The organism is Citrobacter sp. RHBSTW-00599 (genome assembly GCF_013784065.1).
In the GTDB taxonomy this organism is placed as follows: Bacteria; Pseudomonadota; Gammaproteobacteria; order Enterobacterales; family Enterobacteriaceae; genus Citrobacter; species Citrobacter braakii.
This window is the reverse complement of sequence record NZ_CP056718.1, coordinates 57672-111870: the sequence shown is the minus strand read 5'-3', so window position 1 is coordinate 111870 and position 54199 is coordinate 57672. Positions and strand designations below refer to the sequence as shown.

General features: G+C 50.5%; 70 protein-coding genes and 5 pseudogenes (1 of these 75 running past the window's edge). 10 read left to right on the top strand and 65 right to left on the bottom strand.

Annotated features, from left to right (window positions below; translation table 11 throughout):
- Positions 1 to 123: 123 nt before the first annotated feature.
- The 21 genes from trbB to HV243_RS25220 all read right to left on the bottom strand — a co-directional run bounded on the left by trbB (position 124) and on the right by HV243_RS25220 (position 15716).
- Positions 124 to 723, bottom strand: a complete 600-nt coding sequence (gene trbB / locus HV243_RS25320) for an F-type conjugal transfer protein TrbB (protein ID WP_119173772.1) — start codon at positions 721 to 723, stop codon at positions 124 to 126.
- Positions 724 to 937: 214 nt separating this feature from the next.
- On the bottom strand, positions 938 to 1408 hold the full coding sequence (locus HV243_RS25315) for a hypothetical protein (RefSeq protein ID WP_057064239.1): 471 nt from the start codon (positions 1406 to 1408) through the stop codon (positions 938 to 940).
- A gap of 10 nt (positions 1409 to 1418) precedes the next feature.
- Positions 1419 to 2201 carry a type-F conjugative transfer system pilin assembly protein TraF gene (traF, locus tag HV243_RS25310; protein ID WP_061548431.1) on the bottom strand — a complete coding sequence of 261 codons (783 nt, stop codon included), beginning with the start codon at positions 2199 to 2201 and terminating at the stop codon, positions 1419 to 1421.
- Positions 2198 to 4072: a type-F conjugative transfer system mating-pair stabilization protein TraN gene (gene traN, locus HV243_RS25305; RefSeq protein ID WP_176311854.1), complete on the bottom strand. Its 1875-nt coding sequence runs from the start codon at positions 4070 to 4072 to the stop codon at positions 2198 to 2200. Before traN ends, traF begins: the two co-directional genes overlap by 4 nt.
- Positions 4069 to 4689, bottom strand: coding sequence for a type-F conjugative transfer system pilin assembly protein TrbC (gene trbC / locus HV243_RS25300; protein ID WP_061548356.1), 621 nt, complete (start codon positions 4687 to 4689; stop codon positions 4069 to 4071). The genes traN and trbC overlap by 4 nt, the downstream gene beginning before the upstream one ends.
- A gap of 10 nt (positions 4690 to 4699) precedes the next feature.
- Positions 4700 to 5692: a conjugal transfer pilus assembly protein TraU gene (gene traU, locus HV243_RS25295; RefSeq protein WP_061548355.1), complete on the bottom strand. Its 993-nt coding sequence runs from the start codon at positions 5690 to 5692 to the stop codon at positions 4700 to 4702.
- On the bottom strand, positions 5689 to 6012 hold the full coding sequence (locus HV243_RS25290; RefSeq protein ID WP_057102329.1) for a hypothetical protein: 324 nt from the start codon (positions 6010 to 6012) through the stop codon (positions 5689 to 5691). The genes traU and HV243_RS25290 overlap by 4 nt, the downstream gene beginning before the upstream one ends.
- A 48-nt stretch (positions 6013 to 6060) precedes the next feature.
- Entirely contained in the window at positions 6061 to 6282 is a 222-nt protein-coding gene (locus HV243_RS25285) for a hypothetical protein (protein ID WP_057102328.1), read from the bottom strand.
- 97 nt (positions 6283 to 6379) lie between these two features.
- Positions 6380 to 6826, bottom strand: coding sequence for a hypothetical protein (locus tag HV243_RS25280; RefSeq protein ID WP_162906116.1), 447 nt, complete (start codon positions 6824 to 6826; stop codon positions 6380 to 6382).
- A 191-nt stretch (positions 6827 to 7017) separates the two neighbouring features.
- Positions 7018 to 7338 carry a hypothetical protein gene (locus HV243_RS25275; protein ID WP_119173769.1) on the bottom strand — a complete coding sequence of 107 codons (321 nt, stop codon included), beginning with the start codon at positions 7336 to 7338 and terminating at the stop codon, positions 7018 to 7020.
- Entirely contained in the window at positions 7335 to 7970 is a 636-nt protein-coding gene (gene traW / locus HV243_RS25270) for a type-F conjugative transfer system protein TraW (protein ID WP_057102324.1), read from the bottom strand. Before traW ends, HV243_RS25275 begins: the two co-directional genes overlap by 4 nt.
- On the bottom strand, positions 7967 to 8383 hold the full coding sequence (trbI, locus tag HV243_RS25265) for a type-F conjugative transfer system protein TrbI (RefSeq protein WP_119173768.1): 417 nt from the start codon (positions 8381 to 8383) through the stop codon (positions 7967 to 7969). Before trbI ends, traW begins: the two co-directional genes overlap by 4 nt.
- On the bottom strand, positions 8380 to 10983 hold the full coding sequence (gene traC / locus HV243_RS25260) for a type IV secretion system protein TraC (RefSeq protein WP_061548353.1): 2604 nt from the start codon (positions 10981 to 10983) through the stop codon (positions 8380 to 8382). The genes trbI and traC overlap by 4 nt, the downstream gene beginning before the upstream one ends.
- Complete coding sequence (locus HV243_RS25255; protein WP_061548352.1) at positions 10980 to 11165, bottom strand: hypothetical protein; 186 nt, start codon at positions 11163 to 11165, stop codon at positions 10980 to 10982. The genes traC and HV243_RS25255 overlap by 4 nt, the downstream gene beginning before the upstream one ends.
- The gene (gene traV, locus HV243_RS25250) at positions 11162 to 11719 is read right to left on the bottom strand and encodes a type IV conjugative transfer system lipoprotein TraV (RefSeq protein ID WP_119173767.1); all 558 of its coding nucleotides are present in this window, start codon (positions 11717 to 11719) and stop codon (positions 11162 to 11164) included. The genes HV243_RS25255 and traV overlap by 4 nt, the downstream gene beginning before the upstream one ends.
- 81 nt (positions 11720 to 11800) lie before the next feature.
- Positions 11801 to 12304: a hypothetical protein gene (locus tag HV243_RS25245; RefSeq protein WP_131403647.1), complete on the bottom strand. Its 504-nt coding sequence runs from the start codon at positions 12302 to 12304 to the stop codon at positions 11801 to 11803.
- Positions 12305 to 12309: 5 nt separating this feature from the next.
- Complete coding sequence (gene traB, locus HV243_RS25240) at positions 12310 to 13719, bottom strand: F-type conjugal transfer pilus assembly protein TraB (RefSeq protein WP_119173765.1); 1410 nt, start codon at positions 13717 to 13719, stop codon at positions 12310 to 12312.
- Positions 13716 to 14456 carry a type-F conjugative transfer system secretin TraK gene (traK, locus tag HV243_RS25235; RefSeq protein ID WP_119173764.1) on the bottom strand — a complete coding sequence of 247 codons (741 nt, stop codon included), beginning with the start codon at positions 14454 to 14456 and terminating at the stop codon, positions 13716 to 13718. Before traK ends, traB begins: the two co-directional genes overlap by 4 nt.
- A gap of 11 nt (positions 14457 to 14467) precedes the next feature.
- Positions 14468 to 15052, bottom strand: a complete 585-nt coding sequence (locus HV243_RS25230; protein ID WP_061548347.1) for a TraE/TraK family type IV conjugative transfer system protein — start codon at positions 15050 to 15052, stop codon at positions 14468 to 14470.
- Positions 15053 to 15057: 5 nt separating this feature from the next.
- Positions 15058 to 15360 carry a type IV conjugative transfer system protein TraL gene (traL, locus tag HV243_RS25225; RefSeq protein ID WP_115285464.1) on the bottom strand — a complete coding sequence of 101 codons (303 nt, stop codon included), beginning with the start codon at positions 15358 to 15360 and terminating at the stop codon, positions 15058 to 15060.
- Positions 15361 to 15362: 2 nt separating this feature from the next.
- Complete coding sequence (locus HV243_RS25220) at positions 15363 to 15716, bottom strand: type IV conjugative transfer system pilin TraA (RefSeq protein ID WP_061548345.1); 354 nt, start codon at positions 15714 to 15716, stop codon at positions 15363 to 15365.
- Between the two features lie 198 nt (positions 15717 to 15914).
- Between HV243_RS25220 and HV243_RS25215 the strand changes: the two genes are divergently transcribed.
- Positions 15915 to 16556, top strand: coding sequence for an Arc family DNA-binding protein (locus tag HV243_RS25215; protein WP_119173763.1), 642 nt, complete (start codon positions 15915 to 15917; stop codon positions 16554 to 16556).
- A gap of 31 nt (positions 16557 to 16587) precedes the next feature.
- Here the strand turns inward: HV243_RS25215 and HV243_RS25210 are convergent, their stop codons facing one another.
- Complete coding sequence (locus HV243_RS25210) at positions 16588 to 16980, bottom strand: relaxosome protein TraM (protein WP_100280319.1); 393 nt, start codon at positions 16978 to 16980, stop codon at positions 16588 to 16590.
- Positions 16981 to 17634: 654 nt separating this feature from the next.
- Between HV243_RS25210 and HV243_RS25205 the strand changes: the two genes are divergently transcribed.
- Positions 17635 to 18168, top strand: coding sequence for a lytic transglycosylase domain-containing protein (locus HV243_RS25205; protein WP_119173762.1), 534 nt, complete (start codon positions 17635 to 17637; stop codon positions 18166 to 18168).
- Between the two features lie 29 nt (positions 18169 to 18197).
- On the opposite strand, the gene HV243_RS25200 is transcribed toward HV243_RS25205, so the two are convergent.
- The 5 genes and pseudogenes from HV243_RS25200 to HV243_RS25185 all read right to left on the bottom strand — a co-directional run bounded on the left by HV243_RS25200 (position 18198) and on the right by HV243_RS25185 (position 21206).
- Positions 18198 to 19019: a DUF932 domain-containing protein gene (locus tag HV243_RS25200; protein ID WP_119173761.1), complete on the bottom strand. Its 822-nt coding sequence runs from the start codon at positions 19017 to 19019 to the stop codon at positions 18198 to 18200.
- Between the two features lie 11 nt (positions 19020 to 19030).
- Positions 19031 to 19324, bottom strand: coding sequence for a hypothetical protein (locus tag HV243_RS25195; protein ID WP_061548396.1), 294 nt, complete (start codon positions 19322 to 19324; stop codon positions 19031 to 19033).
- 797 nt (positions 19325 to 20121) lie between these two features.
- Positions 20122 to 20244, bottom strand: coding sequence for a type I toxin-antitoxin system Hok family toxin (locus tag HV243_RS25190; RefSeq protein WP_224776414.1), 123 nt, complete (start codon positions 20242 to 20244; stop codon positions 20122 to 20124).
- Positions 20189 to 20338 (bottom strand): annotated as a pseudogene (locus HV243_RS25660) (DUF5431 family protein); the annotation flags it as partial. The pseudogene HV243_RS25660 and the gene HV243_RS25190, both read right to left, overlap by 56 nt.
- A gap of 298 nt (positions 20339 to 20636) precedes the next feature.
- Positions 20637 to 21206 (bottom strand): single-stranded DNA-binding protein, encoded by a 570-nt coding sequence (locus tag HV243_RS25185; RefSeq protein WP_131334159.1) that lies wholly within the window; start codon positions 21204 to 21206, stop codon positions 20637 to 20639.
- 278 nt (positions 21207 to 21484) lie between these two features.
- On the opposite strand from HV243_RS25185, the pseudogene HV243_RS25655 reads away from it, so the two are divergent.
- Positions 21485 to 21635: pseudogene (locus HV243_RS25655) on the top strand (hypothetical protein); the annotation flags it as partial.
- Between the two features lie 446 nt (positions 21636 to 22081).
- On the opposite strand, the gene HV243_RS25180 reads toward HV243_RS25655, so the two are convergent.
- From HV243_RS25180 to HV243_RS25110, 16 genes and pseudogenes are all read right to left on the bottom strand, one after another.
- A complete protein-coding gene (locus HV243_RS25180; RefSeq protein ID WP_131334165.1) occupies positions 22082 to 22408 on the bottom strand; it encodes a hypothetical protein in 327 nt (108 codons plus the stop codon).
- A 183-nt stretch (positions 22409 to 22591) separates the two neighbouring features.
- On the bottom strand, positions 22592 to 22876 hold the full coding sequence (locus HV243_RS25175; RefSeq protein ID WP_176311856.1) for a hypothetical protein: 285 nt from the start codon (positions 22874 to 22876) through the stop codon (positions 22592 to 22594).
- 33 nt (positions 22877 to 22909) lie between these two features.
- Positions 22910 to 23218, bottom strand: coding sequence for a hypothetical protein (locus HV243_RS25170; protein WP_131334167.1), 309 nt, complete (start codon positions 23216 to 23218; stop codon positions 22910 to 22912).
- Between the two features lie 20 nt (positions 23219 to 23238).
- On the bottom strand, positions 23239 to 23457 hold the full coding sequence (locus HV243_RS25165) for a hypothetical protein (protein WP_137366982.1): 219 nt from the start codon (positions 23455 to 23457) through the stop codon (positions 23239 to 23241).
- A 780-nt stretch (positions 23458 to 24237) separates the two neighbouring features.
- Positions 24238 to 24357 carry a type I toxin-antitoxin system Hok family toxin gene (locus tag HV243_RS25160; protein ID WP_275142809.1) on the bottom strand — a complete coding sequence of 40 codons (120 nt, stop codon included), beginning with the start codon at positions 24355 to 24357 and terminating at the stop codon, positions 24238 to 24240.
- Positions 24305 to 24454: pseudogene (locus HV243_RS25650) on the bottom strand (DUF5431 family protein); the annotation flags it as partial. The pseudogene HV243_RS25650 and the gene HV243_RS25160, both read right to left, overlap by 53 nt.
- A gap of 158 nt (positions 24455 to 24612) precedes the next feature.
- Positions 24613 to 24939: a hypothetical protein gene (locus HV243_RS25155; protein ID WP_057102321.1), complete on the bottom strand. Its 327-nt coding sequence runs from the start codon at positions 24937 to 24939 to the stop codon at positions 24613 to 24615.
- 2 nt (positions 24940 to 24941) lie between these two features.
- Positions 24942 to 25664, bottom strand: coding sequence for a plasmid SOS inhibition protein A (locus HV243_RS25150; RefSeq protein WP_057064208.1), 723 nt, complete (start codon positions 25662 to 25664; stop codon positions 24942 to 24944).
- Positions 25661 to 26095, bottom strand: a complete 435-nt coding sequence (psiB, locus tag HV243_RS25145; protein ID WP_057064207.1) for a conjugation system SOS inhibitor PsiB — start codon at positions 26093 to 26095, stop codon at positions 25661 to 25663. The genes HV243_RS25150 and psiB overlap by 4 nt, the downstream gene beginning before the upstream one ends.
- Positions 26096 to 26130: 35 nt before the next feature.
- Positions 26131 to 28149 carry a ParB/RepB/Spo0J family partition protein gene (locus tag HV243_RS25140; protein WP_119173759.1) on the bottom strand — a complete coding sequence of 673 codons (2019 nt, stop codon included), beginning with the start codon at positions 28147 to 28149 and terminating at the stop codon, positions 26131 to 26133.
- Positions 28150 to 28217: 68 nt separating this feature from the next.
- Positions 28218 to 28583, bottom strand: a complete 366-nt coding sequence (locus HV243_RS25135; protein ID WP_119173758.1) for a hypothetical protein — start codon at positions 28581 to 28583, stop codon at positions 28218 to 28220.
- 44 nt (positions 28584 to 28627) lie between these two features.
- Positions 28628 to 28903, bottom strand: coding sequence for a hypothetical protein (locus HV243_RS25130; protein ID WP_057064204.1), 276 nt, complete (start codon positions 28901 to 28903; stop codon positions 28628 to 28630).
- Positions 28904 to 29653: 750 nt separating this feature from the next.
- Complete coding sequence (locus tag HV243_RS25125; protein ID WP_057064202.1) at positions 29654 to 30217, bottom strand: class I SAM-dependent methyltransferase; 564 nt, start codon at positions 30215 to 30217, stop codon at positions 29654 to 29656.
- A 46-nt stretch (positions 30218 to 30263) separates the two neighbouring features.
- Positions 30264 to 31646: a DUF3560 domain-containing protein gene (locus HV243_RS25120; protein WP_057064201.1), complete on the bottom strand. Its 1383-nt coding sequence runs from the start codon at positions 31644 to 31646 to the stop codon at positions 30264 to 30266.
- A 56-nt stretch (positions 31647 to 31702) separates the two neighbouring features.
- A complete protein-coding gene (locus HV243_RS25115) occupies positions 31703 to 31930 on the bottom strand; it encodes a hypothetical protein (RefSeq protein WP_057064200.1) in 228 nt (75 codons plus the stop codon).
- Positions 31931 to 32023: 93 nt separating this feature from the next.
- The gene (locus tag HV243_RS25110; RefSeq protein WP_086529995.1) at positions 32024 to 32251 is read right to left on the bottom strand and encodes a hypothetical protein; all 228 of its coding nucleotides are present in this window, start codon (positions 32249 to 32251) and stop codon (positions 32024 to 32026) included.
- 266 nt (positions 32252 to 32517) lie between these two features.
- On the opposite strand from HV243_RS25110, the pseudogene HV243_RS25645 reads away from it, so the two are divergent.
- A pseudogene (locus HV243_RS25645) lies at positions 32518 to 32668 on the top strand (hypothetical protein); the annotation flags it as partial.
- 230 nt (positions 32669 to 32898) lie between these two features.
- Here HV243_RS25645 and HV243_RS25105 read toward each other — a convergent pair.
- The 9 genes and pseudogenes from HV243_RS25105 to HV243_RS25065 form a co-directional block, all read right to left on the bottom strand.
- Positions 32899 to 33253 (bottom strand): annotated as a pseudogene (locus HV243_RS25105) (DNA polymerase III subunit theta).
- A gap of 171 nt (positions 33254 to 33424) precedes the next feature.
- Positions 33425 to 33616, bottom strand: coding sequence for a hypothetical protein (locus tag HV243_RS25100; protein WP_057064198.1), 192 nt, complete (start codon positions 33614 to 33616; stop codon positions 33425 to 33427).
- 13 nt (positions 33617 to 33629) lie between these two features.
- Positions 33630 to 34040, bottom strand: coding sequence for a hypothetical protein (locus tag HV243_RS25095; RefSeq protein ID WP_057064197.1), 411 nt, complete (start codon positions 34038 to 34040; stop codon positions 33630 to 33632).
- A gap of 44 nt (positions 34041 to 34084) precedes the next feature.
- Positions 34085 to 34555 (bottom strand): DUF1380 family protein, encoded by a 471-nt coding sequence (locus HV243_RS25090; RefSeq protein ID WP_233600773.1) that lies wholly within the window; start codon positions 34553 to 34555, stop codon positions 34085 to 34087.
- A gap of 18 nt (positions 34556 to 34573) precedes the next feature.
- Positions 34574 to 35002 carry an antirestriction protein gene (locus HV243_RS25085; RefSeq protein WP_086529996.1) on the bottom strand — a complete coding sequence of 143 codons (429 nt, stop codon included), beginning with the start codon at positions 35000 to 35002 and terminating at the stop codon, positions 34574 to 34576.
- Positions 35003 to 35400: 398 nt separating this feature from the next.
- Positions 35401 to 36180, bottom strand: a complete 780-nt coding sequence (locus HV243_RS25080) for a hypothetical protein (protein WP_181604088.1) — start codon at positions 36178 to 36180, stop codon at positions 35401 to 35403.
- 52 nt (positions 36181 to 36232) lie between these two features.
- Positions 36233 to 36652, bottom strand: coding sequence for a DUF1380 family protein (locus HV243_RS25075; protein ID WP_086529998.1), 420 nt, complete (start codon positions 36650 to 36652; stop codon positions 36233 to 36235).
- A 44-nt stretch (positions 36653 to 36696) separates the two neighbouring features.
- Entirely contained in the window at positions 36697 to 36918 is a 222-nt protein-coding gene (locus tag HV243_RS25070; RefSeq protein ID WP_057064193.1) for a hypothetical protein, read from the bottom strand.
- A complete protein-coding gene (locus HV243_RS25065) occupies positions 36918 to 37598 on the bottom strand; it encodes a DNA methylase (RefSeq protein WP_086529999.1) in 681 nt (226 codons plus the stop codon). The genes HV243_RS25070 and HV243_RS25065 overlap by 1 nt, the downstream gene beginning before the upstream one ends.
- Positions 37599 to 37786: 188 nt before the next feature.
- Between HV243_RS25065 and HV243_RS25060 the strand changes: the two genes are divergently transcribed.
- The gene (locus HV243_RS25060; RefSeq protein WP_181604087.1) at positions 37787 to 37942 is read left to right on the top strand and encodes a hypothetical protein; all 156 of its coding nucleotides are present in this window, start codon (positions 37787 to 37789) and stop codon (positions 37940 to 37942) included.
- A 32-nt stretch (positions 37943 to 37974) separates the two neighbouring features.
- Here HV243_RS25060 and HV243_RS25055 read toward each other — a convergent pair whose 3' ends face one another.
- The 5 genes from HV243_RS25055 to HV243_RS25035 all read right to left on the bottom strand — a co-directional run bounded on the left by HV243_RS25055 (position 37975) and on the right by HV243_RS25035 (position 41425).
- The gene (locus HV243_RS25055) at positions 37975 to 38322 is read right to left on the bottom strand and encodes a hypothetical protein (protein WP_086530001.1); all 348 of its coding nucleotides are present in this window, start codon (positions 38320 to 38322) and stop codon (positions 37975 to 37977) included.
- 32 nt (positions 38323 to 38354) lie between these two features.
- Positions 38355 to 39290: a DUF1281 domain-containing protein gene (locus HV243_RS25050; RefSeq protein ID WP_086530002.1), complete on the bottom strand. Its 936-nt coding sequence runs from the start codon at positions 39288 to 39290 to the stop codon at positions 38355 to 38357.
- Positions 39291 to 39760: 470 nt separating this feature from the next.
- Positions 39761 to 40090, bottom strand: a complete 330-nt coding sequence (locus tag HV243_RS25045; protein WP_086530003.1) for a hypothetical protein — start codon at positions 40088 to 40090, stop codon at positions 39761 to 39763.
- Positions 40077 to 40466, bottom strand: coding sequence for a plasmid partitioning/stability family protein (locus HV243_RS25040; protein WP_086530004.1), 390 nt, complete (start codon positions 40464 to 40466; stop codon positions 40077 to 40079). The genes HV243_RS25045 and HV243_RS25040 overlap by 14 nt, the downstream gene beginning before the upstream one ends.
- Positions 40467 to 40471: 5 nt before the next feature.
- Positions 40472 to 41425: a plasmid segregation protein ParM gene (locus HV243_RS25035; protein ID WP_008322836.1), complete on the bottom strand. Its 954-nt coding sequence runs from the start codon at positions 41423 to 41425 to the stop codon at positions 40472 to 40474.
- A gap of 291 nt (positions 41426 to 41716) precedes the next feature.
- Between HV243_RS25035 and umuD the strand changes: the two genes are divergently transcribed.
- The 3 genes from umuD to repE all read left to right on the top strand — a co-directional run bounded on the left by umuD (position 41717) and on the right by repE (position 44611).
- Positions 41717 to 42139 (top strand): translesion error-prone DNA polymerase V autoproteolytic subunit, encoded by a 423-nt coding sequence (gene umuD / locus HV243_RS25030; RefSeq protein ID WP_086530005.1) that lies wholly within the window; start codon positions 41717 to 41719, stop codon positions 42137 to 42139.
- Positions 42139 to 43413: a Y-family DNA polymerase gene (locus HV243_RS25025; protein WP_119173755.1), complete on the top strand. Its 1275-nt coding sequence runs from the start codon at positions 42139 to 42141 to the stop codon at positions 43411 to 43413. Before umuD ends, HV243_RS25025 begins: the two co-directional genes overlap by 1 nt.
- 445 nt (positions 43414 to 43858) lie before the next feature.
- Complete coding sequence (gene repE / locus HV243_RS25020; protein ID WP_057064184.1) at positions 43859 to 44611, top strand: replication initiation protein RepE; 753 nt, start codon at positions 43859 to 43861, stop codon at positions 44609 to 44611.
- Between the two features lie 521 nt (positions 44612 to 45132).
- Here the strand turns inward: repE and HV243_RS25015 are convergent.
- Positions 45133 to 45360 carry a hypothetical protein gene (locus HV243_RS25015; protein WP_008322833.1) on the bottom strand — a complete coding sequence of 76 codons (228 nt, stop codon included), beginning with the start codon at positions 45358 to 45360 and terminating at the stop codon, positions 45133 to 45135.
- Positions 45361 to 45401: 41 nt separating this feature from the next.
- Positions 45402 to 46028 carry a ParA family protein gene (locus tag HV243_RS25010; protein ID WP_008322831.1) on the bottom strand — a complete coding sequence of 209 codons (627 nt, stop codon included), beginning with the start codon at positions 46026 to 46028 and terminating at the stop codon, positions 45402 to 45404.
- Between the two features lie 211 nt (positions 46029 to 46239).
- On the opposite strand from HV243_RS25010, the gene HV243_RS25005 reads away from it, so the two are divergent.
- Entirely contained in the window at positions 46240 to 47526 is a 1287-nt protein-coding gene (locus HV243_RS25005; RefSeq protein WP_057064183.1) for a DUF1173 family protein, read from the top strand.
- A gap of 410 nt (positions 47527 to 47936) precedes the next feature.
- On the opposite strand, the gene HV243_RS25000 is transcribed toward HV243_RS25005, so the two are convergent.
- Genes HV243_RS25000 through HV243_RS24990 form a run of 3 tightly spaced genes read right to left on the bottom strand, consistent with a single transcriptional unit; the run spans position 47937 to position 49604 of the window.
- Positions 47937 to 48719: a site-specific integrase gene (locus HV243_RS25000; protein ID WP_057064182.1), complete on the bottom strand. Its 783-nt coding sequence runs from the start codon at positions 48717 to 48719 to the stop codon at positions 47937 to 47939.
- Positions 48716 to 49138, bottom strand: coding sequence for a hypothetical protein (locus HV243_RS24995; RefSeq protein WP_057064181.1), 423 nt, complete (start codon positions 49136 to 49138; stop codon positions 48716 to 48718). Before HV243_RS24995 ends, HV243_RS25000 begins: the two co-directional genes overlap by 4 nt.
- A gap of 46 nt (positions 49139 to 49184) precedes the next feature.
- The gene (locus HV243_RS24990) at positions 49185 to 49604 is read right to left on the bottom strand and encodes a hypothetical protein (protein ID WP_086530008.1); all 420 of its coding nucleotides are present in this window, start codon (positions 49602 to 49604) and stop codon (positions 49185 to 49187) included.
- 1417 nt (positions 49605 to 51021) lie between these two features.
- On the opposite strand from HV243_RS24990, the gene HV243_RS24985 reads away from it, so the two are divergent.
- The gene (locus HV243_RS24985) at positions 51022 to 51930 is read left to right on the top strand and encodes an HNH endonuclease (RefSeq protein ID WP_007374408.1); all 909 of its coding nucleotides are present in this window, start codon (positions 51022 to 51024) and stop codon (positions 51928 to 51930) included.
- Positions 51931 to 52337: 407 nt separating this feature from the next.
- Here HV243_RS24985 and HV243_RS24980 read toward each other — a convergent pair whose 3' ends face one another.
- The 3 genes from HV243_RS24980 to silS form a co-directional block, all read right to left on the bottom strand.
- Positions 52338 to 52688: a DUF305 domain-containing protein gene (locus tag HV243_RS24980; protein WP_007871800.1), complete on the bottom strand. Its 351-nt coding sequence runs from the start codon at positions 52686 to 52688 to the stop codon at positions 52338 to 52340.
- Positions 52689 to 52833: 145 nt separating this feature from the next.
- Entirely contained in the window at positions 52834 to 53265 is a 432-nt protein-coding gene (locus HV243_RS24975) for a hypothetical protein (protein ID WP_053263389.1), read from the bottom strand.
- 245 nt (positions 53266 to 53510) lie between these two features.
- A protein-coding gene (gene silS, locus HV243_RS24970) for a copper/silver sensor histidine kinase SilS (RefSeq protein WP_053263388.1) crosses the window boundary here: on the bottom strand, positions 53511 to 54199 show its 3' end. It continues 787 nt past the right edge of the window; the window shows 689 of its 1476 coding nt (coding positions 788–1476); its start codon lies beyond the right edge, outside the window; it ends in the stop codon at positions 53511 to 53513.

The window sequence follows — 54199 nt, the reverse complement described above, 5'->3', positions numbered from 1 at the left end:
GTCGGGCAACCAGGAAGCCATAAATTGTCGCGGATACCAGCAGCGTCACGCTGAAAAGAAGCCAGACGCGCTCGGTACGCGAGAACGCATACGAATGTGTAGTCATTTTGTAGTCCGGTTTTATTACTGAGGAGTGACCTGCGCACTTGCCGGCATGGGGGGCAGCGTTTTCGGATCAACATTGTCGAGGTCAGCTTGTATGAGGCTGGCCATCCGACTTTCAAGAACAGGAATATCCATCACACCCTGCGTTAGTGGATAAGCCCTGAGCGTGTTGACGTTCACCATGAAGGCCGTCGGTGTGGCAATCGGCAGACCGTTACCAAAGAAGGTGACAATCTCATCTGCTATAGGGGAAGCAGGGTCTGTCTTGCGTGGTATCATTGGCGAGGGGTATGACGGATCACCGCCTCCATCGAGCGTATAAGGATAAACTTTGATATCGTGCTGATCGGCCCATTCTTTGATTTGAGGGTCGAATTTTGCGCTGTACTGACAATGTGCTTGCATAAACAATACAACCGCATAGTCCTTCATATTAACCTGACGACCGTCAGGTAATGTCATCAGACTGAGTTTCGTCCCGGGAGATTGTTTTGTCAGGGCAACAACTTCCGGAGAATTTATTTTAGCCTCATCCATTGCGGCAAGTTCATCCCGAACACTGGCACTGGTTATCAGGGGAAACACCATCAACAGGCTGGCGGCGACTTTACCGATCATGCAGTACCTCCCTTATTTGAAAGGTTACAATCTTCAGTTTGCCATTCATGTACGCATGCGATTGTCATGAGTGTCACTGCAAGTGCCCACATCAGGTAACAGGTCCAAATCAACAGGTTTTGGGTGAATGTCACCGGCGCTGCAACCAGATAATCCAGGCACTTTGCTGCCACACCCCACCACAGGAGATGAACCAGTCTCACAAAGCATGATTTCATGATTTCATTCTCCTGAAGATAGAACGAGCAGGGATGAGCGCGCCACTGAATAACCACGAGACAAATAACCCCATAACCACAGACAGCAGATACAGTTGTCGTATGGTGCTATCAGTTTCCTTTTGCCATTCGGAGGCTGGTTTCCGTCCGGTCAGGCATGTTGCTAAAAACATCGGTGAAGACTGTTGCAGAACGTTATCCTCTGCGGACAGGGATGGAATGGCCCGTTCATCAGGTAAGTCATCGTGAGATATCTTCGGTTTGTCACACACAGAGATATTGACCATCCCATCCGGAGCATCAGCGATAAGGGACCGGGCAGTCGAAAGGAAGCTGCCGGCAATCGAGTTGTTAAATGAAAGTGTGATAAACAGGAAAAACAGCACCAGAGAGGGCGCCGTCACCAGAGAAAAAAATGCGACACGCCGCAACGTGCGCGCGGCACGTATATATGCAAATTTATTCACGGGAAAATCCTTAAGAGGCGGGTCTGAACCCGTTGGATACATTAAGAAAGCGCTTGGCAAGTTCATCCTGCGTCATGAAGCCGTAGGACAATGCGCGATAGTTTTTCTTCTTGGGATCAACCAGAAACAGTGCCGGGAAATGCGTAATGTTCATAGAACGGACCTGACCTGAGTCAGGGCGGCTTTGTGGTAAGGAGGCTGCAACCTGTCCATCCACCGATACGGGGATCAGTGATATTCCATTGGATTTAGCAAAATCAGCAACAACACCGGCCATCTGTACATCAATGGGGTCGCTGCCACGGTAAAAATAGAAGAGGCCATACTGTTGTGACATCTCAGCTACCGCGTGCTGCCGTGCCTGCTGATCTCGCGTCTGAACAAACGGAGCCATACTGTTGTAATGCGGATACTCAAGATTGTAATCGAGATCCGGATGACTCAACTGGGCAGCCGCAAAAGACTGGCTGAACATTGATCCCCTGTCAGTCCAGAATTTCTGCCAACGCAGGAATGTGGCTGTATTTTCCCTTGTCGGATACAGGATGGCGCGATTAAGCGCCTCCATTGTGTATCCTCTGAGTACCTTTGCCTGTTCCTGGGCAGTCATTTTGCTGAGGTCAGGAATGACTGGCGGCGCGGGTTGTTGTTGTTTTTGTGGCTTTTCAGGCGGGGTTTTCGGTTCGTTGTACCAGAACCAGCCGGTAAAGGGAGCTGCCGGTTTCACAATCTCATCTGCTGTTGCAGGCAAACTGACCGTCAGCACCAGGAGAGCTGTTATGAGTTGTCTCATTTTGTCCCTCCCTGACCTTGTTGTTGCTGTACCTGAGCCGCGATTCGGTCTTTTACCTGTTTCACCATCACAGATGAATCCGGGATTTTTTGGTTATCCATCAGGTCACTGTAGAAGTCAGAAAAATTAATTAAGTCAAAATTAATATTCTGCAATTCCGGGATAGTGATTCCCCGACAGTCAGGATTCTTACCGCTTCCAAACCCAACACCAAGCTGATCGCGACGCCCCTGCTCCTGAATTATACGAGCCAGTTTTCCCTCGAACACGCAGTAAACTTTACTCTTCTGAAGACAAACACCCAGAACCTCACGATCGCAGCGTTCACCAAGACTGACCGTAATCTTTTTCGCTTTTGCTTTACCCAGCGCCAGTTCTTCACTGTTACAAGCCGACAGCCCTACATCCTGGCCCCATCCGGAGTCTTTACAGCAGTTAGAAAAGCCGGCAATAGCTTTGCGGCAACTGGTCACTTTCCCGGTAAATGCCCTGACATCCATTGCATTCTGACCCTTTTTAACATCATCTGCCGCAGATGCCAGTCCAGCCAGTTTTGACACTGCCTCGTCAAAACCACTGTCCCCGGCGCCATCCGTGTCACTGCAGTCCCCCGTTTTACAAAAGTATTCACCACCGCAGATAATTCCACCTGAAGTGAACTTACGCTGACATTCGTAGTTAACCCTCTCATGCTCGCAATAACTTCCGTTTTGAGTCAGACACTGCGTTCCCGTCACGGTACACGCTGGATCATTCATCAGTGGCTCGCAGGTACCATTTGAACCTGACTGAACCAGATACTGATCCAGATACTCCCAACAATCACTCCACACCTGCTGGACAACACCATCTATAGTCACAGGTCTGTATCCTCCGGCCTCTGAGCAGACGCTGGATACAAAGACAGGAGCGCTTTTGGCTGCAAGCACACCTCTGCTCTTTTGAAATCCACAGGATTCAGTCCATTCCACTTTTGGTACGCTGTTATTTTTCTTCACCCGCAGAACCAGACGGATAGACATCGGGACATGTTTATAAAATTTCTGTCGGCCCGAACCGTCCCTGAGTTCATGCGGATGAGATGACGTAAAAGCAACGCCGGCGGTCAGCGTCGCCGGTACGGGTGTGAAGCTGACATTCTGGTAATTGCCTTTATTGTGCCAGGGAATTTCTGCCCCCAGAATGGAAACATTCATGAAGAAACGGGGTTTATTTCCGGTGTTATTTTGCCATGAATAAGTGGCCTGAATAATTTCCCCGCTCACCTGGGGAACGATGGTGACGATATTTCGTCCGTTAATTTCCTGCATGGGTATATCGTAGAGTTCGTATTGCAACGTCTGAGTTTCCCAGGTGGAATCCCCCTCAATAACAATTTTTGCAGTACGGCTACAGCTTTGTTCTATCCAGGCGTCACGCTCGCAGGTGTATTTCTCGAATTCAGACTTTGAAACGTTCGTTTCCTGACATTGTTGAGGATTTCCGGTTCCGTTGATCATTCCGTCAGCATTTGATGCTGCATCCTTACCTGCTGTAATAAAAGGAGCATTAGGATCGATAACCGGTAACGGGTTTTTTGTTCCGGCATCGATAACTGCCTGACCAGCATTACTGTTCAATAACCCTTCCATGCCCTTATTGACAAGTCCACCATCATCTCCGTTTATTCCGCCGTAATACCCTGTTTCAGGTGGATTTGATGTATATCCAGGGATGCTTCCTGTTACTGAATCCGGATTATTCAGGCTATTAGTTCCCTGCCCTTTATTTCCTTTTCCAAATTCAGCCCCAGAATTAAAAGCATCGCTGGTTGTATCAGCCACGGCCAGTAACGGCAAAAGGAGTATCAGCCCTCCCCAAAATGCTCTCATTCTCCCTCCTTCAACAACCGTTTTGCTGTTGCTGCACAGTCTCCACGTTCAGCCACTCTTTCCAGGGCCTGTCTGAGAGGAAGACTGCCGCGAATCACATCAAAATGTCCCGGACAGGTCACTACCAGAGCAGGTATGGCGGTAATGCGGTATTCGGAATACAGTGTCGGATCTATTTGCACACCAATATTTTTATCTTCTTTAGCCAGTTCAAATATCGTCGCAGCGGTCTGACGCATATCGTTGTTAACCAACCCGCGAAGAGTAGCGGGAATGCCATAACGGTTTGCATCACGAAGCATGGGTAACAACCCCTCACGGGGCAGGCCCAGACTGACAAAATAGATGGCGGGGAAAGTACGCTTCTCCACATTCTGGCTGGCCTGTTGTTGACGGTTAATATCCTCCTGAAGACGGTTAATCTGTTTCTGTTGCTCGATTGGGAGGGGCAATGTCTGGCCCTGAAGGTTCTGTTTAAATACTTCCAGCTCCTGCTGTTGCTGTTTGATCCACGACATATCCCTGACGGACACAGCAGACTGCTCACTGGCTGATACAAACGGGGTGCAGAATATAAGAGTGCAGGAAAGCAGCACCCGGCACTTTAATGTTTTCATTGTTTATTCCTTACAGAAAAACGCAGTTACGCTTGCGCCAGAAGAGGTAACCGAAATTCTTTTTCGAGTTTGGGGAATTATGTTTAATCCCCCAGGTTTGAGTGGTAGCACCAAACGCATGGCAATTTGTGCTCTCAGGGAACATGTTCACCATCTGATAACGCCAGCGGTCTTTCGGAATGATGGGAGACGGATACTGATTACAGACGGCGTTATCTGCACCAATGGAATTCCAGACCAGGCCTTCACGATGCATCTTGAACGCCATACGCTCACTGACAAGAAGTGATGATTCCAGAGGGGAAAACTCACCGCTGGTAAAACCTGTCATCGGATACATCGATCCCTGGCTACCTGCACACCAGAATAAAGGGGCCAGAGGGCGCCCGGCAGCGCTGGCCACAGAATCCGCAGCGCAGGCCGCCTGTGCAATCAGATTACCGAAAAGCGACGCTTCCGGATTAATCATCATGGACAGCGTGCTGTCATTCCATAACGGGTCAATTTCAGAGAGGTAAGCGATATCCAGGTCCCCTGTTTGCAGACAACCAAGACTGGTAATAATGTTGAGCCAGAAAATCAGAGGGTATTTGTACCAGTGGACATGGTAGAACGTGCCTGCAGCAGGACGGTCACTCTGACCAGCAGTTCCTGTTCCTGTCCGACCGAGATCAATTTTAAATCCGCCCATGTTCACCATAACGCCAGGTTCACGGGTCACATCAACCATCGCCATCGGTTCCCAGAATCCAATCGCCAGCCCAATACGGTAGAGGATTCCAACAGGGCAAATTTGTATGGGAGACGCGGGATTACTGGTGTCAGGCAGCGGACCGGAGGCGAGCTTGATGTTACCAATTGACATCGGGAACATGCACTTCCAACAGATATCGGAAATTGGATTTACCCATCGCCCCTCACCAGCATTACTGGAGGCAAAAGCCTGAGACGGTGTACAAACCAGCACCAGAAGTAATGTGGCGAACCAGACAAAGCGCCTCATGCTCTCCCCCGAAGCCACACACAAACCGGACCGTCTTCAGTGTCATGTATTGAACCAATAAACCAGCCATCTTCTGAAGGAACAGAAGGCTGCCATTCACTGATATCAGATGCTCCGTTTTCCCAGGCTTCAATAACCTGCGGAGGCGCATCGTTTTCCAGCCAGCGAAGTGCACAGACAAGTTGATTCATGCGTAACCATTCATTGAAATCGGCCTGGGAGGCCTCATCACATGAAGGCTTAAAGTAGTGTGGGTGAGTCCAGAATCCGTTATGGTCACGGATCACTGCAACCGCTTTTACAGGTTCAGAGTAGGTCATGGGGATCTCCGGATGTGCCACCATCAGAGCTGCTGGGGCTGGAAAATATCAGTGGTTTTTAGCACTGGCGGCCGCTTTCATAATGATGGCCAGTCGCTGTTCCTGTGTCATTTCATACAGGGCAAGAATGCCACCACGCATTACGGCAGAAGGTTTGTAGAGCGGATTCTCATTGAGGATCTCATCCAGCCATCTGGCTGAGCCTTCATCATGACGTAGTGACGAGATAGTATTATTCCGGCCCTTTTCACATTCAGGGTCTTTTTTCATGGAGTTACCTTGTCTGGGTTAAACAAAAACGGGGAGCTGGCTGAGCGCAGAGCGACGTCCAGATGCCAGACATGTTGATATCAAGTGGGGTAAATCGTCAGAGTGGTGTTGGCTGAACGACAATAAATGCGTAGCCGTAATCATCGTCAGACTCAGCGTCCTCGGTCGCGCCGGTGGCGATTGCGTTCGCAGCCTTAATGAGATACCGGGAAAGTGATTTACGAGAAGTTTGCCGCGTTCCCTGGACAATAACGACGATATGGCGGGCCAGACTCCCTTCAGCAAGATAGCCAGCCATTTTGATCCAGGGGGGTAACGCAGAACCCGCTGCATCCGGGAAAAAACCGGGGGGGTCAAAGCACAAACGAACGTGCACATGCCAGTGAGCAGAGTATTCAGGAAATGTTAAACCGGTATTTCCATAATCACCACGATAATGGCATCCTTCAGCATCCACTGGCAGTTCGTTGTTCGTGATACTGTCGGCAGCGCGTTCAAGACAAAACACCAGGTCGCGAGTTATCGTGTGTGGTTGTGCATTCACACTGACTATCACCTGAGTAAGAGGATAAGCACATTTTTCCCACTCCCCCATCACAGGAGGTGCATCCTCGGAAAATGGCTGTGGAACAATGACATTTCTGTCCTGACTATCTTTTTTCATTACCGAAAAGAAAAAAAGGCAGCCGTTCAGTATTACGATCAAAATAATCAAAAACAGAAATTTTGGCCACTCTATGTCCATGACTCAGTCTCCTTCATATGCGATAGCATCAGAGCAACCAGGTATTCAGGAAAACGCTCATCTCTGTTTTCCGGTTCGACCAGCTCCATCTGATTTGCTCTTAGCCAGTTAAACCATGCCTTCGTCACCAGTACCGGACTCCAGGAGGCAACCTCCGGATATAAAGCCTTAAGTTTGTCTGCCGTTCCCTGACGGTTGTGCTTATTTACAGATTTGCCGGGGAGTTTACGGGGGAAATTACGCTGTCTTTCGCGTGAGGTAACGACAGTGCGCATTTCGGGAAACAAATCACCTAACGTTGTTGCGGTCATTTTTTTACTCCTGATACCGGAATTTCTTCCACTTTCAGTACACGGCCATCGGGCGAAATTCGAACAGGGATGTTTGAGAAGCCAAATTTCCGCGTGAGGGTTCCTGACTGGTCGAAGTAAATACGTTCATTCAGGCTATCGCTGGTATTCTTGATATTGCCTTTAACCAGAATTACCTTCGCGTTCGTCTTACCGGCAATCTCCTTTCTGGCCCATTCCATCTGATCTTTATTATCACCATCGATAAAATACAAAACCTGATTGAAAGGAACTTTATCCAGTGGATTCACCTGCTCCCCTTTGCGCGCAATAACATTTCCCTGCATATCCGTCACGGTTTCCTGGACGGTAAACGTGGGATCAAATGCAAAGCTGCGGTATTTTTCAGCATTGGTTAGTCCACTGACAGCAGGTGGCCGGACGGCATTCTTCTTCACCCGGTCAACGGCTTCTGCACGCAATTTGTCCAGTTCACCGCTCTGCTCCATCCCCTTCAGACGGTTCTGGATAAAATCCAGCATGTCCTGTTCGGCAGGTTCAAACACATTTCCCCAGGTACCGAGATCTTTCGCACCGCTACTGGCTGACAGAGCCAGTAGTACCAGGGCTGTCAGTGCAAATCGTTTATTCACTGTCCCTCCTGAGTACGGCGGGCGATATCGCTACGGATTTCGGTCGTGATATCCGGTAACGGGCTGACAGCAGCAGGTTTCACCAGGATGATAGCGTTATGCGAGGTTTGCCACTCATTCAGGCTATCGGACATCGCCGTGTTGAAACGGCTTGTCAGTGCTTTCGCCTTGTCCTCATCGAGCTGCAGTTGTGCTGACTGCTGCATGAAAAGGTCGATCGTGCCTTTCATGTCGAAAACCACAATTTCCGGGGCTGTGAGTTTTATGTAAGCCCCTGTTATTCCTGTCAGCACCATCTGAGAGGCCAGCACACAGGCAGCAAGTTTTACACTCCTGGAACTAAGCCAGCCCGACATTGTTACGCCGTGTCGCACTGTGCCGCCGCTGAACGGTTTTTCGTTACTGTCACTCATGCCGCTTCCACCCATTCTTCAAGTTCATGAAGTTCGTCTCCAAACTTCCTCTCTGCCAGCAAATAGGCGGCCTCCTCTGATGTGGCCCCTGCTTTCTGAGCGTTCTGCATATATGCGAAGTCCTCACCACGGGAACTGAACATGGCGCGAGTAACAGGATCAACAAACAACCGATGGAAGGAGCTGTATTCGCCGGCACTGATAAGCAATGAACTGTAATCGGTCTGAATTGCCGGCTGGAAACCACGGATAACTTCCTTTTCCATGTCCGAGAATTGATCCGGATTTTCGGAAAGGTATTGTTTGAATGCCTTCGTATCCTGCAGCAGCGTGATTTTGGTCGAACTGTTGTTCCATGCTGCTTCAGCTTCCTTACCGGCACTGAAGTCTTTGATGCCCTGAGTAATCGTAATGAATGCACCACGATGTCGGCGAACAGTACGGTAACCAGTTTCGATAAAGCGGGCAGCATGAGGATTAGAACCACCGAGCAGTCGCCAGGCTTCGTCGATAATGCAGACTTTTTTGAGATCTCGCGGGCTGTGGTACATCTTTTCCTGAATCGCGAGGATGAGAGAAAACAGGATAGAGGAAAGTAACTTCGGCTTGTTTTCCAGACTCAGAAGCTCCAGCACAGCAAAACGGGTTTCGTCATCAAGAGTAGGTTTGTCGGCATTAAAGTATTCGCCATCAGCCCCCCAGGTACAGTAGGTTTCCAGCAACATGGCCAGTTCAGCCATTCGGGCAATGATGGTCGGTTTGTCTGCAAACGCGGTATTAACATCCTCACTGGTCAGATAGTTATAAACATCATCTATACGTGCCCGGTTTTGCTTTTGTTCCCAGGCGTGCATGACCGCTTTTTTCAGTATTGCTTCACAAACGACATCCAGTGGTTCGGTCGGGCTTGCCAGTACCGCAAGAAGTCGAACAATCCCTTCTGCTGAAAGCTTGATGTCTCTGACGTTGGCAAACGGATTAAAACGAAGTTGAGCACCATCCAGATACACACCACCGGCCTGCAGGCAGTAGTTCTTGTAGCTGTCACCCATATCAATAACCCAGCCAAATCCACCTGCGTTCAGCACATCGCGGAGAATACTTTGTGTCAGGAATGATTTACCAGCACCAGATGTTCCCGTGACAGCAATGTTGAAGTTGGTACTGCCATTTTCTTCGTCGAACATATCGAAGAAGGCTACCTGGTTGCGATAGGTCGGCAGCGGCATTCCTCCACGTGACAACTGACGTTCGGCTACCACAGGCATCAGGCTTACCGCATTCCATGATTTTCCACGTAATGTGGCACCCGTCGTTTTAAGATCCTCCCACATTCCCTCCTGCATAACGAACGGGAAACTGGCCAGCCAGTTACGCATCTGCTGGTACTGAATCGTGACCATTTCCAGTTCGTTTTTACGAAAGACGTTCACGGCAGCAAGTTCACATTTCTGTGCTTCTGTATTGTTATCTGGTGTAAACAACGTCACGTTGAAATACGTGCGGCAAAGTGCAATTTCATTGGTGGACAGCTGCTCACGGGTTTTACGCCATTCATCTGCTGCTTTTTTGGTTCCTGGGAACAAAGCACCATAGGCTGAGTTTGCTTTTTTGGACAGATCCGTATCCTTGCGGAAGGCCTCACTCTGACTTGCTGTCTGCTCCTCGAGCTCGGTTGTCCAGGTAATCATAAACGGGCAAGGAATGCCGAGGTCCGGGAAGCGGATATTCTGCAGGTTATCCGCCCCCTGCCAGAGCGCAAAGCGACGTGGATTCTTGCTCAGCTGCATGTTTACGATACGACAAGCTGATGCCGGAAGCCGTGTACCGTCCGTTTCAATTTTTTCAGGTAATTCAATACGTAAATGTGAAGGATGAACTTCAAAGTCAATGGAAGGGTCAACCACCTGACGATTGAGCAATTCATCCTCGTTATAGTCGCCCGGAGACGTCATAACCTGCTCATGACGGTAGTTCACCATTTCACGCATAACTGACAGGAAACCGTTCACGTCAGTATTGATGGAATCAATACGAGCCGCCCCCAGAGAAACACGAATGGTGTTGCGCAACTGAACCAGCTCATCCATCACCTGCTGAGAAAATCGTTTAACGGCTTTACCATAGACAATAAATATCCGGTAATTACGCAGGTAAAGCGGGTATTCACGCTTGTTTGCCAGACCGTGTAAAGCTGATTTCTCCCAGAAGGCACGGGTGATTTTATTCAGGTGATCGGCCATCTGGCCTTTCCACATGTCGGTACTGACGCCAGCCGCAATGCGCTCACCCACACATTTACTTGCAGTCAAAATAACGGTGACAGGTGTTTTACGAGGCAGTTTCTTACGCAGCATGTCATCAAGAGCCGCCATCACCTGCTCATTAGCCCCCGGTAGCGGGGCCAGTTCAAGAACAAATCCGGCAGTACCCGTATTAATGAACAGATCATTTTTATCATCGTAATAACGGTATGGCAGGCTGGCAACGAGGGAGGGGTAATCCCATGTTTGCTCAAGATTAGCGCGAGCAGTTGCTGCTCCATCCTTGTGCTGTCCTCTTTCAATCAAACCCATCAGAGTGTCCAGAACACTGCTCATTTTCGCCCCTCCACAACAGAACGGATCAGCTCAAGACGGCGCAGCCGGGCCTCTTCAGTGAGGTTGAAACACACAGGCCCATCGACACTCATCTCCATTCGATATCCGGAATTGTTTAACACCCTCCCTTCGGCCAGCAGTGTCATATCTGGCGAAGTGGGATCATCTTTTAAACTGATCATTCGCCCCCCTCCCCGATAACACGGTAGCTTTCATCCCAGTGCGATTTGTTTTTCACAAACTCGACCACGGACGGTTGATGGAAGTTGTCATCGGTATCCACCCACGGTGCAATCCACAGACGCTGGGTCGCGTCCGGTATACGCTGCGCCTGAACCCGTCCTGCCGTATTGACAGGTACTGACTGCCCAACGGCTGAAGAAGTAATACGCGGAGTCACTCCGGTCTGCATCGTTCCTGCTGGTACAGCAGCAAGAGGACGTGGCGCGATTAACTTAGAACTGGGAGATCCGGTTGCTGCGGCTGAAACAGGACGTGACGTATTAACGACAGGAGCCACATTGCGCAGTGCCGGTAGGGTTTCACCCGCAGGCTTTTTTGCAGCTTTATCCGCAGTGAGGTCGTCAAGGCTTTTGCCCTGGGCGGCCAGTTTATTTGCCTCCCCGGTTGTGAGGCACTGGTCGGTCGCGGTTTTATTACAGTCAAAATCAGAATTCATACCGGCGCAGCCGGTCAGTACGCTACACAGCAGTGCAGCGCCCATCAGTTTTTTCATGGGGTAACTCCGATAAATTATTAGGTACTAATGGAAGTAATTGAGGATGAAAATCAGTGTGGCTGGAGTCCACAGAGTATATTAACGTTCACGCCCCCCGCTCCCCTCGCCGTTGCTGTCCGGGATGTTCTGAATGAACCGGAAGTGACATGTTTTCGTGGATTTTCCTGATGTTATTTCATACCGGTATTTTTTTTCTGCCTCATACCACTGCTGAATAACATCCAGAGAAAGCTCCTTTCTTTCGGTAACCGTGGATTGTAGCCACTGCCACGCACCGATGTTCAGTGGCTTATATATGGCCAGTTTACTGTCCAGTACTTCAGGCCAGGAACCAGGAAGAGTGCCAAAAATTTTCATAAACAGAAAAGGGAAAAGGCACATGCCAACAAAGATGGCAGTACACTGAAACCACCAGGATGACCACCAGTATGTATATACATAAATCCATACACCTGCGTTGAGGAGACTGAACGTAATTGACAGTATCCAAATCCACGTGATGCGTGGAGGATGAGCATTGTCGCGCCACATCCGTATATCCACGCCAATCTTGTTAAACAACCTGTCGTTATCATTCATCATCCACCTCAGTTAATCGTGTCGCCGAGACGCAACTGGCTGGCCTGTCGTAACACGTCATCCGGGTTAATATTCCCCACTGAAGCCGTGCTGTTTGAGGTGGTCTGGCTGACGGACTGAGGCGCGGCTTCACTCTGTGTTGAATTTGCAGCATTCTGCAGGGCTTCCTTCGCTTTTTGCTCTTCCGCATCCTCCAGCGTTTTCAGGCGGAAACCTTTCTGGAACACCACTGTGACCTGGTTACCTGCACCGATATCAATGATCGGATGGTATTGTTCGGCTCGCTTAATCCAGTACTGACTCAGCGTATCAGCAGCCTTGCTTGCCCCACCACCGAACCCTTGTTTAAACACATCACCGGCACCAACATCGGCAGTAGCTCCAAGCCCCACAGACGGCGTGGCAGCAGATTTAATCCCCTCACCGAAACCGGAAAGCAGACCAGCCGCACCTGCATAACCCACAATCATACCGTTACGCATAACCGGTTTTCCCCGGATACCTCCTTTGCCCTGATAGCTGACATGACCGTCAAACTCCATATCGATATGCTTTCCATTCTTCAGTACACAACTGATCGATTTAGTCCGTACCTCACCACGCTCACTGGAAATATCGCCCCAGATTTCACCCACAACAAAACAGCCATCGGCGCTGTATTCTTTATTGTTGGGCATCTGGATATTGCCAAGTAACCGGAAGGTGACTGGACGGGTATTCTGCTGGCCAGTCACGCTGGCGTTAGCATCAGCACCTTCAATCATAATGGCTTCAGAAAAAGAACCTGACGGGATCCAGGGTAGTTTTGTTGGTTTCTTTTTCAGACTTTCATAAGTGAATTTTGAGGTGGTAAGTCCCCCCATAACCCGCTGGCCTGAACCTCCTGGATAAAACCCTGCCCCCTGACCAGCATGAACAGCGCCATTGGCGGACGGCGTGCCTGTTGGGGTGACAGAATATTCTGGCGGTCGGGCCTGACCGGCAGCAACAGGACCAGGAAGTGGTGTTCCGTTCTGGTCAGCAGGTGGTGTCTGCTGGCCACTGGTCGAATTGCTGCCGGAGGCTTTCTGGTTTAACAGGTCAGTCAGACGCTGTATTTCAGCATCCTTTTCAGCCAGCTTCTGGCCTGTATTAAGTATGTTCTGGTCAAGCTTTTGTGACAGCATGTTGACATTCTGCTCAAGCGCAGACGTTTTGGCCTGTTGCTGTGCCAGTGCGGCATCATTGACCTTTTCATTGAATGAGGCTGTAACCACGCCCGTCATATTTGGCACGGCAGCGGGTGGCGGTGCTTTCTGTTTTTCCTGATATTGCCCATACCCGTAAACCCCTCCAGCCAGAGCAGCCCCGGAGGCAATGACGGCCGCCAGAACAGTAATCTGTCTGCGTCGGGTTTTGAGATTTTCATTCAGACTCATGAGCGCGGTTCTCCGTCATCTGAAAAAATAACCCAGGCATATCCTTCTCCACCGGCGTACAGCTGATGCCGGGAGAGCATCACAGCCCTGACCCCTTTACGCCAGAAGTCACGTTCACGCAGATTCTGAGTAATACTGCCGGGATTGGACATACGGAAGCGCACTATTCGCAGATGGTTTCCCACAAACTGGCGTTCAGGAACAAGGTGTACCGATGTGCCTGGGTTATATGCTGGCATACGACTTATCGGATATTCCTGGTAGTCATCAGGAACGTCGCCGTTAACAATAATACGTGACAGGGAAACGAGAGTTTTTTCATAGCTCTGCCCTTCTTCCCACGCTTTCGCATCATTGTTTTTACGCAGCGGTGGAGATATGGGGGTAAATCGCAGTGTTTTACCGTTTCCTGGCTGGGGCCGGACATTGAGGCTCAGAGAGGAACCCCGGTCAGTCTGAATGAAGACAGTGAAGTTTTGCCCGACTAGTGGTGAAAGAATAAGGGCGCCGTCATCTGTCTGGCTCTGGTCATAGGCACCGGATGGTCCGCTGATGCTGGTAATCAGTTCTCCGTTAATAACAACCTTACTGGGATTGGTATTGCTGAGAGTGACATTAAAGGCGGCGTCGTTCTCAAACGGAATGGCTGCGGGGGCGGAAGCGGCCCGAAGGCCGCTGGTAAAAAGTCCCGTTGCCAGTAACACAGCAACAGCTGCCGGTGAAATACGGATTTTCATTGGCAGTCCTGTCAGTTAGTGGTGGTGACCGACTGAAGTTCTTCGAACAGGTGAAGATTTACCAGTCCTTCGATATAACTCAATTTCAGTCGGTAGGTTTTTTCCTGGTCCTTTAGCGGTGTGGTGATAGCGCCGTTGGTTGTGGAGGACTTCAGCGTTCCGCTGAACTCGACCACGCCAGGTTCATTCATTACCCTGATTTCCTTTGTATCAAAGCGGGTGGTGATTCCGCCTTTCTTGATACGTTCAGCCTCAATATCCAGTGCTTTCTTCAGTTCATCCCGTTCGGCGGATGGGACGAAACCGAGAAGCATTTTCTGGTTGTTATCAACGTTTTCAGGACTGACATTCAGTCGCCAGTAAATAAAGGCTGCGGCGAACATGGTCATTCCAGTGGCGTCAGCACCAGAGGCATCAGAAGTAAATGGTTGGTTGAATGACATGGGTGTGGTGATGGTTTTCTGTTTTGTGGCGAAATACCACGCAAGAGACCCCGTCAGAACATTTCCCACGGCGCTGAGAAGAAGCAATAAAGCCAGAGCAATAAACGCATAACGGAGTTGTTTATCGCGCTCGCCTTTAATTTTAAGCTTCATATTAGTTAAGCTCTCCAGTGTCGGAAACTAGAATCAGGTATTTGTTGAAAAGTAATTTTGAATAGCAAGGAAGGTAGATGCCAGTAGCAAAAATTGAGCAACCAGTACGACCCCTGCCCTTTTTTCAGATGCCTGATTAGCGCCCACAGCAGACCCGCTACAACGGAAAGTTCCAGTGACATATCGTTAAGAACCCCCAGAATAATTAAAGGGGCAACAATAAGAACCTCATCAAGTGGAAGACCGAAATAACGTTCCTGCTGATTGAGAGTTTCCGGGAAGTGGTATTTATCTTCTTCCCCATTCATTGTTAGCTCGCAATACCGAAAGCGATGCGAGTAAAAATGATACACAACACGATACCGACAAATACCAGTGGTGAGCGCACTTTAATGTAAATAAAGAGGCCCATGATAATTTCGGCTATGTAAAACCATTTTACAAGAGATGAGCCGGAACCGAAGGTTGAATTGACGGTAGCGTTTTGGGTAGCCAGTAAGTCAGTGCCGCCTGCCAAAACCGGATGTGCGACCATAAGTGAAATTAAAATTAACCCTCCATTTTTAATGAATTTTCTAATCTGGTGATTCTCACGAGCTTTACGAAATAAAGACGCTACCGCCCATCCCTTCACGACTTTAAGGGCATTACCTTGTGTGGACATGCTTGTTTTCTCCGGAAGTAAACAATGTGTTTGTGCATAAGTGTTTGTTTACGCACGCGATATTGTCCCATGACCCTAAAAAAAAAAAACCGTGACACATGTCACACTGTTAAAAGTTTTTGGGAATATTCCTAATATGTAAGTTCGGTAGGCTTTGTCTCTCAGACTGACGATGTATCGCTTGCGAGATCTATAGCAATGAAAGTAAAAGAGAAAATGTGGGAAGGGCGTGGAAGGCCACGTAAATTCCAGCCTGGTGAGGCTGTTGAATGGAGGCTACGCGCTCCCGATAACTTACTCATGGAGCTTAGGGTGTGTGCCCGCTTAGGCAAAAGAAGTGTGAATGATGAAATTATTGCAAGGTTATTACTATCACTAAATTATCAGCCAAATAGCCCTGTAATTAAAACGGCAGAGGGGGAACGTTTGATTGCGCTGGCTGTTAAATTTGAAAACTGGCTTAGTTCCCTGCTTGATGATGAGAGTTTTAATCCTGATAAAAATACAGAGCCCAGTGCTTATGCAGAACGGTTGTGGATGTGGCGTGAGGGTGAGCGTATTTTACTGCCGGGTAAAACCACGGGGTATAGTATGCGAATTCCTGAGAATCTGGCGGAAGAGATTCGAACTATGGCGAGGGTTCATAAACGCAGCCTTAATGATGAAATGCTGACAAGGTTGATGAATACTTTTGGATATTTCACAGAGAGGATTCTTGAGCAGAATGAAGATGCGCAGGCATTGAAAGTTCTATGTCTTGAATTTGAAGTGTTTTTAAAAGAAAAAATCGCCGAGGCTGAAAAGAGTGTACTGCCCGGAGATAAAGACGGTACACAGTGATCGATGAAGCCGGTCCAACCCGGCTTCTGAATTACTTCTCATCGATGATGAAGTGCTTTCGGTCAGCTTCATCTTCGGCATCGTTAATGGCGCTAATGTTATTATTTATGAGGTCATCCAGTGATACACCCGACTGTGCCCCCTTGAGGTTTACATAAATTTCTGACACAAGCGCCGTTAAAATCATAATACCTTCTCTGGAGCCGGATACTTTTCTTATCAGGTCACGCCTGAATCCATCGAGGTCAAATGTTGAACCTTCTTCCTTTGATTTATGAACCATAAGTCCGAGGCGAACCAGTTCGTTAACTGTTGATGAGTAGTTGGTTTCAGAACCGGTTGCGCCCTTCTGTATCTCTATATCGACAATATCCTGAATCTCTCTGTCAATTTTATCTTTGAAGTAGATGTTCTTGCGCGGCATAATATTTTCCTGAAAATTTCATACAGTGCCGTATGCGGCACTGTGCTATCCCGATGAGACAGATTTAATACATCAGAAAGCTGCTGTTTTAAAGTCCTTGTCGGATATTAGAATCATAATCAAGCTTTTATGTGTGTGGTAATCCAGCACTATGATGTGTGTGCATGCAGCACCATCAGGTGTGTTAATTAGGCACCATTATGTGTGTTGATCAAGCACCACTGCCTTTTAAGTTACTCTATTATTTATATACACACAATCCCCACACATCACAGTGCTTAATCAGGCACTGCAAGGTGTGTTAATCCGGCACTGTTAAGTGTGGGGTAACGGCACTGCAAAGTGTGTTAATCCACACACCTTTTATCACTATATACTCGCATTCCGCATTGCGGCTTAAAGTAGCATGATGAAATTAAAGAAAAAATCTGCAAGATGAAATCTTGCGTGGGGTGTGATGTTTTAATGGGTTAGCAAAGAGCGGCAAGTTAATAACCGTGTCATGGTTGATTCCCTTATTTGAGGTTGTGACTAAATGCATGATTTGAAGCGCTTCCGCGCGTTTGTAGGGAATTATCTTGATTAAAATGATCTGACGGGATATTTTTTATTGCATAGCGTGCACAGGCTTATGGTAGACATAAGGGCCACAAGATGAAAATAAATAAAACCCCGGCCTTATTGCTGGCGTTCTCGCTCTCAGCAACGGCTACTCCTCAAATGTGTTTCGACCAGGCGGGGAGAGATTACCAAATAGATCCGCTTCTGCTTATGGCAATATCAATTAAAGAGAGTCGTCTTAAACCTGCAGCGATTAATGGATCTAATGGTAATGGAACGGAAGATGTCTGTGGTATGCAGGTAAACAGTTCTCATTACGGAAAACTTAAAAAGTTTAATATTACCCGCGAAAGATTATTAAGCGATCCATGTATATGTGTGTATTCAGGTGCATGGGTTCTAGCACGTAACTTTCAGTCTTATGGGCGAAACTGGGATAGCGTAGGAATATATAACACGGGACCTCGTGATGAAATGATAAAAAAACGCAAAGCTTACGCTACAGACATTAAGAACATCTATCGAATTCTCCTTGCAAGAAAAATAATCATTGCAGGTTCATCGGAAAATCGAGACCCCCTATCTATTGAAGATATAAAAGAAATCGATGTAAGTAAAAATCAATAAAAAAAGCCGCTCACTTGAGCGGCTATTATTCAGGCTTTAAGCCTTGCGAATTCCTCTGCCATTTTCCAGAGTGCTTGATTAAGTTTTACATCACCATCAATACCAGTGACTTCTCTTGTTTTTGTTCTTTTTCCTTTTGCTGTCTTTCCTGAAATCCCGCCTTTGATGACGTTCTCCTGAATACGGTTAAATGTACTCCACAAATCCAAACCTCTGTCTTCCCAACGGCGAGCCTGTAATAACTGGTCAGGTGTCACAGGTGAATGAGCACCATCATATTTATACTCAAGAGCTGCAACGCTTAACAAACGCTGCTCCGGCTCAGTCAACTGAATACCTTTCATGATATCAATATTTTCAATCACGGTATCGAACGTATCCATCACAGTGTATGCACCTTCAATCACCTGTCCGACAATATCACCTTTATGCGGCACTCTAATTTCACCAAAATCTTTCCACGCTACCAGACCATTGGTACAAATCTGGCGGAACATACCTGGAATCATTTTATAGCTACTGGAACCATCGTGACTGTTCAGCAAAATAATCTCTGGGACTTCTTTCCCCGAAATCTGATCATGGCGACGCAGACGTAATAAATGTTTTGTGAACTCACGCTTTTCAATATCTCGTGTACGGGACTGTGTTGCATAAAAAGGTTGAAAGCCTTCTTCACGTAGACGGTCCAGTATTTCAATAGTTGGAATATATGTATAGCGTTCTGAACGTGAATCATGTTTTTCGGAAGAAAATGCACTGGGTACAATTCGTTGTAATTCATCATTAGTCAGCGGACGATTCTGACGAATAGAGGACGGTGCGCGATAACGATTAGCAAAACTGATCATAACATTCCCCTTTAGTTAATACTTACTGGCGTAATTGTGCGAAAGAAATTATCTACTGGTGCAGCAGCAGCTACCGGATAGCCGTCAAGGATCCAGACAGAGAGATAATCAATGCAGTTCTCATTGATTAATGACAACTCATAACTCCCGACTGGTGGTTCAAAAATCAGAGGTTGTAATTCCCCTTCCGTCGCAGCCATGACCCAGCAAAACAGATCAACTATTTGTTCAGCTGTGATTTCTGATTCACATCTTCCGGAAGATTCTTGAGCGGCGGTTTTGACGTTGACGTTTCGTGTGTGCATCCTGGTTTTCTCCTGTGGTGATGGTTTTCCATCTCCCTGGTGAGTTCTCTCGCGGCAAAGGGCAAAGGAGCAACGTCTGACGAATGAACGCAGGGGCGTCACCGCAGGCCGCAGCGCAAGCGAGCCGACAGGCGAAGTGCGAACGGGCGAGGAACGGCGAAGCGTACCCTTGCGAGCAGGCGGATGACGGTGCTACAAGCAGCCCTCCGCGTGAGGACACACAGGGCGATGGCCTCACCGGATGAACAGGATGCACACACCCGACACGTCGGAACGGCGTGGCGGCATCAGAGCGACGGCATCGCCGGCGCGGTGGAGGCGGCGCGGCCGGCACGGGCGCAGCAAGCCGCAGGGGTTGACCTTCGCCATCAGACCCTAGCCGCATGGCCCGAAACCCGCAGGGGTTCGGCGGAGACTGGCAGGTGCGCAGCAGCTGCCCTGGCGGAGTGGGGCTCGACGACTGGACAGCGTCAGCTGGTCAGGAGCCGAAGGGGGCCATCAGTCTGTTATTACTGAGACCAGAGGAATAGAACAGAACCATGCAGACAGTAGATAAATGATCCGCAATCAGTAAATCACAATGGACAGGGCGGGAAGAGAGCGGGCGCGCCGCAGGCGCTGCCGCCCTGCCCCGTTCCCGGAGGGAACCGTCCTTCCTGGCTGTTCATGCTTGCGATCGCACCAGAAGAGGAAAAAGGGGCTGCCAGCAAACCGGCAACCCCTTCATAAAGGCGCTTCAGGCATGACCAAACCACCACAGCCCCTGATTGGCGGGGGTTTCCCCCCGCCGGGGTTAGCTACTTAGCGGATTCGTAAGCCATAAAAGCCGCCACCTCCCTGTTCGTGTCCCTGTAGCGGATTTCGCAGAGCGATTTCCGGGTCAGGTAGGTAAATATCAGTAGCGTGAGACACACTATCAATACACACCAAATCAGGGTACTTCGTGGCAGTTTCATAGCCTTCTTCTCCTTGCCTTGCGGCATCTAAGAGGCTATTCTGTTGGTGTCTAGTCAAGCAGATCGCCTCGTGTGTTGGTTAATTTAATTAACTTCCTACGGGGCTTTCTTCTTTCTGCCACACAACATCTGAAACGTCATGAGGCAAAAAGCCTCAAGCGCCACCGCCATTATACCTCACCCCATACCAGGCTGACCAGGTATCTTCCCTTTATCTCGCTGATTTTATGTGAAATATCGTGTTTTTTTCGATATATAAATCTCGGATTTACCCAAAAATAACTGCACCTTAATCAGTCGGGTATCCAACTTTTGGGGCGCAGTCCAGTTCAGGCGCAATTGAAATTATTCAAATCCTAGAACGGAATATCATCGTCGAAATCATACGGCGGTTCGGGCTGCGCTGGCGGCTGCTGAGGTACTGCTTCTGCGTTTTTTCCTTTTGCCGTTTTACTCTTTCCTTTTGCTGCCCTGCCCTCGCCTTTTGCGTCACCTTTTACCGCCGGAGATGGGGTCTCAGGTTCCGGCTGCGGCTGTCCACTAAACTGCTGACCGCCCTGCTGTGCCTGGCTGTCACGGCGACCGCCCAGCATCTGCATAGTGCCGCCCACATTAACAACGACCTCTGTGGTATATTTTTCCTGACCAGACTGATCGGTCCATTTGCGGGTACGCAGCTGGCCCTCGATGTAGACCTGGGCACCTTTACGCAGATACTCCGCTGCGATTTCCGCCAGTTTTCCGAACACGACAACACGGTGCCACTCGGTGTGTTCGCGTATCTCCCCGTCCTGCTTATCGCGCCATGTTTCAGACGTTGCCAGGGTAAGATTTGCCACCGCTCCCCCGTTGGGCATGTAACGCACTTCAGGGTCCTGCCCCAGATGACCGACCAGAATGACTTTGTTTACGCCACGTGCTGCCATGATAAATCTCCTTAATTCAGTACCTTGCTTTTAAAAACCATCACCCGTTGAGTTTCGGGAGCCGCGGTGTTGATGTTTGCGGGAACCTGCTGCGCTGTTCCCCTGGTATTTAACTTCACCCGTTTGAGAACCTTCGCCGCAGGGGCGTAAACGAGCACGGGCGATGGCAGCTGTCCTGGGCGCGGTTTACCGCGTGCCATTTACCCTGGACGGCTGACAGCGTTTGTGCTTGTCTCAGCCCGGGCGAGAGGGGCTTAAACGGTGAAAAGGCACCAGAAGTGGATGAGAGCAGGGGCCCGCCGCAACGACGGGGCGCGGCACGCGAAACGGCGTTGCGCCTTACAGCCCGGCAGCCTTACCGCCGGGGTGCGAAAAGCGCAGGAAACAGCGCGTAAAAAGGGCGGCGTGACCGGAACGGTCGCAGCAAGCCTGCCTTTGACTTTCGCCATCAGACCCTAGCCGCATGGCCCGAAACCCGCAGGGGTTCGGCGGAGACTGGCAGGTGCGCAGCAGCTGCCCTGGCGGAGTGGGGCTCGACGACTGGACAGCGCCAGCTGGTCAGGAGCCGAAGGTGGCCAGCACCCTGACATTTTAGATTTCAAAAAACACCTGGGAGCAGTTGCACATCAGGGAGACGTATAGCAGCAGTAGTGTCCGGGGTAAGGGTTAAAAGAAGACAGAAATACAGCCTGTTTCAGAGCCATTCATCAGAATGTTTATGACGCGAAATGAGGGGTGTTGCGCGCCAGCGCAATCCCCTTCAGCGCCGCAGGCGCGCGGCTTTATTCTGCGCGGTGCCTGCCCCATCTGCATATCCCATTAAGGCAATAAGACAGCAGACATATTTCTGCCATCTTATTGAATTGTTATCCCTTTCAGTAAAGGCGTTCTTCTTTTTCCTGCTCAAAATGCATCAGTGCAGTTCGCAGGGATTCCCGCAGGTGTTTCTCTCCGGATGTATCTGGGTCAAATTGCTCACACAGATGTAGCAGATCCCCCAGAAAATCTGTCAGAACCGTTCCCAGCGACTCACTGTCCCGATCCAGGCCAGTTTGTTTTGCAAACAACCACAGTGCAGCCGCTGCAAGTGAAGCATGGTCATCATTACTTCTGATTCGAACAGGGTAGTTTTCATTCTCCAGATTTTGGGCCATTACTTTCAGGACGGTAGCCGGGACATCGTACAGGGTGTGTTCTGTCATCGTCGTTCTCCTTAACTGCGACATCATTTTCTGTCGCAACGGTTCTTAAGTGGCCTGCAGGCCGTATCGTTGTACCAGAACGTGGTCACCGCAAACGATGGCCACCAAAACTGGCCATTTATCAAAACGGGGCGAGAAGCTGTTCGTTTCCCGCCCGGAATGAATGGTTCGTACATGACTGCTTTAAATCGACAGCCCCATACGTTCTATCTTGCGCACGAACTGTTTGAAGTGTTCTGCTTCAGTTAAATGGATATGGCGAAACTGTGGATCCACGCCCTTACTGAGGGCATAAAAGTAACGACCTTTCATTTTTTCGGGAGAGTGTTTACGCAGCTTTTTCAGCTCAGCAAGAGTATGGAACTCCATAACATCCCAATCTTCTGTCGCAGTTGCGTTATTTTCATTCTCTGCAACCAGAATAATGAGGGATGAAGCTGGTATGGCGCTGATGATTTGAGTACCCATTTTTATTTCCTTTCTTTTTTGAAGTAACGGTATTCAGCCATGTAACGGGCAGCATTCACTTTCTTCGCTCTGGCAGAATTCACAGTTTTCTGTTTCATGGCATGATGCTGCGAACTGCACGCCCGCGTTCCATGCTTTCACCAGTTGAGGTTCGTCAGCAAACATGTGAGGAAGAGTGAATTCCCCCAGGCCGAAATCCTGATAGCCAGCTTGTTGAGCTTCAATAAGAGCATCAGTCTCTTCACTCCGGGCCTTAACCGGGTCGATAACTCTCATTACGCGAGCCATCCCCCACTGAATCCGAATATTCAGGCCACGAACTGGAGTCAAATCTCTGTTCATTGCATTTTTCCTTTAGCTGGTTAATTCACACCAAGACGGCGAAACATATCCGCAATAATGTTCCGGCGGGTGTATGACGCACCGGCTGCTTTAAGGTCAGCCAGGACATTAAATGCATAACTGGCATCCTGTCCGTGGAATGCCAGTACCTTTGCAGCAATCGGTTCCGGACATGTCCCTACACATCTTCCGGAAGATTCTTGAGCGGCGGTTTTGACGTTGACGTTTTGTGTGTGCATCCTGGTTTTCTCCTGTGGTGATGGTTTTCCATCTCCCTGGTGAGTTCTCTCGCGGCAAAGGGCAAAGGAGCAACGACGTCTAAGGAAGGAAAGGGGCGGAGACAAAAGTTTTTGCGGCCCCAGGCAAAAAGTTTTGGCGGAGTTCATATACCCCTTGGATGACGACACGGCGGTGCTACAAGCAGCCCTCCGCGTGAGGACACACAGGGCGATGGCCTCACCGGATGAGCAGGATGCACACACCCGACACGTCGGAACGGCGTGGCGGCATCAGAGCGACGGCATCGCCGGCGCGGTGGAGGCGGCGCGACCGGCACGGGCGCAGCAAGCCGCAGGGGTTGACCTTCGCCATCAGACCCTAGCCGCATGGCCCGAAACCCGCAGGGGTTCGGCGGAGACTGGCAGGTGCGCAGCAGCTGCCCTGGCGGAGTGGGGCTCGACGACTGGACAGCGTCAGCTGGTCAGGAGCCGAAGGGGGCCATCTGTCTGTTATTACTGACACCAGAGGAATAGAACAGAACCATGCAGACAGTAGATAAATGATCCGCAATCAGTAAATCACAATGGACAGGGCGGGAAGAGAGCGGGCGCGCCGCAGGCGCTGCCGCCCTGCCCCGTTCCCGGAGGGAACCGTCCTTCCTGGCTGTTCATGCTTGCGATCGCACCAGAAGAGGAAAAAGGGGCTGCCAGCGAACCGGCAGCCCCTTCATAAAGGCGCTTCAGGCATGACCAAACCACCACAGCCCCTGATTGGCGGGGGTTTCCCCCCGCCGGGGTTAGCTACTTAGCGGATTCGTAAGCCATAAAAGCCGCCACCTCCCTGTTCGTGTCCCTGTAGCGGATTTCGCAGAGCGATTTCCGGCTCAGGTAGGTAAATATCAGTAGCGTGAGACACACTATTAATACGCACCCGAGCAGGGTGTTTCGTGGCAGTTTCATGGCCTTCTTCTCCTTGCCTTGCGGCATCTAAGAGGCTATCCTGATGTTGTCTAGGCATACAGGTGGCCTCGTGGGTTAATGAAAATTAACTACGGGGCTTTCTGCTTTTTGCCACACAACCCGGCAACAAACCACCTTCACGTCATGAGGCAAAAAGCCTCAAGCGCCACCGCCATTATACCGCACACCGTCACTGTCTGACCAGGTTTCCTGCTCTTATCGTGCTGATTTTCCGCGAAAATACTCCGGTCGGGTTTCCAGCTCCCGCTCGATAAGTTCATCAGCAAACAATGGCGCAATCCGGTTTACACGCCGCTCCAGATTTCGTCTGCGGGTGGCAGCTTTTCGTTCATCGCTCCAGCGTCTGATCTGTCTGTCATCCAGAAAATCGACGCATACGGCATACCCGGCCCCCGCCACCCACAAAGACATGACTGATTCAGGAGCCTGCTGTCCGGCATCCACTACTTCGGACACCAGTTCATGCGGCCCCGGACACGGCCTGTGTGGCAACTTCCACCGCAATGAATAGCGCCATTTCATAATCAGCTCCGGTCTGTCAGTTTGTTGGGAACCAGCCAGTTTTCTGCCTGACGCAGGGCATCCGGAGTTTCCTTCACAATACAGGTAATTTCATACATAACTTCGTACAGCGGTGCATTGCTGTAACGCGACCAGTCAAGTTCTTTCAGCGAAGTGAACCGCGTCTGCCAGCGCCAGAATGCAGATTCAAGCTCACGCGCGTCAAACTCGTCTGCCCAACGCCGGTACCAGATATTGACAGTTTCAGGTGACTGAAAATTCAGTTCAGTCACCGCCTGTCCGAGAAGGTTCTGACGCAATCGCCATGCATGGTCAACCTGGCGGGCTACCCTCCGCATTTTTCGTGTGAAGCTGATTTTCTCTCTGTGTAATCGTCTGTCTGTACGCGTGTGTATGACTTCAGGAAACAACTCGGCCTGTACATCGAGGTTCAGCGGCAGCGGGCAAGCTTCACCGCCTGTGGCGATCATCCTGTCCAGCGCCTCTTCAACCTGTTTCAGGGATACCAGCCGGTTCCGCGGCTCCCAGTTCAGTCCGGGGATCTGGCGTGCAACCGTAGCATTCAGTCGGCCGCATCCGGTCAGCAACCGGAGAAAAGCCCGGACATGTGGTAAGGCAGGTAACCGCGCACCACGTTCACGGGAAGTTTCCACGTTAATAATGGCCTGAAGTGCCGCCTGACGGGCAGGCTTCAGCGTAACAAGAGAGTGTGCTGACGGGATCATGCCACCACCTCCTTATTCAACAGGCTAACAACAGTTCGGGCTGAACAGCCAAACCGGCGCATACCAGCCACCTGGCTGACCAGCGCATTGATGCTTACGGGGTCGAGTTTCTCTCCCTGCCAGAGCGTGCGAACAACCAGACCTCCAGCTGACAGTAAAACAACAAGCCAGTACGGGGAAATGTCGCCGGGGCTACATACGCACAGATGATAATCATCACAACCATCAGCACTAAGACGGCACTGAACAGGGAAAAAACCACCAAACTCCATGCGGTACTCGGCGCAGATACACCAGTTCTGAGGTACAGCCAGCATACGGGTTACGGCATCACTGAGTTCATTGCGAGCATCCTCACCCTTCTGGCGGATATACTCCATATCGTAAGCGGTCAGGCTGTTAATTTTGTTCAGATCATAAATCATGGTCATGTCGTTCCCGCCGCCCGAAGGCGGCGGCCTCCGTCTTAAGCTGCGTGGTCTGTATGGTCAGTTTCTGTTAACTCAGTTTCATCCTGTTCAACAGGTTGAGTACGAACCATCCAGTCTGGTAACCAGCCTTTTACACTCAGTTCATCTGCGGCAGCGGCAGCAGCATCACGGCGTTTGAGCTTCACAACTTCCCGCGCTCTTTCCGCCATCCCTGCTTCTTCATAAGCCTTGCCGATCTGAGAAATTTTTAGTTTTCCGAAGTAGCTGGTCGCATCCGGCTGCCACCATTTGCGCAGGTCAAAGTCCAGAGCAGCTTCCAGCCCATCCAGTTCACTCCGCTCGGTACGGTTATACAGGCGTTCCTGAATACCGTTGATCCCATGTGCTGCGCAGAATCCCAGCAGGGCGCACACCTGTTCCGCAGACCATGACAGCAACCAGGTGAAATCCAGATGCCAGTTTTCCGGCAACGTCGCCTGAAATGCTTCACGCTGAACCTTAAGTGACAATAAAGCTTTGCCCTCATCACCGGACGGAGCCAGAGAGGCGAGCAGATACTGATTACTGGTGACTGAGGCTTTGAGGGGTTCACTACGCTGACCATAACTGCGTTCAAACAGACCGAGACACAGTGTCCATGTCAGCAGCGCCACAGACACGTCAGGACGTCCCGCCAGTTCAGCCTGTACCGCGAGAGTACGTTCAGCGGACATAGCTTTAACCAGCGTTGCCGGATATGCATCGGCAGGTGTTTCCGGCGTGGTGTAGGTGATTACATTGTTATCCTGCGTCTGTCGCGCCTCTCGTTCCTGTTCTTCCTGTGCGCGATCTTCGTCAGTCAGTTTGCGGATACCTGGCTGAACCTGAAAATTGCCGTTATCCCATGACACCCATACACCATGCTTCGCCCGAAATTCCGGCGTGGCCTCGCGGTATTTGGCCTCGATGCGGATATCATCAATCTGTTGCTGAAATTCGTACTGATCATCATAGGACGAGCAATCCTCGATGGCATTTTCAAGTTCATCGATACGGCGTTGTTCATCATCAGTCAGCACAGCCGCTGGCATGGCAAAGCGATACAGCTCTTGATCTTCGCCATGACCGCTGAGTTCCGTCATACGAAACTCAGCCCAACCCCAGCCCTGTTCCTGCCGGATACGCGCAGCCGTCACCGTCAGTTTTCCGGTGAGCAAAGATTTCACCAGCGCGGCATCAGCAAAAGTACTGTCTTTATCGCTAAACAGATCTGCGGTCAGATGACCTCCTGCTGCGAGGTAGGCTTCTTCACCGACAAAGACAAACATCGGATGGCTTATGGCCATTTTGTCATCTGTGGCCATTTTACGGAGAGTATGTACACTCGGAGTGCGATGTTGTTCGACAGCTTCTTTCCAGACCTGCTCCTGACGCTCGTGAGAATCAGCCAGGGTCAGAGCTTCACAATGCTCAAGGGTAATCTCATCCCGCGCCAGTGCATCCAGCAGGGATGGCGCAAGGTTCGCCAGTTTCAGACAGCGCTGAACATGGCGAGGTGCATATCCCAGCAGAGCGCCAATTTGTGAGGGGGTTCGCCCTTCTCGCTCAAGATTACGGAAGCCGACAATCTGCTCGGCAGGGTGCATAATTTTGTGTTTGCCATTCTCCGTCATGGAGGCAGCCACCGCGAGGTCCAGCGGAACGACTTTTACCGGAACAAACGGAAATTCAGCATCCACACTTCCCCGCACAACAAGAACACCCAATGCTCTGCGGCGACCTTCACCTGCCACAATCCCGATCGTTCCATCCGGCTGTTCGACGCCGACCAGATTCTGTAGGATCCCCACGGCAGCAATACTGTCAGCCAGTTCTTCCACTTCCTTGTCAGTATGCTTAATCAGACGCACATTCAGATCTGATGCAGACAAACGCGTATAAGCGATTTGCTGTACGGGGAGCACAGCTAAAAGCTGGCTCAGAGTCTGATCTGTAGCAGGAGCGGTTGTGGGTTCAGATTTCTTATTACGTCTGGATTTATTCGTTTTGCTTGCCGTAGTATTAGTGGCGACCATAATTTTTACCTCTCTAGTTTAAGTGATGGTCAGTCGTGACCGGATTGCCCTCCGGTCACGACATTCTTTCAGTTGGTTAGACGTTTCGGATGTTCAGCCAGCGCGGCAAAAGACGGATAAACGTCGAGCATTTTCATCATTGCCTGTGCGCTATCCAGCATTGCACTGTCTGATGGTGTTGCGCGGTTTCCGCAGACTGCGACCGTTGCCAGAACAGCCGCTTTCATGTCAGAAAAACGCTCATGCATACGGGTACTGAACAGGATGCGTTCCCCGTCAACCATGATTTGCCAGTTAGAACAATCATTGAAACGCGTGTCCACGTTATCGAACTCAACCACATGACTCTCTGTGGCCTGAATACGCAGCAACTTCACAATGTCAGGGCTTTTGCCCACATGGTTGGTGGTCAGAGCATTTTTCAGTTTCAGCATGATGTTCCCCTTTTGTTTGTTAAAAATGGCCAGTCAGCCATCATTCACTTCTGTTCGACGTAGCGCAGGTTTCGGTCCAGATCCGCAATAAAATCAGGCTCAAATGACCACGCCCGCCAGTTGAGTAAACCGTTTGTACGGATTTCCACCTGAACATCGCCATAGCGATCCACTTCAGCGATGGTGACCGTGACTCCCTTTTTGAGGTTTATTGAACCTGCCACGCGTTCACGAGCAACTGCTGCCAGATTTTGCCCTTCCCCCATCTTCCTGGAAGATTCTTGAGCGGCGGTTTTGACGTTGACGTTTCGTGTGTGCATCCTGGTTTTCTCCTGTGGTGATGGTTTTCCATCTCCCTGGTGAGTTCTCTCGCGGCAAAGGGCAAAGGAGCAACGTCTGACGAATGAACGCAGGGGCGTCACCGCAGGCCGCAGCGCAAGCGAGCCGACAGGCGAAGTGCGAACGGGCGAGGAACGGCGAAGCGTACCCTTGCGAGCAGGCGGATGACGGTGCTACAAGCAGCCCTCCGCGTGAGGACACACAGGGCGATGGCCTCACCGGATGAACAGGATGCACACACCCGACACGTCGGAACGGCGTGGCGGCATCAGAGCGACGGCATCGCCGGCGCGGTGGAGGCGGCGCGGCCGGCACGGGCGCAGCAAGCCGCAGGGGTTGACCTTCGCCATCAGACCCTAGCCGCATGGCCCGAAACCCGCAGGGGTTCGGCGGAGACTGGCAGGTGCGCAGCAGCTGCCCTGGCGGAGTGGGGCTCGACGACTGGACAGCGCCAGCTGGTCAGGAGCCGAAGGGGGCCAGCGCCCTGGGTATTTAGTTTTTGAAAAAATAGGCTCAGTTGCTGATTCCCATCGGGAGAGGTAATAGCTACAGGAGCAAGGGGCAGAAGAAGACAGAAATACAGCCCGTTGCAAAGCCATTCATCAGAACGGCTATGGCGCGAAATGAAGGGCGTTGCGCGTCAGCGCAATGCCTTTCAGCGCCGCAGGCGCGCGGCCTTTTCCGGCGCGGCCAGACGGGGGCATCCTCCCCCGCCCGGCTCACTGTGCCCGTCAGGTCTGAATTCTGAGCAGGACGGTTGAAACACCGGTATACGTGAATGTGCCACGCGGCAGCGGCTCCCAGACATCAGACAGGGGTTTCAGGATCTTCTGCTGGCGTGGCCCGTTCAGACAAACCGCCGTCAGTATTCCGCCGGATTCGAGCAGCGTTAAGGCGTACTGTATGTGACGGATATCCTGGGCATGCTGAAACGGCGGATTCATCAGGATTTTGCTGTAGGTGCTTCCCGGCTGGTAATCCAGAAAATCCCCGCACCGGACGTTAACGCCCGGAAACACTGCCCGCAGATGCGCGGCTAACGCGGCGTTAAGCTCCACGGCGTCACACCGTGCCAGCGGGGCCACCTCCCGGATGGCCCGTAAAATGGCCCCCGTTCCGGCCTCCGGCTCCAGTATCCGGTCAGAATCGTTAAGCTCTGCCAGGTCAGCCATCTGACGACAGACCGGATCGGGAGTGACGAAAAGCTGCGAGCTGGCCCGGATTTCGGCCACGGGTGTGCGCCCGTCAAGTCTGGCCTGCATCGCCTGAATGCGATCCCTGAGTTCACTATGCATATAAATGGCCCTTACCTCCCCGGCGTAATGCCGGGGAGTCTGTCGGTTATTTTTGCGGGATTGCCACGGTTTTCATGTCGGTGATGTACACGTTATCGAGCGTGTAACCGCTGGTCATGATGCGGCGGAAGCGGTACGCGCCATGCTCATCATTTTCAGCGACACCCCGGACCGATTTATAATCAGCCGGGGTTTTCGACCATTCGGCTTTGGTTATTTCGCGGAAACCCTCCCCCGGATAGTTGACGATCGGCGGGCGTTTCGCGGCCTGTTTTGCGGCGCGGGCTTCTTCCGCAGACGGGGCTTTGTAGTCCGTGATGCGGTCGGGGGTCAGTGTCATGGTCCCGTTGCAGCGCATAAAGCTGTAATACGGGGTGACAACCGAACTGACCGCGCCGTTACTTTTATTGATGCGGATGATGGTCAGCCATTCGCCCCGACTCTGGACCTGCCCGCCCGGCTCAAAATCCTGGGTACGGGTGACCACGCCGCCGCTTTCGTCCAGCATGGCGCGTTCATAGGCCAGGCGGTTCTGGTAGTGATTCAGCCAGCGCTGCTGATGGCGGATCGTGCGTTCATGATAAGGGGCGGCAATATCGCGGGCCTGTTCAAAAGTAATAATCTCATTCTCAAGCGCCGAATGCAGGGACATCCGGCCTTCGTACTGGCTTTTCTCCGGTGGGCGCGGGTATTTCTCCAGCGTGAAACAGGTGTACATATGATCGTAATTGCTGACAAGCCGCGCCATTTTCAGATCAAGCGTCTGCGCCCGCCACATCGTCAGATATTTCTGCGCCTGTGCAATGTTCCGCTCCGCCTTGCGCTTGTCCGCCTCAATCTTTCTGATACGGCGGTAACGCACATCCGGGCGTTCTTTGTATTTCGCCAGACGCAGGGATGCATGTGCCCGATCCTCCCAGTATTCCGCACGTTCAAAGAGCATCACGGCGCGTTTCATGCCGTTTTCAATACGCTGCGCATCCCGTCGCGCACGGCGTTCGCTGTGATGGCCAACCAGGATCGGCTGTCCGAACGGGATAACCGACGCCAGCGCGTCCACCTGCGCGAGCGTCTGCTCTGACTCCCCAGCGCGTTTTTCGCTGTAGCCGCTGAAACGGTCAGCGCGTTGTTCCTGACGGTCAAACAGGGTGTTGTCATCGTCTTCAATATCTCCGGCAAGAGACAGAAGCACGTCCTCACGGGCTGGCGTCCAGGCTGGCGCGACAAACAGCGCCTGTTTCGGTGCCCAGCGAAAACCCACGGCATGGATTTTCTGATAGGTTTCATCATCAAGGCGCTCTGCGGCATACAGGCGCAGCTTGTTGTCATCCGGGGAGTATGTCGCCCGGTACGACTGCGCGGGGGTGTCTTCAGACGCGGGCGGCGGGGTGATGCTGGCAGTCAGTGCCAGGGCGGTGGTCTGTGTCATGTGGGTTTCTCCTTCCTGTGGTTGCCGCCCCTCGCGGGGGCGGCTCACCTGATTAGTTACAGTCCGCGTTTCAGTTTCAGGGTGCGAAGCACCTGGCCGAACGCATCATTAGTCATCGCGGGAATATGCACCCCGCGCCTCTTGCAGATACGCCTGGCAATATGTCGCCCGAACGCTTTTAATTCGGGTTTAATCTCTGATGCGGATAGCTCGGCGCGCCTGATGCGCTTATGTTTGTGGGGCTTTACAGCTCCGGCGGAAGGTGAAACAATAGAAACGGTCATATAAAGTTAACTCCTTATGGTAGTTAATGAAGCCGTAAAAGCCGTTAGCGCGACTTTTACGACGTGGATAAAGCAGGGTTTACCCTGCTTTTTTCATGTCTGCGGGTTGCTGCCCGTCCCTTCTGCCTCCTTCTGTACTTTGTCCGTAATATCTTCGGGGTCGCCTAAAAACCAGCCGCAGACGGGTTGATAACGTTCGATAAATGCCCTGACAGCCCGCTTTCCGGTCACGGCGCGGATACGGGTAAACATCGGCATAACGCCCTGTGCATCGCGTCCACTGAACGCAATCTGATAAACACGCATCGCCTGAGCCTGCATTTTTCTTCCTCCTGGTTTTTAAAGAACATCACCCGTTGAGTTTCGGGAGCCGCGGTGTTGACGCTTGCGGGAACCTGCTGCGCTGTTCCCCTGGTATTTAACTTCACCCGTTTGAGAACCTTCGCCGCAGGGGCGTAAACGAGCACGGGCGATGGCAGCTGTCCTGGGCGCGGTTTACCGCGTGCCATTTACCCTGGACGGCTGACAGCGTTTGTGCTTGTCTCAGCCCGGGCGAGAGGGGCTTAAACGGTGAAAAGGCACCAGAAGTGGATGAGAGCAGGGGCCCGCCGCAACGTCGGGGCGCGGCACGCGAAACGGCGTTGCGCCTTACAGCCCGGCAGCCTTACCGCCGGGGTGCGAAAAGCGCAGGAAACAGCGCGTAAAAAGGGCGGCGTGACCGGAACGGTCGCAGCAAGCCTGCCTTTGACTTTCGCCATCAGACCCTAGCCGTATGGCCCGAAACCCGCAGGGGTTCGGCGGAGACTGGCAGGTGCGCAGCAGCTGCCCTGGCGGAGTGGGGCTCGACGACTGGACAGCGCCAGCTGGTCAGGAGCCGAAGGGGGCCAGCACCCTGACATTTTAGATTTCAAAAACACAGGGAAGCAGCAGAAGGAACAGGAACAGGAACAGGAACAGGCAGTGTATTATCACCGGCAGGAAAAAAACCTCACACACTGGCCAGACAAAACTATCACCCGGCATGAGAAAAATCCGGCCAGCGACAGGCAGAATGCTTCAGGACTGACGCTACTTTTTAACCTCATCCTCTTTTCTGGCATATTCCGGGGCATTTTTGTCAGGCAGCTGCTCACTGAACTGACGGTAATAGTGCAACCGCCCCCAAAAATACGCTCTGAGATGTTCAGGCAGCTCTCTGACCACCAGTTCAGCGACCACCGGCATAGCCAGCCTTTCTTTATACGCCACGCCTGAAGCGACCAGGTCAATGGCCACCTTATCCTGCTCTTCTTTCGATGTTGCGGCGAGATTAAATCCGGACATCATATACTCCGACAGAAAGGGAAACCGGCGGTAAGTGTACGCCATCTGAGTCAGGGGGGGAAAAGGACGGGGAGCGGCGCGAAGCGCGGCGCGAGTCCTTCCTCCCGCAGGCGCCAGCCTGCAGGGTTTTTCGCGCGGGCTGACAGGCGGCATAACCGCCTGCCATCATGCTTACCTGCCCTTTCCTCCCTGTAAGATAAAGTGACCGCCGATGTACACGGCACACTGACAGGTCATGTACTCGCAGATTTCATCCACGACCTGCGCGGTTGTCAGTTCGCGCTGGTCGGCATCACGGCGGCGGGCATTAATCAGTGCTTTGTACTGGCGAAGAATTTCGCGGGTTTCCGGTTTAATATTCACGGCTCACTCCTTCTTATGCGTCGATCGCGGTCTGTAACTGGCGCATGGCGTCCAGTTCTTCAGCCACAAATGCATCTGCATTACCACCCCCTTCTTCTGCCACGGCGTACAACCGATTTAGTTCACTGCCTGCCAGTAACATTATTTTTTGCAATGCTCTGGCCGGAACGCTGACATCACGTATTGCGCGGCGCTCGTCCATCAGTTCTTCAGTGATGCCACGGACCATGCTCACATCGGCCCCCTGATCATACGTCGCATCCAGTCGCTGCATGACGCACGTAATATCGTCCTCGGACAAAGGCCATTCACTGGTCAACATGCGGATGTCCTCACGGGTAATACAGAGAACCAGCAATGCTTCATCGGATGACAGGTTATATTTCAGGAGATCGGTCATGATTTCTTTCACGGGTGCGTACATAGTTTTATCCTTTTAAAAAAGGGGCGGCATCGCCGCCCCGTCTGTTATTCAGCCGGACGCGGCGTAAACGGCACTGCCAGCAGGGTTTTGAGCATATCCAGCGCGGCGCATTCCTCGGCAGCCGTGTCCGCCCTCTGATAACGCGGAATGTTCATTCCGGCTTCCATCAGGGGCAACAGGACACGCAGCGCATCTTCGGGTACAGCAATCTGGCGCGATGCCCGCGCAGCGGAGATTTTGCTGAGTTCATCGGCGACAAATTCCAGTCCTAACCCGTACCGCCACACTCCGGCACTGCCTGCTTTACCGATGACGCGGAGCACATAAGACACATCGTCGTCCGTGGGGCTGTACTCCGCGCCCGCTTCCCGCACGTCCTCCGGCGTCCAGGTAATGACGGCAATTTTTTTGTTGTTTTCATGCTGTTTCAGCAAGGCAATACAGATTTCACTGACGGTTCCGTACATGGCATGTTTCTCTTTAATTGATGAATGGCGGTTACAGCGGGGCGGCATCGCCGCCCCGTCGGTTAATCAGTCGAGTGCGGCGTATATGGCGTTGCATTCAGGGTGAAAAACGATGTGATTCCAGAGCTGGGTATCACGCAGCATATACAGGTGTGTGAGTGCGGCGTTGCCACAGTCGTGATGCGTCCAGCAACGGCGGTTAATGGCAAGCGAGGTCAGAATAATTCCGGCGGCGTCGGCGCTGACGGTACGATCAAACCAGTTTTCACCGTTGATCATGTGAATCCGACCGCAGTCGGGCATCATGTACCCGCCGCCGTCCTGCAGACGGATGAAATGCCAGAAACCCCCGTTGTATTCGGGCATCCACTGTTTTGCCAGGGCATACACCTGTAATTCAGCCAGCATAAAATCGGTGCCGAACATGTACGGCAGGAAAGAAAGGCGGTCGGATTCTTCGACGTTAAGGGTGTGCTGACGTGTAGCTAACTGCATGGTAAACCTCCGTAATCACATATTCCGCAACACCGGGCGGTGCCGTGCATCCAGACCAGTCGGGCGATCGGTCGGGGATACAAGGGCGCAAGGGAAGCCGCAGCCTGACGCGCACGGCAGACGGGAGCTGAAGGGTGAGACCGTGAAACCTGAGCGGTCGAACGACCGGAAGATAACGGCTGACGTGAAGGAAGGACCGGGTGACCGCCGCGTGCACTTTACCCTTGTATCCCCGACAGCCCGACTACGATGGATGCACGGCACAGCCCGCACACGACACCGGACTGACAGAGTGGAAAACCACCAGGCCACGTCACGCAGGGACGGGGCCGCCATAAAAGCGGAGCCGGCGACATCCTTCAGGGTTGATTCAGGGGGCCTCCGCCCCCTGCTGTTCGCTACACTGGCCGGATTGCTGACAGGGCATTGCAGACAAGACTGATTTCTGCGCGCGCTTCTGCCATGACCTCATGTAACAGGGTTAAATCCATCCACCGGCGCGGAGGCTCCCCGGGAATACGCAGCACATCACACATCTGGCCACATGCCAGGATTTGATCCACTTTGTCACTGATAACAAAGAACTCCACGGCACTGTAACGCGCCCCTTTGTTCAGGATGGCATCGAGCACCACCGGTATCCTGTCGTCATCGTCGTCCAGCCAGCAGGGCAAATCGTTTTCCTTCACCACCAGACGGAAATTTCGGGTCTGCCGGTAAAACAGCGTTTCCCCGCGCGTGGTCAGCGCTGCCTGTATCCGGCGTGCATCTTCCCGAACCTGCCGGGAGATATCCCGCACAGCGCGGGACAGGCAGTCCGTTACCGTCTGAATCTCCGGCTCTGTCAGCCATTCCCCGGCCCAGGGAAAAGTTATCCGTGTCCCGTCCTCCGGAAGCTGCGGGTCGTCGGCATAACGGCTGCCGGACAAAATAATCTGTGCCTGTGTTCCTGTTATTTTTGTCATGGCACGTTGCAACGCGGCGGGTACGTCACCGACACAGAGCAAAGGCAGCAGGTGAACGATATCAACTGCATCCAGACGGACATAAATGCTTATCCATCCCGGTTTGTGCGGAGCACACTGTTCAACATCGGTATGGTCGGGCCATCCATAATCAGCAATCAAATCGCGCGCACGGCGCATCACAAGGGCGTTTAAGGTGGTGGTTTCCTGCATAATGGGTTCCTCTGAACGGGGTCAGTCCACGCCGCCGGGGCGGCGTGGGGATTCAGTTTTTCAGTAAGGCGCGGACTTTCGCCGTATCAGCCAGGCGGCGGGTCACGCTTTCCGGCACCGGATGATTACCGTCGCGGGCGGTCCATTCCCTGTGCCACAACGCCTGTTCGGCGGTCGTCAGCAGGGTTTCAAGCAGGTCAGCCGGCACCATCACCGCCGGAACGGCTTCTTTCACCTGATCAATCAGGTCCATCACCGCACAAGAAGGCACTCCAGAATCAAGGCGCTGGTCTTCCGGTATGGCATCTATACGCGCCAGCACCGCCTTTATGTCCTGTTCAGAAACGGCACATTCAATGCCGTCAGCCAGCCCTTCGATATCCGCTGGCGACCAGATAATCAGGGTCAGCGGGGTTTCTGCGGGATACTGCTCACTCAGCAACCGGCAGAGGGTTTCACAGGTTCCGTACATGTTTTTTCTCCGTTAATTCTGTGGGGCGGCAACGCCGCCCGTCGTCAGTCCTGAAAACTCTCGTCCAGCATGAGGATCTGATTGAATGCCTTATCCAGCAGTTCACTGGCACGGCGTAAACTTACCCCGGCGAGCCGCTCCGGCAGCCCGTCATGCCGGTAGTGATACTTTTCTTCCAGCACTTTCATGGTGGTTTTCAGGTCACATAAATTGTTTGCCAGCCCGGCAATATCGTGGCGCAGGGCCTCATGTCCGTCGTAGTTCATCACGCGGCCTCCGGATAAAAGACGTCGTTGGCGGCCGGGCGCTGCATGGCGCGCTGCACGGCTGACAGGCGGGTAATCCCGGCTTTGTGGTACTGCTCCATCAGCTCAATGCCGATATAACGGCGCCCAGCCTGGACGGCGGCCACACAGGTGGAGCCGGAACCGGCAAACGGATCGAGAACAATGGCGTTCGGGTGTGTGAAGCTCTCGATCAACGGTTGCAGGCTGGTAACAGGTTTTTCGGTCGGGTGGTGGCGGTTGCCGCTGTATTTCCAGCCCAGCACATCCGGTAACGGGTCCTGCGGCAGCGCCGGACGGCCTTTCGCCAGGATATAGGCGCATTCATGGCGATAGCCGACATAGGCCGATTTCGACGAGTAGGTTTTGGTGAAAACCAGATGCCCGACGACACTGAATCCGGCACTTTTCCACGCGGCCATGAAACGATCGACGCGGTTCCAGCCGTAGAAACTGACCGTCAGTGCGTCTTTTTTCAGGACGCGGTACATCTCATTGCAGGCGGGTTGCAGCCATTCATCGGTTTTGTCACCGGCAATACTGCGCCCGGAACGGTCACGGAACCCGACCAGATACGGGGGATCGGTGAGGATGAAATCAACGGCGCGATCCGGAAAGCCGGACATAATATCGACGCAGTTACCCAGGATAAAACGGGACATAGAGACACCTCGTGGTTACAGGGGGCACCCAGGAGGACGTCGGCACGACGTCCGTTCCCTGCTGCCCGGAGCCTGTACGCCGCGACCGGTAACGGGTCAAGCTGACCGTGGAATACCGCAGCCGTCAGTTTTTTCGACGGCAAGGATATGCCGCGAAAGCGGCTTGAAGGGCGCTCCTTAAAAGGCGAGTGGATGGCGTAAAATTACAGCGACGCCGGACAGGAGCGGAAACGCCGCCCGTCCCGTGTCCGTCCGGGCGCGGCACACTGGCTCCGGGCAGTGGATATCCCCGCGCCACGCGCGGCATGGATGAGGAGCAGCGCGACATCATTATTCCAGCCTGAAGTACCGGGCAGTCGACCTGCCCGGCATTCCGTCAGCGGGTGATATCCCGCCAGTCATTCCCCCACTCGTCGCGCAGTACCGGCGCATCCGGCGCGCCGGTCACGGTCCACGCATCGAGGAACTTCAGGCCACGCAGGATACTGTTCTCCACGTCATCGAGCAGAACGATGCTGTTAAACCAGACCACGCCTGCGGCATATTCCCACCGATGCCGGTCATCCTCGCGTTGCAGCGATGGCCACCAGGTGCGTCCCATTTCCATTACGCCCGCTTCGGCCTGCGCCAGGTCACTCGCGGAAACCAGGTAATACACCATCATTTCAGTGCCATCGACATCGACACTCAGGCCAACAAGCCAGGTATTCAGATTTAATTCCATGTTATTCCGGGCGGTTTCCCGCCCGCCTCCGGTCAGCCGCCTAAATGCGCCACGTTGTTGATAATCCACTCCGGGCCGGTTACGTCCGGGAAACTGTCCTCATCGTCCGGGTCAGCTTCGCCCCACTCCAGCTCGTCCGTGATGTACACGTCCGTTTCGCCACTGACGTACCGGGCATAACCGCAGTAATTGCAGCCCTGCTCTGCAAACCAGTGCTCCACCTCCCCGCAATACCGCTGACTGAGTTCAGCCACAACGTCCTCGCCAACCGGACTCCAGGGGGTGTCAAAATCCACCGTCAGCGTGTTCTCTCCGGCGAAACAGATATTTGCCTCATAGCCGACCGGCCACTTACACCCGTACCGGGTCAGATAGTGGTCATATGACGACGGGACACCCGTCAGCAGACCACCGTTGAAGCCGTTCACCTCAATATCCAGACGCGTCGGCAGCACGTCGCGGAAATCCATTGGCTCAGCAGCAGGTACGGCAGAACCGGCGTCACACAGGCTGTCCCACCATTCCTCCACCGGCGCAGGCCGGAAACTGTCCCCCCAGTCGCATGATTTTTGCTGGTACAACTGCCGAATGACCACCTGTTCCGGTTCACTGAGGGTAGCCCAGCGGGCATGCCCGATATGGCTGTCCAGCCAGCACTGATGCAGCTTCTGGCAGGTTTCCACATCCAGCACAGCTCCGGCCATAAACATCGCCAGCCAGTCGCTGTATGCCTGGGCTGAAGGCCGGTTGTCTGCAGCCGCACTGTAAGAAACCAGTTGCGGATATGGCGCGTAATGTTGCTCTGTCAGAGGGCGCAGTATCCTCGCGTAGCCTGCCAGGAAAAGCTGGATACCTTCTTTTCTGGCGCGGCGATGCAGGGACAGCCCGCCTCCGGCAATCCACGTATTGAGGACATCACTGTTTTGAATACCACTGAACATCAGTCGGTTGGCACACCAGTTCGGCATGGGAAGCTCCTTACACAGTCAGGGTGGGCAGGAGGCATCACCGCGATACCGTTCCCTGCCGCACGCTGCCTGTTCGTCGCGTCCGGTAACGGGTCAACGCCGACCGTGGAATACCGCAGCCGTCAGTTGTTTCGACGGCCAGGATATGCCGCGAAAGCGGCTTGAAGGGCGCGCCTTAAACTGGCGAGGGCATGGCGTAAAATCACAACGACGCCGGGCCTGAGCGATAAAGAAGCCCGTCCCGTGTCCGTCCGGGCGCGGCACACTGGCAGCGGGTGGCAGGCTGATTCCGGTAAGAAGAACATCAGTGATGGGAGCGAAAGAGAATTGTTATGACACGAGCCCTGTCCACAGTTAAGGGAGGAAAAGTCTGTGGATAAGCTGGACACAGCACGCTGTATTACAGGTGCAATGCCCATAGGAGGGAGTTGTATTTTTTTTGAGCAAAAACAGAGGGTGGGAAATACTGACTATTTTGTCAGTCCCAGCTTTTTCATGTATTTAATGACGGATTCAGGTCGCCGCTGGTATTCACTGGCAAAACTCCCGACATCGAAACTTGATGAACCAGCCTGTTCAATAAGGTGCTGAATTTCAGCCTCTTCCCAGGGGCTACCATGTCGTGGACAGCTGTGCTTATAGCCAGCTCCAGGCGAAGACATCTTTATGAGACTGGATTGAATTTCAGACAGCGTCTGATGTTCAATATCCTCAATAAGCCCGAGCTCCTGTATCTCCCGGGCGTTCTTCAGGAACTGGCGGATAAGCTTTCCATGTTCCCTGGCATCAACCACCGGCATTATAGAATAACCCTTTTGCATTGCTGCGGGTTTCATCATCAGCATTGGGGGTTTGAGAGGATAAATTAGTCTCAGTCCGTTCAACTGGTACATTTTCCTTTATCCTGCCCTGTAAAAGCGCTTCGACTTCACGAGGGTAAACCGCTTTAAGCAACTGCATCAGATCGTCAAAAGATGTATTCCTGTTCAGTAACTCGCTGAACAGAAACGGAAGACGCTCATCCTGCTTTCCAAAAGCAAACCCTGTAAGCAGCGCGGCGCGCCATAAACGTCCCCTTTCCCCCTGGGGTGTTTCATCTGTTTTCTGGCAGACAAAACGGTCCGCTTCGTTGGTTTCAGGATTCAGGTAAAACGTGATTTTGCGTCGCGTATCCATTGTTTTTATCCAATAAGGTACATGCCGTTAACGAGATCAAATTGGGATGAACGAGTTTTATAGAAGCGTTCTTCCCTGACCCCACAGTGTTTCTTCACATGATCGGCGATCAATTCAGCACCTCCGCCAATAACCATTACATGGGAGTATCCCTCAAAGCGGCTGATGGCTTCAATAACCCTGTTAACAAGACGGTGGTGAGAGTTCTCAATCGCTTCACGAACCAGTTCAATTCGTGACGTGTCATTGATACGTGATGAGAGATAAGAAGCATCGTTACGATGAATTATAATATCGTCAGCCAGATAGCTACTCCCTTTGGTTCTTGCCACGGACAGAGCCTCTTTTACCGCACCGGTGATCAAGGATACCCCGAGGGTTGAATCACCATAAATACGCGAAATCCCGCGCATTTTCCCCATAACCTGAGAAATATCAAGCGTGGTTCCCCCCAGATCAACAATCAGGAGTGAATCCAGTTCGTTAAGATTTTTTACCACCTCAAAACCTGCTGGGATGGACTCGGGCATAACCTCGACATGCTTAATAGTGAAAGTCTTGCCACCATTAAGTTCGACCGGCCGCAACAGATTCGCTTTTTTACGTTCAATGTTTGCCTTATTAGGCTGGTTATTTTTATCGTAATACTCAGATAAAGGCAGGCTCACTACCACATCGACTTCACAAGGTTCGATCCCGCTATTAAGCAACGCATGGTGAACGGCAACAACATTCACATCGCTGTATTGCCAGGCGACGTTCGTGGTAACCACAGCATCAGGGCTGATAGGATCAAAAGAGTATTGCTCACCATTCAACATATAGTTGAACGCTTGTTGTCCACCAAATGCAACAGCCCATTCACGCTTAAAGCTGTTAGGGCTGATTGACTGCCTGACCTCATCATCCTTCCACTGAAGTTTGATATTAGTTGACCCGTCATCGATATAAATTTTCATTGAATGTCACCTGGGTAGTTGAAAACGCCTTAGAGAACAAAACGAGAAATATTAGAGAATCATTTGTGAATTATACATAAAAGACAGCCCCTATCAATAAAAAAAGAGCACTAATTGAGATAAATTAGAGAACAATTTGAGCAAGTAAAGAGATGTCGGGTCTGGCGTTGAGCAAAGAAATATTCATCGCGAATACAACATGATGAAGCCGTCGGCATACAGAACACTTGCGAAAAAGAAAAAAGAAGAAATAATACTGTATATATAAACAGGTATTTTGAGAGGTATGCCGTGTTACTTTTTCTTGCTCCCGAACAGGAGCCGGTGCAGTCCACTGCCCCGCTGTTCACCGAACGTTGCCCAGCGGGTTTTCCGTCGCCGGCCGCCGATTACACGGAGGAGGAACTAGACCTGAATGCCTACTGTATCCGACGTCCGGCTGCAACGTTCTTCGTCAGGGCTATCGGGGATTCAATGAAAGACATGGGCCTGCATTCCGGCGACCTGATGATTGTCGACAAAGCTGAGAAACCCATGCAGGGGGATATTGTCATCGCGGAAACAGATGGCGAGTTCACCGTTAAGCGCCTGCAGCTGAAGCCCCGTATCGCCCTGCTGCCGATGAATCCAGCCTACCCCACGCTTTATCCGGAAGAACTGCAGATTTTCGGGGTGGTGACGGCTTTTATACACAAAACCCGGAGCACAGACTGATGTTTGCTTTGGCTGACGTTAACAGTTTTTACGCGAGCTGCGAGAAAGTATTTCGTCCCGATTTGCGTGACAGGCCTGTGGTGGTTCTGAGTAACAACGATGGTTGTGTAATCGCGCGCAGCGCTGAAGCGAAACGGCTGGGCATAAAAATGGGAGTGCCGTGGTTTCAGCTGAAGTCGGTAAAATTTCCGGAGCCGGTCATCGCGTTCTCCAGTAATTACGCCCTCTACGCCTCCATGTCGAACAGGGTCATGGTTCATCTGGAAGCGCTGGCGCCACGCGTTGAGCAGTACTCCATTGACGAGATGTTCTTGGATATTCGCGGTATTGACAGCTGCATCGATTTCGAGGATTTCGGCCGGCAGCTGCGTGAGCACGTTCGTTCCGGCACGGGGCTGACCATCGGCGTCGGAATGGGACCTACGAAAACCCTGGCGAAGTCAGCACAATGGGCTTCCAAAGAGTGGCCACAATTTGGCGGCGTACTGGCGTTAACGCCGGGTAATCCCCGCCGTACAGAAAAACTGCTGTCACTGCAGCCGGTGGAGGAAATCTGGGGGGTGGGTCGCAGGATCTCAAAGAAGCTGAACACAATGGGGATCACCACAGCACTGCAGCTGGCCCGCGCGAATCCAACGTTCATCAGGAAAAATTTTAATGTGGTTCTGGAGAGAACGGTCCGGGAACTCAATGGAGAAAGCTGTATTTCACTGGAGGAAGCACCGCCCCCCAAACAGCAGATAGTCTGCAGCCGGAGCTTTGGTGAACGTGTCACGACTTATGAGGCGATGCGGCAGGCTGTCTGTCAGCACGCTGAACGTGCCGCCGAAAAGCTGCGCGGCGCGCGTCAATTCTGCAGGCATATTGCCGTGTTCTTGAAAACATCGCCGTTTGCCGTAAATGAACCCTACTACGGTAATCTGGCCAGTGAAAAATTGCTCATCCCCACGCAGGATACACGGGACATCATAGCCGCAGCAGTGAAAGCACTGGACAGGATCTGGGTGGATGGTCACCGCTATGCAAAGGCGGGCTGTATGCTCAACGATTTCACTCCAACCGGGGTTTCTCAGCTCAATTTGTTTGATGAAGTGCAGCCGCGGGAACAGAGCATGCAACTGATGAAAACCCTGGATGGTATTAACCATTCAGGACTCGGGAAAATATGGTTTGCTGGGCGTGGGATTGCACCTGAATGGCAAATGAAGCGTGACATGCTTTCCCCCGCGTACACTACTCGTTGGAAAGAAATACCCGTTGCGAGGATTGGATAAAGCCGTTTTTAGAAAGGAGGCAGTGCTCGCCGCAGCCGAGCGACCGGGCATCGCCCGCGAGTGAGCGAGGAAGCACCAGGGAAAGGTACCAGCATGTTCTGCTTACGCCTAGTATCTAATGTTAGCCCTCTTCTTTAAGCTCTTATCCACTTATCCACCGTCATATTTTTATAAGATCTTTTTAAATTAGTTTTTAGGTTTACCTTTTTAGACCCCCTTTGAGCCCTTATGTGGTGCGGGTTACAGAGGATCCTTTGTGACAACTTGCCCTTTCATTGTGACAAATCACCCTCATTTACCCTATTGAACTGTGACTATCTGCCCTTAACCCTGTGACAAATTGCCCTCTGCGATCTATTTGAATCACAAACTTATCCTTACCTGTTGACTCTTTTTGATGAAATGTGACAATCTTAAAATCTGTCACATTTTAAATGGAACGGTCATGACGGAAGTTGCGGTAATAAACCATAAAAAGCGCAAAAATAGCCCTCGTATAGTTCAGTCTAATGAGCTTACCGAAGCAGCTTATAGTCTCTCTCGTGATCAGAAGCGTATGCTGTATTTGTTCGTCGATCAGATCCGTAAATCAGATGGCTCGCTTCAGGAGCATGATGGTATCTGTGAAATACAGGTAGCTCATTATGCAGCAACATTTGGATTAACCTCTGCCGAAGCCAGTAAGGATATACGTCAGGCGCTCAAAGGCTTTGCTGGTAAAGAGGTCGTATTTTACCGACCTGAAGAGGATGCTAACGGTGAAAAAGGGTTAGAGTCTTTCCCCTGGTTCATTAAACGTGCACACAGCCCTTCCCGAGGACTGTACAGTGTTCATATAAACCCCTATCTGATTCCATTTTTTATTGGTTTGCAGAACAGATTTACCCAATTCAGGCTTAGCGAAACAAAGGAGATAACTAATCCCTATGCTATGCGGCTGTATGAATCTCTCTGCCAGTACAGAAAACCCGATGGTTCAGGCTGTGTGTCGCTCAAAGTAGACTGGATAATGGAACGTTACCAGCTGCCGCAAAGTTATCAACGAATGCCTGATTTTCGACGCCGTTTCCTTCAGGCAAGTGTTGATGAAATCAATAGCAGAACGCCGATGCGGCTGAGTTATATAGAGAAAAAGAAAGGACGACAGACAACTCATATTGTCTTTTCTTTCAGTGATATAGTAGCAAACTCTCTCTAAATCATGAGGGCAGATAGTCACACTTTCGAGGGTTGAATGTCACACTTTCTCAGGGCAAATTGTCACAGATAATGGTGGGCTCAGGGCTATTTGTCACACTTGGGATGGTTTTCAGCTCTCTGATACCCACGAAATCAAGCCTGAACCCCTATATTTTTTTGAAGGCAGATTGTCACTCTTAGCTAAGAGCAATTTGTCACACTTCTTTCAGGGCATTTTGTCACAGAAGAAATGTTAAACACTAACAGAGTAATTCTCCTGGTTGCCCTAAAGTTGAGTGCAATTTGTCACACTTTACATCCCGTGAAACCTTAAAGTGCATCATTGGGAAAAAATTAGTGGTATCTCTTTTCCGCCGAGGAAAGGGGGTGGCGTTATAAAGTTGCCTGCATTTTGCTTGTAGAGCTAGTTATCGTTCCTGTCGTTCCCCTTCTGCCAGGGATATCTATAACAGTGGAAACCTGGCATTAAGAGTTAGTCTGTGAAGTTGATTATCATTTTTTCATGAAATCATGCTTTCATTATTTCATTTTATTGCGATACATTTCATACCCAGCCATTATCATTTCAGTCATAGATATCCCCTGCTCCGCAGCATAAGCTTTCATTTCTTTGTGCTTAGAGACAGGTACTTTTATCTGGATAGGCTTCACAGAAGATTCAGGAGCTGCGCTTCGTCCTGTAACATCCAGAGTTGGTTCATCATCTTTTGGTGGATCAATTTTGATAGTACTTTTCGGGCCTTTCATAGAGAACCTCACACATAAAATGAATTAATGAAATCATGCTATCATGAATTAATTATATCATGAACTTCTTCAATCATTTGTTTTGCGAGTTCGTTTAAAGATTTAAATGATGTTTCATGTAGTGCGCGCCCGGCATCAAGGGCTTCGCCATAGCTTGTCTTAAAAGGTATAACCGTTTTCAGTACTTTGTAACCCCATGCTTTAATCGTTTCCTGAGCTTTTTCCCCCTGAGAAGGAGACGGAGATTTAGCTACAGCGAATACGATTTTGCTCTTATCAATCCCTTTTTTTATCAATTCGCGGGCTAGCTCGAGTGAAGGCTCAAGATCATCGATTGTCGTTCCTGTCGAGATAATTACCAGGTCTGATTCATCTGCTACGTCGAGCGATGTTGTCTCTGCAGCTGGACGGCCATCAATAATTAATAAATGGCAGCTGTCCTTCATTTTGACTGCTGTATCAACCCGACGGTAAAGAGCACAGTCAATTTGACTTAGTCCACTTTTTTCCCTTCGCTCAGTCCATTTGAATGATGTCTGTTGCTTTACATCCATATCAGCCAGATGAGTCTTCCATCCAGCCTCCGTAAATCCTACAGCCAGTGTTCTGGATTCGGTGCTTTTGGAACCACCACCCTTCTGACCAATTACTGATATAACCTTACCCATGATATCATCCTTTCATTAAATCATGATTTCATTATAAATGAGTTTGTGCAAATCAAACTATGACACAGAGTACTATGCAATAACAATATGAAATCATGATTTAATGATATAAGGAAAACATGAACATCATAACTATGTGAAATTGTTCACGATAACCAGTCATTAAATAATGATTTAATGATTTAATGACTAAAGGGAAAGGTGGGCAGGTATGAATAATTTCACGGTCAAACTGTATTTTGATAGCAAGTCATCACCCCGATTATTTGGCGCAGATGAACAAGATTCGTCTTCGATACAGACTGAATTTCAACAAGCATTGAAGAAATCACGCGACTGTAACTCGTATGCTGTCTGTTTATGTACAGGCAGAGAACTACCGCTGGCTGTGAAGTTAAAAAATGAGAAGCATCATCTGGCACGCTTCCCTCTCACTGGCAATAAACATAAGGATGAGTGTCGTTTCTATAGCCGCCTCTCACCTGAAGGTGCGCAAGGCACTTACAACAATGATGCGATCACTGAAAAGCCAGACGGCATTATCAACGTAAAGCTGGATTATGCTTTGCAGACAAAATCAGTATCTGATGATATTCCTGCAACCCCTCTGACTGGTGATGCTTCCCGTAAACGTAAAAGAGGCACAGTGTCTCTGTGCGGCCTAATGCACTTGCTCTGGGAAAATTCAGGATATAACCGATGGTTTCCAAAGATGGATGGAGTGAGGTCATCAACATTACTTGGCTTCCATCTTTGGACTCAAGCATGTGAAATTGAAATTGGCAAAACACGATTGTCAAAGGTATTGCTTACGCCTGCAGTGACCGGTTCAAGAGATAGTGCTCGGAACAGTGGGGCTGTAGAATTCGCCAGGCAGAATAAATGCAGGATGGTAGTCGTGGCCGAACTGGCAAAATACTCTGATAAATACATCTCAGGGGTAAACCGTCTGCCTGTGAAGGATTTTGCAGGTATGCCTTTTCTTGGTCTTGATACCTCCAGATGGAATTCTGCCATTGAGAGATTTCCACATGAATTCAGTGGCTGGAAAAATGGATATAAAATTTTCATCATTGCTCTGACAGATGTGCCCAGCGCTAAGTCAGCTCAGGTTCGCCAGCTTGCCATGATGATGACGAGTGAGCGCTTTATACCGCTTGATTCGCAATATGAAGGCACGATGGAACAAAAATTATACGAGTTACAGCGGTCCTTTTTTAAACCACTAAGATATGACTCTTCCGAGATGGAGTTTCATCCCGACTTTTGTCTGCTCGATGTGCAGTCTCAAAATCATATGCCTTTCCCGATTGAGGTGTGGGGGATGAAAGCCGATGCTTACATTGCTCATCGGCGCGAGAAAGAAAGATGGTACAACCGTGAATTTGGTGAGAAAGGATGGTGGTCCTGGGACGCAACCATAAGCGATAAGTTGGCTATTGATTCATCCTTCCCATCAAAGAAAATATCTGGCTACACTAACTTAATGAAAGAATGAAAGAATGAAAGAATGAAAGAATGAAAGAATGAAAGAATGAAATCATGATTTTGTATTGTTTTTTAATGACCTTCTCTTTATAAGAAGGCCTGATACTTCCAATGCAACAAAGCTTTCAAATTGTTGTACGCATGATGAAATACTTTCCCGGGCCGGTCTTAATGATGTTGATCATCGAGCCATCCTTGTTTACACCAACACACTGAAAACTATGTCTCTCGTAGCCATTGTCGTAGATGGTTTTTCCTTGCTCTAGCTTCACAATCCCGTTATCGATACAGGAAACGACCTCATTTTTTAACGAAATATCGTCGTTTTCATTTTCATTTAAGCACTCGCTGTAATATGAATGAATTTCTTCCGGATAGGTATTGTCGTCGTGAAAAGACAGAGCTATTGTTCGTTTTGGGTCAGATATTTTTTTTCAACATGGCCACCGCATCAGCTTCCGGCATCTGGAACTGAACCCTGTGGCGTGCAGCCACATCGAGTGCAAACACCTTCGTGTACACTTCCGTCGAGCTTATCGACTTATGTCCCATCAGGCTCTGCAGCACCTTCAGCGGAATACCATTGTACAGCATATGCATGGCATAGGAATGCCGGAAAGTATGTGGCGTCACCGGGACGGAGAACGTCACGCCATCGGCTGCCGCGGCATCTACCGCTTCATTCAGCCAGGTACGCACTGTGCGGTCGGTAATTTCCCAGATACGTGCCTTCTCCATTCTGCCGGTACGTTTATTGCGACGCTCGAGCGGGATTTTCAGCGTGGCCACCATCATCTCCAGCTGGCTGACGTACTGTTTATCTGAAAGCGGCACCAGACGATGCGCCTGATTGCCGGCAGGCATTCTTCCGGCTGTTCTGGCCGCCTTTTCCGCTCTCTGTTTCAGGGTTGCCAGCTGCACAAACGAATAGGGCGGAGCCAGCGAAAAATCAGCCCGCGTCAAGGCCAGCGCTTCATTGATCCGTGCGCCGGTATTCCACAGAGTGGCCAGCAGCATTTTGCGGTGCAGATCCGGCACGTAATGGAGCAGGGCGCTCACTTCCGGCGCCAGCAGATACTTCGGCAGTTCGTCCTGGACGATCGCCATCTGACGCAGGGCCAGAGCGGCCGGATAATCGATGGCCACGGGTAGCAGGATTTTTTCCTGGGCGTAAACCTGTCCGGGAATAGAAGGGTAATTCATGATACCTCGGGTGTTTCATCACTTTCTGGTGAAAACGTCTGGCACTCCACGGAGCCATGAAAAGAGTGGAACTCATCCAGCGTAACCAGCACGCGACGACCACTCTTCCGGGGAAACATTCTCCGCATCTCAGGGGTAAGCTGGTTACGTTCCCATCCGTAAGGAAAGATAATGCTGTAGTCACTTCTCTCAGGGAAAATATCAGGGCCTGCGACGATACGAGCTACTTCCTGATTCAGACGCTCTCCACGCCAGCCATAAGCTGCCAGCCGTTTGCGGATACGACCGATCGGAAAACGTTTATCAGAGTGACGGGGAAAGGTCATTTTCCCGTCCTCACCTCGTATGAGGCCAAACATATCCAGCGACTGCCGGCAGAATATTTTTCGACCGAGAAAATACCCACTCATTTTTTCCATTACAGACTCCCGGAGTAATCATTTTATCAAAGTAAGTTACGCAGACTCACAATCGAATTTTTCCAGATGCAGGAACAAGCTCATCCAGAGTGCTGGCACAAACTTCCGTCAAAATGCCTTCCTCATGCTTAGCAATGATTTCGCTGACAGGAACCGAGCCTTCGAGCGTCCGGGTGTTCCTTGGGGGAGTTACAAAAATCCAGTCACCTGACATCTGAGCTCCAGCAACATTATCCTCATCGTCGCATTCTGATGGTTGCCATTCCCCGACTTCCTGTCCTTTATCATTGAGTAATACCGTGATGGTATCTCCACAACCTGAGGGCGAGTGCCGCATAGAAATATCGCCATACTCAGTCTCTAACTGGTGTGCAATCCCCCTGAGCTGGTCGAGCATTCCCATATCCACATTTAACAGGTTATTGTTGTCATCTTCTGCTTCGTTATCTCGCTGCAAATCATCCATTAATATCCCCCCGCTTATCCGGATATCAGAATCAAAATTTTTCCATTCCCGGTGTTTATTTATTGTTGAGAAATCCCGTCCTGCCCGACCTTCAGGGTGGACATGTTGTTTGTACTGGCGTGAAAGAAAGCGTTCTCATGTCAAACGGCTTCTTGCCTGCAGGCCTCAGCGTTTTTGCTGCAGTCATGTCAAAAAAGCGAGAGCCAGAACAAACAGCAGCGTCAGTATCTTGTCCTGCGTGGACAGTCCCAAAAACATCTGGATGATTCTCAGTAATAACTCACACATATCAACAAGCCCCTCATGATTCAGAATCTTTGAGGTCCGATAGTAAGGAGTTTGTACTTTGCGTATTTTGTAAAGTCCGGTAATGCCTCTGTCGAAGACTGAGCGCGCTTCCCCTGACACCGAATGAAACCATCACTCAGAGTAATCACACTCCCCGGCATAATATTTTGCCACGACCATCCTTTTCGCACGGTGCTGACTCTGTCCGGACATTTCTGTGTTAATTGATGCCGGTATTATCACCCTGAGTGACAGTACCGGGCGCATTCAGAATTTTCCCCACACCTCTTAGGAATTTTCTCACACCTGTAACACGGGTGATGATAACCATTGATGTAGTCCCTTACGAATATCATAACTCAGGTGATAATAAGTAGACGTATAACTACTGAGTTAAATTACCGGATGGCTGTTTTCGGGTGATCCGATTTTTTGCCTATTCACGACTTTCCGGAAGTGTACCACGGTCAGGGAATAAGCGAAGCGGTCTTTTCCGCCCCTGAGAACCTGGTCAGATAAAGAGGAATTAACACAACATATAGAAGATAATTCCGCTGATAGAGTGGCATATGTTGTGTTTCCTGGCCGCAGTGCGCCGGCGTGTGGAGGAAAGATCCGAGACTGCCTTTTTTCGGATCCCGGATGACAAAACGCATGATATTTCCTGTAAATGCAATTATTCATAACATTTATATTCATATATGTTAAAAGTGCGAAATTAGCATCAGTTGTTGGTTATTATTAAGATTTCAGCAACAAACCGTATCCCACCCGCTTCGTTAAAAAAACCGAAGGTCATCAGAAGCGCTCACTGATCGTTCCGGGCTGAGACGGTGGCAGCGTCACGGGTAATGTCTCTATTTTATTGGTCGTGAGGAAGGCCGGATAATGGCCAAACTAAGAAGCCATAGCATTGGGGGCAGCCTGCTGATCTGGTATGATCGAGCAGAGGCTCATCTCAATGAGCAATCCCCGCAACAAATTTTTTCGGGGTGCAACAGACCCTTTAGTGTCCAGGCCTGAAAAAAAAGAAAGCACGGTCTCTGAGAGACTACGGTCCTTACGCAACCATACCGGTTAGCGAGCTTTATATTTTCATTATGACTATCTGTATAACAGGGGAATGAATGTGATTAAAAAAATATGCGAAGTGATTGATGGAGAGTATGTCTGTGACATTGATATCAGTGTGGAAGAATGGAAAACTTTATTAACAAATGATAAAGTTTTTGACACAAAAAGTATTGCAGCGTTAAAAAAATGGTTTATTGAGCCAAATCATTCCTGCACATGCTTCGATATTGGTAAGAAGTACGACCTGCACAGCATGAGTGCTAATGGAGTCATAAACGGACTGGGTGGCAGAGTTCAAAAAGAACTTGGTAGATTCGAGGTTAAAGGTGTCGGAAATATCGCATCCGGTACAAAATTCATTACCGTAATGAAGAGTAAAGAAATCGGCGGAAAACCCAAAAGAAACTTATGGACAATTCGTGAGGAACTTGTTCAGGCAATTAACGAACTGGATTTTTTTGGTACAACAGAAATGGCCAGCAGTGAGTATTACTCTGACGATGAGTTGATCAATGCCATAGAGAAAAGTAATATCTTTGACAACGTTCAGACGTTTGAATATACAGGGGAAGCCAAACCAAAGAAAAATGCAATAGAAGTAAAAAATGGCCTCTCGTATCCCAGGAGTAAAGGCGTATCCCAAAATGCGCTGAATAAAGCAGGTTACAGATGTGAAGTCGATAGTGACCACCCAACATTCAGAAGGCGAAATTCATCCTTAAATTACACAGAACCTCATCACATTGTACCTATGTCCAGGCAAGATGCTTTTGACACATCTCTTGATGTTGAAGAAAATATCATATCTCTGTGTTGCAATTGCCATAAACAAATTCACCTTGGTCAGGGTTATGAAGATATGCTGAAAGAAATATACACTGCGCGAAAAAGGTTATTAAAAAAAGTTGGTATTGATATATCACTGGAAAACTTGATTCTTTATTACAAAATGGAAAGTAAGTGAGATTCAAACGAGAGTGATACCTTCGTTTTATTGGGCGGGATGAACAGCAGATGATGTTTCCGGCAAGTATCGGGTCCAGAAACTTTCTGTTAAAAAAGAGGTAAAAGTAGTCTTGAGCCCTGACTGCGAATTGCCATTGCGCATGACCAGAGAACAGGACGAACCCCTGCCAAACCCAGGCATGAGAAACACCTTTAAAACATAGACTTAATTAAAATCAGCAATTCCCATCGAAATAATAAGCAAGCAGAATTGGCTCAGGTGAATTTCACTCGGTGCAGTGCATGCGTTGGGGGGGGTAAAAGGAAAAACCCGAAATGAATCGGGTTTTGATTAATTAACGATTAACAGGTTCCCGTGCCCGGGAACACTCTGACTGTACGCGCAATATATTATTTCCGCAATCATTATTTTTGATTACCAAGCCATTTATTCATCTGCTCAATTTCACCTTTTTGAGCTTTAATGATGTCCTGCGCGAGCTTTCTCATTTCCGGATCTTTTCCGTATTTTAGCTCGGTCTCAGCCATTGCTATTGCCCCTTCATGGTGTGCTACCATGCCTTTCGCAAAAGCCTTGTCGGGATCGGACTCTTTTACAGCGGCCATCATTTTGTCATGCATACCTTTCATGCCGGACATATATTCCTGTGACGATGCCGATGAGGATATATCTGACATTTTCATTTCTGAATGTTCTGCGGAAATCGCTGGCAGGGATAACATCAGTATAACAAAAAGCGAATTTGTGATTTTCATATAATAAACCCTTTCAGATGGTTACCGGATAAGTTTAGCTGAGTCAGACAAAAAAGCCCCCTGAAAGGGGCAAAAAATAACAACATATCCGTATAAGGGACAATCTATCAAGGAAAGGGTAACCGCACGGAAACTTCAGTTGTCATCAGCCCGCATTGATCATGCGGCGGTGTGCATCAGCCATAGCCTGATGGGGGCCGGACTGACCGTTATTCGTAAATTCATGGGCAACAGCTGCTCTTTCATGTTCATTCATCGCCGCAAACGAAGTCGCCGGACGGGAAGCGTTAACGGTGCCAGTTCCCATCATCTTCTGATGACTTTCCGCCATTTTTTTATGTGCATCTGCTGAACTATTGTTCATGGTTTCATGAACAATAATAGCCTGTTCATGCTGATCCATACCGGCCATCCGTGGGGCTGCCCCCTGGATGGCGGCTGGAGTTGAAGAAGACTGCATCTGATGGGCCGGAGCCTGAGCATTATTGACACGCTCATGGATATTTACGGTTTCAGTGGCCCAGGCCGTAGAAATTAAGCTCAAACCTAACACTGATGCTAAGACGATATTTTTCATGGTAACTCTCCATTTCTGAATTAGTGATGTCCGTGAATTTCGATCTGTGTCCTCAGTAGTACAACTGACAACTCTACAGACCTTATTCCGCCGGGATGAGGCTTTAATACAACTCCTGGCTTGTGCTGATGCCGTGTATGGATGAAGTAATAATGCCTTCCTGATAAGTTGCACTAATTATATCGAATGGCTTCTGTTTGCTGCATGACAGGCTAATGACATCTTTGTCATTTAAATCTTTATTCTCAGTACTGGGTTTCCGGAATCATTTTCTCCAGTCTGGGCACGGATAGGATAAAACGAGTTGAACGTACGTCCGATTCCACCTGCACTCTTCCGTGATGTGCTTCCACGATGGACTTCACAATCGCAAGGCCGATGCCGCTGCCTTCTCCTTTTCGTTGTCTGGACGGATCTACCCGATAAAAACGGTCAAACAGCCTTGATAAATGCTCTTCAGGGATTGGTTTCCCCGGATTTTCAATCACAAGGTCAAAAAAGCTCTCCTGCTCTCTTATTGAGACGGTGATTGCCTGTCCCTCCGGGGTATAACGCAGGGCATTGGATAACAGATTATTGATCGCCCTTCTGAACATTTGTGGATCTCCCTCAACCAGGCAGGGCATCCCGTTAAATTTGAGCGTGATATTGCGTTCTTCGGCCCAGGCTTCGAAAAACTCGAAGACTTTCATGACTTCTGCTCTGAGGTCAAACCGGACCCTGTCAGGTATCAGCTGATTATTGTCCGCCTGCGCCAGGAACAGCATGTCGCTGACCATTTTGGTCATCCGGTTATACTCTTCAAGGCTGGAATAGAGGACATCCTCAAGTTCCTTCTGGGTTCGATCCTGACTCAGCGCGATTTCAGTCTGCGTCACCAGATTGGTGATGGGCGTTCTGATCTCGTGCGCGATATCGGCTGAGAAATTGGCCT

Bases quoted from the DNA above. Each gene is read 5' to 3' on its own strand.
- trbB (WP_119173772.1), bottom strand. From the start codon at position 723: ATGATCGGTAAAGTCGCCGCCAGCCTGTTGATGGTGTTTCCCCTGATA.
- traF (WP_061548431.1), bottom strand. From the start codon at position 2,201: ATGAGACAACTCATAACAGCTCTCCTGGTGCTGACGGTCAGTTTGCCT.
- traN (WP_176311854.1), bottom strand. From the start codon at position 4,072: ATGAGAGCATTTTGGGGAGGGCTGATACTCCTTTTGCCGTTACTGGCC.
- trbC (WP_061548356.1), bottom strand. From the start codon at position 4,689: ATGAAAACATTAAAGTGCCGGGTGCTGCTTTCCTGCACTCTTATATTC.
- traU (WP_061548355.1), bottom strand. From the start codon at position 5,692: ATGAGGCGCTTTGTCTGGTTCGCCACATTACTTCTGGTGCTGGTTTGT.
- HV243_RS25290 (WP_057102329.1), bottom strand. From the start codon at position 6,012: ATGACCTACTCTGAACCTGTAAAAGCGGTTGCAGTGATCCGTGACCAT.
- HV243_RS25285 (WP_057102328.1), bottom strand. From the start codon at position 6,282: ATGAAAAAAGACCCTGAATGTGAAAAGGGCCGGAATAATACTATCTCG.
- HV243_RS25275 (WP_119173769.1), bottom strand. From the start codon at position 7,338: ATGACCGCAACAACGTTAGGTGATTTGTTTCCCGAAATGCGCACTGTC.
- trbI (WP_119173768.1), bottom strand. From the start codon at position 8,383: ATGAGTGACAGTAACGAAAAACCGTTCAGCGGCGGCACAGTGCGACAC.
- traC (WP_061548353.1), bottom strand. From the start codon at position 10,983: ATGAGCAGTGTTCTGGACACTCTGATGGGTTTGATTGAAAGAGGACAG.
- HV243_RS25255 (WP_061548352.1), bottom strand. From the start codon at position 11,165: ATGATCAGTTTAAAAGATGATCCCACTTCGCCAGATATGACACTGCTG.
- traV (WP_119173767.1), bottom strand. From the start codon at position 11,719: ATGAAAAAACTGATGGGCGCTGCACTGCTGTGTAGCGTACTGACCGGC.
- HV243_RS25245 (WP_131403647.1), bottom strand. From the start codon at position 12,304: ATGATGAATGATAACGACAGGTTGTTTAACAAGATTGGCGTGGATATA.
- traB (WP_119173765.1), bottom strand. From the start codon at position 13,719: ATGAGTCTGAATGAAAATCTCAAAACCCGACGCAGACAGATTACTGTT.
- traK (WP_119173764.1), bottom strand. From the start codon at position 14,456: ATGAAAATCCGTATTTCACCGGCAGCTGTTGCTGTGTTACTGGCAACG.
- HV243_RS25230 (WP_061548347.1), bottom strand. From the start codon at position 15,052: ATGAAGCTTAAAATTAAAGGCGAGCGCGATAAACAACTCCGTTATGCG.
- traL (WP_115285464.1), bottom strand. From the start codon at position 15,360: ATGAATGGGGAAGAAGATAAATACCACTTCCCGGAAACTCTCAATCAG.
- HV243_RS25220 (WP_061548345.1), bottom strand. From the start codon at position 15,716: ATGTCCACACAAGGTAATGCCCTTAAAGTCGTGAAGGGATGGGCGGTA.
- HV243_RS25215 (WP_119173763.1), top strand. From the start codon at position 15,915: ATGAAAGTAAAAGAGAAAATGTGGGAAGGGCGTGGAAGGCCACGTAAA.
- HV243_RS25210 (WP_100280319.1), bottom strand. From the start codon at position 16,980: ATGCCGCGCAAGAACATCTACTTCAAAGATAAAATTGACAGAGAGATT.
- HV243_RS25205 (WP_119173762.1), top strand. From the start codon at position 17,635: ATGAAAATAAATAAAACCCCGGCCTTATTGCTGGCGTTCTCGCTCTCA.
- HV243_RS25200 (WP_119173761.1), bottom strand. From the start codon at position 19,019: ATGATCAGTTTTGCTAATCGTTATCGCGCACCGTCCTCTATTCGTCAG.
- HV243_RS25195 (WP_061548396.1), bottom strand. From the start codon at position 19,324: ATGCACACACGAAACGTCAACGTCAAAACCGCCGCTCAAGAATCTTCC.
- HV243_RS25185 (WP_131334159.1), bottom strand. From the start codon at position 21,206: ATGGCAGCACGTGGCGTAAACAAAGTCATTCTGGTCGGTCATCTGGGG.
- HV243_RS25180 (WP_131334165.1), bottom strand. From the start codon at position 22,408: ATGACAGAACACACCCTGTACGATGTCCCGGCTACCGTCCTGAAAGTA.
- HV243_RS25175 (WP_176311856.1), bottom strand. From the start codon at position 22,876: ATGGGTACTCAAATCATCAGCGCCATACCAGCTTCATCCCTCATTATT.
- HV243_RS25170 (WP_131334167.1), bottom strand. From the start codon at position 23,218: ATGAACAGAGATTTGACTCCAGTTCGTGGCCTGAATATTCGGATTCAG.
- HV243_RS25165 (WP_137366982.1), bottom strand. From the start codon at position 23,457: ATGCACACACAAAACGTCAACGTCAAAACCGCCGCTCAAGAATCTTCC.
- HV243_RS25155 (WP_057102321.1), bottom strand. From the start codon at position 24,939: ATGAAATGGCGCTATTCATTGCGGTGGAAGTTGCCACACAGGCCGTGT.
- HV243_RS25150 (WP_057064208.1), bottom strand. From the start codon at position 25,664: ATGATCCCGTCAGCACACTCTCTTGTTACGCTGAAGCCTGCCCGTCAG.
- psiB (WP_057064207.1), bottom strand. From the start codon at position 26,095: ATGACCATGATTTATGATCTGAACAAAATTAACAGCCTGACCGCTTAC.
- HV243_RS25140 (WP_119173759.1), bottom strand. From the start codon at position 28,149: ATGGTCGCCACTAATACTACGGCAAGCAAAACGAATAAATCCAGACGT.
- HV243_RS25135 (WP_119173758.1), bottom strand. From the start codon at position 28,583: ATGCTGAAACTGAAAAATGCTCTGACCACCAACCATGTGGGCAAAAGC.
- HV243_RS25130 (WP_057064204.1), bottom strand. From the start codon at position 28,903: ATGCACACACGAAACGTCAACGTCAAAACCGCCGCTCAAGAATCTTCC.
- HV243_RS25125 (WP_057064202.1), bottom strand. From the start codon at position 30,217: ATGCATAGTGAACTCAGGGATCGCATTCAGGCGATGCAGGCCAGACTT.
- HV243_RS25120 (WP_057064201.1), bottom strand. From the start codon at position 31,646: ATGACACAGACCACCGCCCTGGCACTGACTGCCAGCATCACCCCGCCG.
- HV243_RS25115 (WP_057064200.1), bottom strand. From the start codon at position 31,930: ATGACCGTTTCTATTGTTTCACCTTCCGCCGGAGCTGTAAAGCCCCAC.
- HV243_RS25110 (WP_086529995.1), bottom strand. From the start codon at position 32,251: ATGCAGGCTCAGGCGATGCGTGTTTATCAGATTGCGTTCAGTGGACGC.
- HV243_RS25095 (WP_057064197.1), bottom strand. From the start codon at position 34,040: ATGTACGCACCCGTGAAAGAAATCATGACCGATCTCCTGAAATATAAC.
- HV243_RS25090 (WP_233600773.1), bottom strand. From the start codon at position 34,555: ATGCCGCCCCGCTGTAACCGCCATTCATCAATTAAAGAGAAACATGCC.
- HV243_RS25085 (WP_086529996.1), bottom strand. From the start codon at position 35,002: ATGCAGTTAGCTACACGTCAGCACACCCTTAACGTCGAAGAATCCGAC.
- HV243_RS25080 (WP_181604088.1), bottom strand. From the start codon at position 36,180: ATGCAGGAAACCACCACCTTAAACGCCCTTGTGATGCGCCGTGCGCGC.
- HV243_RS25075 (WP_086529998.1), bottom strand. From the start codon at position 36,652: ATGTACGGAACCTGTGAAACCCTCTGCCGGTTGCTGAGTGAGCAGTAT.
- HV243_RS25070 (WP_057064193.1), bottom strand. From the start codon at position 36,918: ATGAACTACGACGGACATGAGGCCCTGCGCCACGATATTGCCGGGCTG.
- HV243_RS25065 (WP_086529999.1), bottom strand. From the start codon at position 37,598: ATGTCCCGTTTTATCCTGGGTAACTGCGTCGATATTATGTCCGGCTTT.
- HV243_RS25055 (WP_086530001.1), bottom strand. From the start codon at position 38,322: ATGGAATTAAATCTGAATACCTGGCTTGTTGGCCTGAGTGTCGATGTC.
- HV243_RS25050 (WP_086530002.1), bottom strand. From the start codon at position 39,290: ATGCCGAACTGGTGTGCCAACCGACTGATGTTCAGTGGTATTCAAAAC.
- HV243_RS25045 (WP_086530003.1), bottom strand. From the start codon at position 40,090: ATGCCGGTGGTTGATGCCAGGGAACATGGAAAGCTTATCCGCCAGTTC.
- HV243_RS25040 (WP_086530004.1), bottom strand. From the start codon at position 40,466: ATGGATACGCGACGCAAAATCACGTTTTACCTGAATCCTGAAACCAAC.
- HV243_RS25035 (WP_008322836.1), bottom strand. From the start codon at position 41,425: ATGAAAATTTATATCGATGACGGGTCAACTAATATCAAACTTCAGTGG.
- HV243_RS25025 (WP_119173755.1), top strand. From the start codon at position 42,139: ATGTTTGCTTTGGCTGACGTTAACAGTTTTTACGCGAGCTGCGAGAAA.
- repE (WP_057064184.1), top strand. From the start codon at position 43,859: ATGACGGAAGTTGCGGTAATAAACCATAAAAAGCGCAAAAATAGCCCT.
- HV243_RS25015 (WP_008322833.1), bottom strand. From the start codon at position 45,360: ATGAAAGGCCCGAAAAGTACTATCAAAATTGATCCACCAAAAGATGAT.
- HV243_RS25010 (WP_008322831.1), bottom strand. From the start codon at position 46,028: ATGGGTAAGGTTATATCAGTAATTGGTCAGAAGGGTGGTGGTTCCAAA.
- HV243_RS25005 (WP_057064183.1), top strand. From the start codon at position 46,240: ATGAATAATTTCACGGTCAAACTGTATTTTGATAGCAAGTCATCACCC.
- HV243_RS25000 (WP_057064182.1), bottom strand. From the start codon at position 48,719: ATGAATTACCCTTCTATTCCCGGACAGGTTTACGCCCAGGAAAAAATC.
- HV243_RS24995 (WP_057064181.1), bottom strand. From the start codon at position 49,138: ATGGAAAAAATGAGTGGGTATTTTCTCGGTCGAAAAATATTCTGCCGG.
- HV243_RS24990 (WP_086530008.1), bottom strand. From the start codon at position 49,604: ATGGATGATTTGCAGCGAGATAACGAAGCAGAAGATGACAACAATAAC.
- HV243_RS24980 (WP_007871800.1), bottom strand. From the start codon at position 52,688: ATGAAAATCACAAATTCGCTTTTTGTTATACTGATGTTATCCCTGCCA.
- HV243_RS24975 (WP_053263389.1), bottom strand. From the start codon at position 53,265: ATGAAAAATATCGTCTTAGCATCAGTGTTAGGTTTGAGCTTAATTTCT.